The sequence below is a fragment of the Lactococcus sp. S47 genome, from assembly GCF_016517475.1.
GTDB lineage: Bacteria > Bacillota > Bacilli > Lactobacillales > Streptococcaceae > Lactococcus > Lactococcus lactis.
The window spans coordinates 57,672-115,342 of record NZ_JACVUB010000006.1 but is presented as its reverse complement, the minus strand read 5'-3'; the positions used below and the strand labels follow the sequence as shown (position 1 = coordinate 115,342).

Annotated in this window: 58 protein-coding genes, 1 pseudogene and 1 riboswitch (2 of these 60 cut by a window edge); of the genes and pseudogenes, 54 read left to right on the top strand and 5 right to left on the bottom strand. The window is 36.3% G+C overall.

All coding sequences use genetic code 11. From position 1 onward, the window contains the following. The 15 genes from dnaB to IAE52_RS07650 all read left to right on the top strand — a co-directional run. A protein-coding gene (gene dnaB, locus IAE52_RS07720) for a replicative DNA helicase (RefSeq protein WP_003132465.1) crosses the window boundary here: on the top strand, window positions 1-122 show its 3' portion. The gene continues 1,246 nt to the left of window position 1, outside the view; the window shows 122 of its 1,368 coding nt (coding positions 1,247-1,368); the start codon falls outside the window, past its left edge; it ends in the stop codon at window positions 120-122. Between the two features lie 194 nt (window positions 123-316). Beyond that, a complete protein-coding gene (locus IAE52_RS07715) occupies window positions 317-574 on the top strand; it encodes a Veg family protein (RefSeq protein ID WP_010905542.1) in 258 nt (85 codons plus the stop codon). A gap of 68 nt (window positions 575-642) precedes the next feature. Next, window positions 643-1,416, top strand: a complete 774-nt coding sequence (locus IAE52_RS07710) for a phosphotransferase family protein (protein WP_003132467.1) — start codon at window positions 643-645, stop codon at window positions 1,414-1,416. 121 nt (window positions 1,417-1,537) lie between these two features. Continuing rightward, complete coding sequence (gene trmB / locus IAE52_RS07705; protein WP_003132468.1) at window positions 1,538-2,191, top strand: tRNA (guanosine(46)-N7)-methyltransferase TrmB; 654 nt, start codon at window positions 1,538-1,540, stop codon at window positions 2,189-2,191. Between the two features lie 118 nt (window positions 2,192-2,309). Continuing rightward, entirely contained in the window at window positions 2,310-2,756 is a 447-nt protein-coding gene (gene nrdR / locus IAE52_RS07700; RefSeq protein WP_003132469.1) for a transcriptional regulator NrdR, read from the top strand. Between the two features lie 99 nt (window positions 2,757-2,855). Then, complete coding sequence (locus IAE52_RS07695; protein WP_109990733.1) at window positions 2,856-4,031, top strand: replication initiation and membrane attachment family protein; 1,176 nt, start codon at window positions 2,856-2,858, stop codon at window positions 4,029-4,031. After that, window positions 4,031-4,912 (top strand): primosomal protein DnaI, encoded by an 882-nt coding sequence (dnaI, locus tag IAE52_RS07690; protein ID WP_015426075.1) that lies wholly within the window; start codon window positions 4,031-4,033, stop codon window positions 4,910-4,912. The genes IAE52_RS07695 and dnaI overlap by 1 nt, the downstream gene beginning before the upstream one ends. Continuing rightward, a complete protein-coding gene (locus IAE52_RS07685; RefSeq protein WP_003132474.1) occupies window positions 4,905-5,627 on the top strand; it encodes an NADPH-dependent oxidoreductase in 723 nt (240 codons plus the stop codon). Before dnaI ends, IAE52_RS07685 begins: the two co-directional genes overlap by 8 nt. Then, on the top strand, window positions 5,624-6,250 hold the full coding sequence (locus IAE52_RS07680) for a pentapeptide repeat-containing protein (protein WP_017864309.1): 627 nt from the start codon (window positions 5,624-5,626) through the stop codon (window positions 6,248-6,250). Before IAE52_RS07685 ends, IAE52_RS07680 begins: the two co-directional genes overlap by 4 nt. A 106-nt stretch (window positions 6,251-6,356) precedes the next feature. Then, window positions 6,357-7,667 carry a ribosome biogenesis GTPase Der gene (gene der, locus IAE52_RS07675; RefSeq protein WP_003132476.1) on the top strand — a complete coding sequence of 437 codons (1,311 nt, stop codon included), beginning with the start codon at window positions 6,357-6,359 and terminating at the stop codon, window positions 7,665-7,667. A gap of 105 nt (window positions 7,668-7,772) precedes the next feature. After that, entirely contained in the window at window positions 7,773-8,621 is an 849-nt protein-coding gene (locus tag IAE52_RS07670) for an Rgg/GadR/MutR family transcriptional regulator (RefSeq protein ID WP_003132477.1), read from the top strand. Window positions 8,622-9,066: 445 nt separating this feature from the next. After that, window positions 9,067-12,738, top strand: coding sequence for a KxYKxGKxW signal peptide domain-containing protein (locus tag IAE52_RS07665; RefSeq protein WP_109990734.1), 3,672 nt, complete (start codon window positions 9,067-9,069; stop codon window positions 12,736-12,738). A gap of 107 nt (window positions 12,739-12,845) precedes the next feature. Then, window positions 12,846-14,690 carry a SpaH/EbpB family LPXTG-anchored major pilin gene (locus IAE52_RS07660; protein WP_109990735.1) on the top strand — a complete coding sequence of 615 codons (1,845 nt, stop codon included), beginning with the start codon at window positions 12,846-12,848 and terminating at the stop codon, window positions 14,688-14,690. A gap of 63 nt (window positions 14,691-14,753) precedes the next feature. Beyond that, window positions 14,754-16,049: a class C sortase gene (locus IAE52_RS07655; RefSeq protein WP_233610968.1), complete on the top strand. Its 1,296-nt coding sequence runs from the start codon at window positions 14,754-14,756 to the stop codon at window positions 16,047-16,049. Beyond that, window positions 16,036-16,761, top strand: a complete 726-nt coding sequence (locus tag IAE52_RS07650; RefSeq protein ID WP_109990737.1) for a pilin N-terminal domain-containing protein — start codon at window positions 16,036-16,038, stop codon at window positions 16,759-16,761. Before IAE52_RS07655 ends, IAE52_RS07650 begins: the two co-directional genes overlap by 14 nt. A 73-nt stretch (window positions 16,762-16,834) precedes the next feature. On the opposite strand, the gene IAE52_RS07645 is transcribed toward IAE52_RS07650, so the two are convergent. Both IAE52_RS07645 and IAE52_RS07640 read right to left on the bottom strand, forming a co-directional pair. Further along, complete coding sequence (locus tag IAE52_RS07645; protein WP_003132485.1) at window positions 16,835-17,533, bottom strand: LrgB family protein; 699 nt, start codon at window positions 17,531-17,533, stop codon at window positions 16,835-16,837. Between the two features lie 18 nt (window positions 17,534-17,551). Continuing rightward, complete coding sequence (locus IAE52_RS07640) at window positions 17,552-17,956, bottom strand: CidA/LrgA family protein (protein WP_023188868.1); 405 nt, start codon at window positions 17,954-17,956, stop codon at window positions 17,552-17,554. A gap of 272 nt (window positions 17,957-18,228) precedes the next feature. Here IAE52_RS07640 and rimP point away from each other — a divergent pair, with 272 nt between their 5' ends. The 26 genes from rimP (at window position 18,229) to IAE52_RS07510 (ending at window position 41,563) form a co-directional block, all read left to right on the top strand. Further along, complete coding sequence (rimP, locus tag IAE52_RS07635; RefSeq protein WP_010905551.1) at window positions 18,229-18,702, top strand: ribosome maturation factor RimP; 474 nt, start codon at window positions 18,229-18,231, stop codon at window positions 18,700-18,702. Between the two features lie 164 nt (window positions 18,703-18,866). Next, on the top strand, window positions 18,867-20,015 hold the full coding sequence (nusA, locus tag IAE52_RS07630; protein WP_058204183.1) for a transcription termination factor NusA: 1,149 nt from the start codon (window positions 18,867-18,869) through the stop codon (window positions 20,013-20,015). A 164-nt stretch (window positions 20,016-20,179) separates the two neighbouring features. Then, window positions 20,180-20,506, top strand: coding sequence for an RNase P modulator RnpM (gene rnpM / locus IAE52_RS07625; RefSeq protein WP_003132489.1), 327 nt, complete (start codon window positions 20,180-20,182; stop codon window positions 20,504-20,506). 2 nt (window positions 20,507-20,508) lie between these two features. Beyond that, on the top strand, window positions 20,509-20,814 hold the full coding sequence (locus IAE52_RS07620) for a YlxQ-related RNA-binding protein (RefSeq protein ID WP_003132491.1): 306 nt from the start codon (window positions 20,509-20,511) through the stop codon (window positions 20,812-20,814). A 20-nt stretch (window positions 20,815-20,834) separates the two neighbouring features. Further along, window positions 20,835-23,669 (top strand): translation initiation factor IF-2, encoded by a 2,835-nt coding sequence (infB, locus tag IAE52_RS07615; protein ID WP_012897452.1) that lies wholly within the window; start codon window positions 20,835-20,837, stop codon window positions 23,667-23,669. Between the two features lie 380 nt (window positions 23,670-24,049). Beyond that, window positions 24,050-24,409: a 30S ribosome-binding factor RbfA gene (rbfA, locus tag IAE52_RS07610; protein WP_003132494.1), complete on the top strand. Its 360-nt coding sequence runs from the start codon at window positions 24,050-24,052 to the stop codon at window positions 24,407-24,409. Window positions 24,410-24,587: 178 nt separating this feature from the next. Beyond that, window positions 24,588-25,535, top strand: coding sequence for a mannose-6-phosphate isomerase, class I (gene manA, locus IAE52_RS07605; protein WP_012897453.1), 948 nt, complete (start codon window positions 24,588-24,590; stop codon window positions 25,533-25,535). A gap of 418 nt (window positions 25,536-25,953) precedes the next feature. Next, the gene (locus tag IAE52_RS07600) at window positions 25,954-26,394 is read left to right on the top strand and encodes a MarR family winged helix-turn-helix transcriptional regulator (RefSeq protein ID WP_003132498.1); all 441 of its coding nucleotides are present in this window, start codon (window positions 25,954-25,956) and stop codon (window positions 26,392-26,394) included. Then, window positions 26,394-27,371: a beta-ketoacyl-ACP synthase III gene (locus IAE52_RS07595; protein WP_003132499.1), complete on the top strand. Its 978-nt coding sequence runs from the start codon at window positions 26,394-26,396 to the stop codon at window positions 27,369-27,371. The genes IAE52_RS07600 and IAE52_RS07595 overlap by 1 nt, the downstream gene beginning before the upstream one ends. 166 nt (window positions 27,372-27,537) lie before the next feature. Then, window positions 27,538-27,759 carry an acyl carrier protein gene (locus tag IAE52_RS07590; protein WP_003132501.1) on the top strand — a complete coding sequence of 74 codons (222 nt, stop codon included), beginning with the start codon at window positions 27,538-27,540 and terminating at the stop codon, window positions 27,757-27,759. 279 nt (window positions 27,760-28,038) lie between these two features. Further along, on the top strand, window positions 28,039-28,965 hold the full coding sequence (gene fabD, locus IAE52_RS07585) for an ACP S-malonyltransferase (protein ID WP_003132502.1): 927 nt from the start codon (window positions 28,039-28,041) through the stop codon (window positions 28,963-28,965). A gap of 85 nt (window positions 28,966-29,050) precedes the next feature. Beyond that, window positions 29,051-29,782, top strand: coding sequence for a 3-oxoacyl-[acyl-carrier-protein] reductase (gene fabG, locus IAE52_RS07580; RefSeq protein WP_012897456.1), 732 nt, complete (start codon window positions 29,051-29,053; stop codon window positions 29,780-29,782). Window positions 29,783-29,822: 40 nt separating this feature from the next. Next, window positions 29,823-31,052 (top strand): beta-ketoacyl-ACP synthase II, encoded by a 1,230-nt coding sequence (gene fabF / locus IAE52_RS07575; RefSeq protein WP_011835565.1) that lies wholly within the window; start codon window positions 29,823-29,825, stop codon window positions 31,050-31,052. 6 nt (window positions 31,053-31,058) lie between these two features. Next, window positions 31,059-31,526 carry an acetyl-CoA carboxylase biotin carboxyl carrier protein gene (gene accB / locus IAE52_RS07570; RefSeq protein WP_012897457.1) on the top strand — a complete coding sequence of 156 codons (468 nt, stop codon included), beginning with the start codon at window positions 31,059-31,061 and terminating at the stop codon, window positions 31,524-31,526. 126 nt (window positions 31,527-31,652) lie between these two features. Continuing rightward, the gene (fabZ, locus tag IAE52_RS07565) at window positions 31,653-32,087 is read left to right on the top strand and encodes a 3-hydroxyacyl-ACP dehydratase FabZ (RefSeq protein WP_003132511.1); all 435 of its coding nucleotides are present in this window, start codon (window positions 31,653-31,655) and stop codon (window positions 32,085-32,087) included. A gap of 393 nt (window positions 32,088-32,480) precedes the next feature. Further along, window positions 32,481-33,848, top strand: coding sequence for an acetyl-CoA carboxylase biotin carboxylase subunit (gene accC, locus IAE52_RS07560; protein WP_200136745.1), 1,368 nt, complete (start codon window positions 32,481-32,483; stop codon window positions 33,846-33,848). An 85-nt stretch (window positions 33,849-33,933) separates the two neighbouring features. After that, a complete protein-coding gene (gene accD / locus IAE52_RS07555; RefSeq protein ID WP_003132516.1) occupies window positions 33,934-34,800 on the top strand; it encodes an acetyl-CoA carboxylase, carboxyltransferase subunit beta in 867 nt (288 codons plus the stop codon). After that, complete coding sequence (accA, locus tag IAE52_RS07550; RefSeq protein WP_052062153.1) at window positions 34,793-35,587, top strand: acetyl-CoA carboxylase carboxyl transferase subunit alpha; 795 nt, start codon at window positions 34,793-34,795, stop codon at window positions 35,585-35,587. Before accD ends, accA begins: the two co-directional genes overlap by 8 nt. A 130-nt stretch (window positions 35,588-35,717) precedes the next feature. Then, entirely contained in the window at window positions 35,718-36,860 is a 1,143-nt protein-coding gene (locus tag IAE52_RS07545) for a cystathionine gamma-synthase (protein WP_010905558.1), read from the top strand. A 214-nt stretch (window positions 36,861-37,074) separates the two neighbouring features. Then, window positions 37,075-37,995, top strand: coding sequence for a cysteine synthase A (cysK, locus tag IAE52_RS07540; protein WP_033900350.1), 921 nt, complete (start codon window positions 37,075-37,077; stop codon window positions 37,993-37,995). Window positions 37,996-38,223: 228 nt separating this feature from the next. Continuing rightward, window positions 38,224-38,463, top strand: coding sequence for a CsbD family protein (locus IAE52_RS07535; protein WP_003132523.1), 240 nt, complete (start codon window positions 38,224-38,226; stop codon window positions 38,461-38,463). 132 nt (window positions 38,464-38,595) lie between these two features. Continuing rightward, window positions 38,596-38,898, top strand: coding sequence for a rhodanese-like domain-containing protein (locus IAE52_RS07530; RefSeq protein WP_109990738.1), 303 nt, complete (start codon window positions 38,596-38,598; stop codon window positions 38,896-38,898). 10 nt (window positions 38,899-38,908) lie between these two features. Next, window positions 38,909-39,217 carry a rhodanese-like domain-containing protein gene (locus tag IAE52_RS07525; protein ID WP_012897463.1) on the top strand — a complete coding sequence of 103 codons (309 nt, stop codon included), beginning with the start codon at window positions 38,909-38,911 and terminating at the stop codon, window positions 39,215-39,217. Next, window positions 39,214-40,857 carry an FAD-dependent oxidoreductase gene (locus tag IAE52_RS07520; protein WP_109990739.1) on the top strand — a complete coding sequence of 548 codons (1,644 nt, stop codon included), beginning with the start codon at window positions 39,214-39,216 and terminating at the stop codon, window positions 40,855-40,857. Before IAE52_RS07525 ends, IAE52_RS07520 begins: the two co-directional genes overlap by 4 nt. 25 nt (window positions 40,858-40,882) lie before the next feature. Next, window positions 40,883-41,137: a metal-sensitive transcriptional regulator gene (locus IAE52_RS07515; RefSeq protein ID WP_011835555.1), complete on the top strand. Its 255-nt coding sequence runs from the start codon at window positions 40,883-40,885 to the stop codon at window positions 41,135-41,137. Between the two features lie 75 nt (window positions 41,138-41,212). Next, the gene (locus IAE52_RS07510; protein ID WP_003132532.1) at window positions 41,213-41,563 is read left to right on the top strand and encodes an arsenate reductase family protein; all 351 of its coding nucleotides are present in this window, start codon (window positions 41,213-41,215) and stop codon (window positions 41,561-41,563) included. Between the two features lie 166 nt (window positions 41,564-41,729). On the opposite strand, the gene IAE52_RS07505 is transcribed toward IAE52_RS07510, so the two are convergent. From IAE52_RS07505 to IAE52_RS07495, 3 genes are all read right to left on the bottom strand, one after another. Next, window positions 41,730-42,473, bottom strand: coding sequence for a DeoR/GlpR family DNA-binding transcription regulator (locus IAE52_RS07505; protein ID WP_017864323.1), 744 nt, complete (start codon window positions 42,471-42,473; stop codon window positions 41,730-41,732). A 94-nt stretch (window positions 42,474-42,567) separates the two neighbouring features. Continuing rightward, window positions 42,568-43,131, bottom strand: a complete 564-nt coding sequence (locus tag IAE52_RS07500) for a GNAT family N-acetyltransferase (RefSeq protein WP_109990740.1) — start codon at window positions 43,129-43,131, stop codon at window positions 42,568-42,570. An 82-nt stretch (window positions 43,132-43,213) separates the two neighbouring features. Then, entirely contained in the window at window positions 43,214-44,071 is an 858-nt protein-coding gene (locus IAE52_RS07495) for an exodeoxyribonuclease III (RefSeq protein ID WP_021722957.1), read from the bottom strand. Window positions 44,072-44,243: 172 nt separating this feature from the next. On the opposite strand from IAE52_RS07495, the pseudogene metG reads away from it, so the two are divergent. The 13 genes and pseudogenes from metG to smc form a co-directional block, all read left to right on the top strand. Next, window positions 44,244-46,265, top strand: a pseudogene (gene metG / locus IAE52_RS07490) (methionine--tRNA ligase); the annotation flags it as partial. Between the two features lie 136 nt (window positions 46,266-46,401). Beyond that, on the top strand, window positions 46,402-46,536 hold the full coding sequence (locus tag IAE52_RS11650; RefSeq protein WP_255531115.1) for a hypothetical protein: 135 nt from the start codon (window positions 46,402-46,404) through the stop codon (window positions 46,534-46,536). A 245-nt stretch (window positions 46,537-46,781) separates the two neighbouring features. Then, entirely contained in the window at window positions 46,782-47,021 is a 240-nt protein-coding gene (locus IAE52_RS07485) for a DUF2829 domain-containing protein (RefSeq protein ID WP_011835550.1), read from the top strand. A 16-nt stretch (window positions 47,022-47,037) separates the two neighbouring features. Further along, window positions 47,038-47,769, top strand: a complete 732-nt coding sequence (locus tag IAE52_RS07480) for a 3-oxoacyl-ACP reductase (RefSeq protein ID WP_109990742.1) — start codon at window positions 47,038-47,040, stop codon at window positions 47,767-47,769. A gap of 299 nt (window positions 47,770-48,068) precedes the next feature. Beyond that, a riboswitch (PreQ1 riboswitch) is annotated at window positions 48,069-48,174 on the top strand. Continuing rightward, on the top strand, window positions 48,172-48,681 hold the full coding sequence (locus IAE52_RS07475) for a QueT transporter family protein (RefSeq protein ID WP_023188848.1): 510 nt from the start codon (window positions 48,172-48,174) through the stop codon (window positions 48,679-48,681). (Overlaps the previous riboswitch by 3 nt.) 103 nt (window positions 48,682-48,784) lie before the next feature. After that, window positions 48,785-49,417 carry an NAD(P)-dependent oxidoreductase gene (locus IAE52_RS07470; protein ID WP_058206147.1) on the top strand — a complete coding sequence of 211 codons (633 nt, stop codon included), beginning with the start codon at window positions 48,785-48,787 and terminating at the stop codon, window positions 49,415-49,417. Window positions 49,418-49,555: 138 nt separating this feature from the next. Continuing rightward, window positions 49,556-50,578 (top strand): N-acetyl-gamma-glutamyl-phosphate reductase, encoded by a 1,023-nt coding sequence (argC, locus tag IAE52_RS07465; protein WP_109990743.1) that lies wholly within the window; start codon window positions 49,556-49,558, stop codon window positions 50,576-50,578. Between the two features lie 11 nt (window positions 50,579-50,589). Next, window positions 50,590-51,780 carry a bifunctional glutamate N-acetyltransferase/amino-acid acetyltransferase ArgJ gene (argJ, locus tag IAE52_RS07460; RefSeq protein ID WP_109990744.1) on the top strand — a complete coding sequence of 397 codons (1,191 nt, stop codon included), beginning with the start codon at window positions 50,590-50,592 and terminating at the stop codon, window positions 51,778-51,780. Window positions 51,781-51,792: 12 nt separating this feature from the next. After that, entirely contained in the window at window positions 51,793-52,926 is a 1,134-nt protein-coding gene (locus IAE52_RS07455; protein WP_109990745.1) for an acetylornithine transaminase, read from the top strand. Next, entirely contained in the window at window positions 52,923-53,774 is an 852-nt protein-coding gene (gene argB / locus IAE52_RS07450; RefSeq protein WP_011835542.1) for an acetylglutamate kinase, read from the top strand. The genes IAE52_RS07455 and argB overlap by 4 nt, the downstream gene beginning before the upstream one ends. A gap of 27 nt (window positions 53,775-53,801) precedes the next feature. Beyond that, entirely contained in the window at window positions 53,802-54,803 is a 1,002-nt protein-coding gene (argF, locus tag IAE52_RS07445; RefSeq protein ID WP_058212113.1) for an ornithine carbamoyltransferase, read from the top strand. A gap of 171 nt (window positions 54,804-54,974) precedes the next feature. Then, complete coding sequence (gene rnc, locus IAE52_RS07440) at window positions 54,975-55,670, top strand: ribonuclease III (RefSeq protein ID WP_010905569.1); 696 nt, start codon at window positions 54,975-54,977, stop codon at window positions 55,668-55,670. Beyond that, window positions 55,660-57,671 carry the 5' portion of a chromosome segregation protein SMC gene (gene smc, locus IAE52_RS07435; protein WP_058206151.1) on the top strand. 1,513 nt of this gene lie beyond the right edge of the window, so the window shows 2,012 of its 3,525 coding nt (coding positions 1-2,012); it begins with the start codon at window positions 55,660-55,662; its stop codon lies beyond the right edge, outside the window. The genes rnc and smc overlap by 11 nt, the downstream gene beginning before the upstream one ends.

The following is a 57,671-nucleotide window of genomic DNA, read 5'->3' as shown; positions in this document are numbered from 1 at the left end:
AAGATAATAAAGTTGAAGTTATTATTGAAAAAAACCGTTCAGGAAGCCGTGGAACAGTCGAATTACTCTTTATTAAAGAGCATAATAAATTCGCAAGTATTGATAACCGATATGGCGACTAGATTTTTTTGACTAATTCGTGTTATAATATGAGTAATTGTCTAATTCTCTTTATTAATAAAAATGAACGATAAAGAATACATTATAAAATTTGATTCTTTTAATCAAAAAAGAGAGATATAATCAAGGATAAAATTAGATTTATAAGGTAAGCGTTCGGAGAAATCCGACTTTTACGTCTTATTTGGAGGAAAAAATGGATAACCAAAATCAAGAAATAGGAAAAATCGTTGACATTCGTGAAAAAGTTCAAGCACACTTGGGTGAAACGATTGAAATTACTTCACAATTTGGTCGTAAACGCGAAAATCGTCATAAAGTGAACTTGATTGAAGCCTATGCAACACATTTCATTATTGAAAATATTCCGGCTCGTGGTCCTAAAACAACTGAGTCATATCAATATGCTGACATTTTGACTCAAACTATTTTAATTCACTATCCAAACGCATAAGTTTGAGGAATAAAGTAAATGGTTCAAATAATGATTAATAGATTTTTAAAGGAAAGGAGGAGATAAGGATGATGAAAGCCGATTGGGATATGACGCCTGTTAAAGGTGGCTCTGGCAATGCATTTTTTGGGAAAAGTGATCAGGAACGCGTTTTTATTAAAAAAAACGGCAGTCCATTTTTGCCGAGTATTTATCTTGAGGGAATCACGCCAAAAGTCTTATGGACAAAACGTACGGCTGAAGGCGATACCTTATCTGCTCAACCTTGGATTGACGGTCATACACTAAGTCCTGAGGATATGGAAGACCGCCAAATTAATCATATTTTAGCACATTTGCATGACTCAAAAAAATTGGTTGAATCTTATAAGAAGTTGGGAAGTCAAATTATTCTTCCTGAACAATTATTAGAGGATTGTGTCCAAAATACTGAGGCTTTACGAACAAATCATTTTTTGTCAGGAATCATTGAAGAAATGCGTCAACAAGTTCCCGAAATCAAAAATGAAGAGGTCGTAGTCGTTCATGGCGATGTCAATCATAAAAATTGGTTAGTGGATGATAATTCAGGAAAAATTTATTTAGTAGATTGGGATACCGTCTTTTTATCAGATTCAATGGTTGATATGGCACATGTTTTATCACATTATATTAAACCAAATAACTGGTCTTTGTGGTTGATGACATCTGGTGTTAGACCTCGTTCAGATATTATGGATAAAGTGGCTTGGTATGGAAAACTTTCTTTTCTTCGCCAAATCTCTGAATATCTTTCTAGAGGAAAAATGAAAGAAGTGAATCAAGAAATCTTGGGACTTCGTAAATTTTGTGAATTATTTTAGTAAAAATAGGCTAGGGTTTGGACCTTCCTATTTTTTGGCTTATAATTGAATAATAAAAATAAAGAAATAGAAGATCACTTTTGCTGATTTTCTATCAAAAATTAAAAAATTGAGGTAAAAATTGCGCGTCAGAAATCGTAAAGGGGCAGGCGAAATGCTTGCTGAAAACGCACATATCGTAGTTGAAAATCCAGCGGACTTTAAAGGACGTTGGTCAGAACGTTTTGGAAATGATCATCCGATTCATATTGAAGTGGGTTGTGGAAAAGGAGCTTTCATCACAGGAATGGCAGCTCTTCATCCAGAAATAAATTACATCGCAATTGATATGCAATTATCAGTTTTATCTTATGCTTTAGATAAAGCAATTGAAGCAGATTTGCCAAACGTACAAATGATGCTTGTTGATGGAGCTGCTTTGAGTGAATATTTTGCTGATGGTGAAATTGACCAAGTCTATTTGAACTTTTCTGACCCTTGGCCAAAAGGACGTCATGAAAAACGTCGTTTGACTTATAAATCTTTTCTTGCAACTTATGAAAAGATTTTACGTCCTGAAGGTGAAATTCATTTCAAAACTGATAATCGTGGATTGTTTGAATATTCTTTAGTTTCTTTAGCTAACTATGGTATGGAACTTAAAAAAGTTTGGTTAGATTTACACCAAGACGAAGAATTTGCACCTCAAAATGTAATGACCGAGTATGAGCAAAAATTCTCACAAAAAGGTCAAGTAATTTATAGATTAGAAGCAAAATTTTTGCCTAAGAAGTAAATAAGTTGCTTTCTGTCATTAAAACTAATGAAAAAAATTATTGACAGAATAAGAAAGTCTAAACCAATTTTCTGTCAGTAAAATTAATAAGAATTTATTATCTATTAAGGAGAATAAAATGAGATGTCCAAAGTGTTCTTCTGAAGAATCAAAAGTTGTTGATTCAAGACAAGCCGAAGATGCTATTCGCCGTCGTCGTGTTTGTGAATCATGTGGTTTTCGCTTCACAACCTTTGAACGTATCGAAGAAATGCCCCTTTTAGTCATCAAAAAAGATGACAAACGTGAACCCTTTAATCGTGAAAAAATTGTTCGTGGTTTAGTTCGTTCAGCATACAAACGCCCAGTATCAAGTGAAGATATTGAAACAACAGTTGCAAATGTTGAAAGAAAAATTCGTCAACTAGACAGTAATGAAGTTGAATCAGATGTTATTGGTGAATTTGTGATGCAAGAATTAGCTGAATTGGATGATATCACCTATATCAGATTTGCCAGCGTCTATCGTTCATTCAAAGATGTCAGTGAATTAGAAGAGCTCCTTAAAAATATTACCAAAAAATAAATCCGTCAGTAAAAAGTGACTGAATAAGGAGCATTTTATCGGCAGATAAAAGAAAGATCAGCTCGCTGAACTTTCTGTCAGTAAAAAGTGAGGAAAAAAATGAGAGCAGGAGATTCATTTACAATGCTTAATCGAGGAAAGACTAGCTTTGACGCTGAGGCTTTTCGTCTGCTCTATTTACCAATCATTGGCACGGATGCCTTTGCGCTTTATCAGTTAATGCTAAGCTTCTCTACTGGAAGAATTTCTCACTTTTTGGAATATCTAAATCTCGGCCTCAATCCTTTTATTGAAGCATTAGATAAATTATCTGGCTTATCATTAGTTCGGGTTTATGATGATCATACCAGTCTTTATCTTGAAGTAAAAAGTCCGCTAAATTTTGAAAATTTCCTTGCAGATGATTTTTATAGACAACTTTTGATTTCAAGAATTGGTGAAAATCGAGTAGCTGCTTTAGCTAAAAGAATGGAACCAAAAGGAAAAGAAATTTCCAAGAAATTTCATGAAGTTTATAAAGTTAGTTTTGACTCACAAGCTCAACAAAACCCTTCAAATACAAATGAACGTTTTGATATGGGGGCCTTTAAAAGTATTATGGAACGTCAAGGCTATCATTTAAACAATGAAAATCAAGACTCCTTAACGCTCTATTCACTAGCAGAAAAATTTGAACTCAATTGGTACGAATTATTCAAGCAAGCAGAAAAAACAGCCAATGCTGATAAAACTTTGAACATGAATAATTTGATGAGAAGTCTTTCAGGAGCTAGCCAACCGCAACCAGCACTTTCAGCTTTTCCTAAAGCATTTGCCGATTTGATTGTCATCAGTAAATCTCATGAACCAGATGATTTCATCCGACAGATAAAAGCGCAAGCTGGAGGCTTTGTCAGTTCGGAAGAACATAAGCTTTTAACTAATTTAAGTCGCCAAAATTTGCCAGCAGAAGTCCAAAATATTTTGATTCACTATGTTTTAGTACAGCAAAAAAATGCGTCGTTAAATCCAAATTTTGTAAATGCATTAGCCAACGACTGGATGAGAAATGAAGTATTTACAGCTGAAACAGCGGTAAAACGAATTTTGGAACGAGAAGAATTAGTTGCTGCTAAAGCAAAAACTGGAGCTGAAAAAAGACCAATGAAAATCAAAAAAGAAGCACCAAAATGGTCAAATCCAGATTATGAAAATAAGACAAGCCAAGAAGAACTTGCAAAACTTGAGAAAATAAGGCTTGACTCTCTCAAAAAACTGAAAGGAGAGCAAAATTAATGGAATCTATCGGAGACATCTTAGGAAAACGTCAAGACATCCGTGAAAATTTTGAAAAATTAGTCGCAGAAGTATTAAAAAATGCTGATGTGCAAGCTTTTATTGCCCAACATCAAATGACTTCTGACGAAATTCAACGCTCTTACTCCAAGTTTTATGAATACGTTCGTGAGCATGAAAAATTTGAAAAAGGTGAAAAACGGGCAGCTGATGGTTATGAACCTGTTTTAATCATGAATCACGGCTATGCTGATGTTTCATATCAAACGACAAATGAATTGGCGCAGCAACAAGCAGCTCAAAACCTTTTGCGACGTGTGAATATTATTGGACTTCCAAAAGATTTAAAACAAGTCACTTTGGCAGATATTGCCCTTGATGATGTTCAAAGAATCAAACCATACCAAGCCCTAGTTGATTTTATTACTAATTTTCCCAAGAAAAAAGGACTTTATCTTTATGGAGATTTTGGTGTTGGGAAATCTTTCATGCTTGCGGCAATGGCAAACGAATTAGCCAAAAAAGGAATTTCAACAACTTTACTTCATTATCCCACTTTCATTTCTGATTTAGATTTTGACAATGCCAAAGTCTGGGTCAATGAAATAAAAGCCAGCCAAGTTTTAGTTTTGGATGATATTGGGGCAGAGCAAAACAACGCTTGGGTTCGTGACAGTATTTTACAAGTCATTTTACAACATCGCATGCAAGAAAATCTCCCGACTTTCTTCACTTCAAATTTAAGAATGGAAGAATTAGAACAGCATTTAGCCGAAACCAAGCGAGCTGATGAAATTTGGCCAGCAAAACGTGTTATGGAACGCGTGAAATATTTGGCAGAAGAAATGCGATTAGAGGGGACGAATAGACGTCATGACTGAAACAAATGAAACGATTGATTTAATGATGAATCACACTTCGGTCAGAAATTTTACAGAAGAAGCAATTGAGCCTAAAGATTTGGAAAAAATCTTAAAAGCTGCTCAAATGGCATCAACATGGAAAAATTTCCAATCATATTCTGTGATTGTTGTAGAATCACAAGCTCAAAAAGATGCGATTTATGAATTTCAACCACAAAAATCAATCAAAAATTGTGCAGCATATTTAGTTTTTGTTGGCGATTTAAATCGTGCTCAAAAGGCAGTCGAATTGCATCAAGGCAATTTCCAACCGCAAGGAATTGAAAGCTTATTGATTACATCAGTTGATGCCGCAACAGCTGGACAAAATGCGCTTCTTGCAGCGGAATCTTTAGGCTACAACGGGGTGATGGTTGGCTTAATTCGAGACCAATCCTCAGAAATTTCTAAAGTCTTGAACTTACCAGATTATACTTATCCTATTTTTGGCATTGCACTCGGTAAAGCCGCACGTTTGAACAAAGTAAAACCACGTCTTCCTTTGGAAGCAACAGCTTTTAAAGAAAAATATGTTGAGCAAACGTCTGAAACCATTGAAAAATATGACCAAGTTCAAGAAGAATATGCTGGAAATAGACGCTTAAACAAATGGTCTGAACGGATTGTTGACCAGTGGGGCCAACCAGAAATTTCAGCTTCAACAGAAAATTTAAAGGCGAAAAAATTACTGTGAAATTAAAGAAAATCTTAGAACCAAAACTTCCAGCCACCTATCAAGTAGCCACAAGTCAAGATTTTATTGATGGAGAAATTTATCAAGCAGAATTTATAGATAAAACTTTGACAATCAATCAAAGAACTATTTTTTCAGGTTGTTCTTTCAAAAACACAACCTTTGAATTTACTGACAATACGATCAGTGAATTTACAGATTGCCTTTTTGAAAAATGTGATTTTTCCAATTTAAACTTCAATAAAATTGGCATTTATCGCTCAATCTTTAAATCCTGCAAATTGCTAGGAACTGATTTTACTGAAAGTCACTTACAAGACCTTCAGTTTACAGAAAATCTAATGACTTATGCAAATTTTTCAGGTTCTACCTTAAAGTCAGTCCGCTTTTTAGAAAATGAAGCTAGAGAAACCTTCTTTACTGCCTGTAATTTTAAGAATGTGGAGCTGTTAAAAAATCAATTAGAAGCAGCAAATTTTTGGGAAACAGCACTTGCAGGAATTGATTTTTCTACGAATCAATTTGAACACATGGAAGTTACACCTCAACTCGCTAAAAATATGAAGATAAGTCTTAGTCAAGCCCCATTTTTTACTAGCCTGTTTGGCATTGAAATTATCTAAAATGAACCTCGAAACCCAAGCCTAAAATTATATAGTCTATGGATTACAACCTCCTTCACTATTATAATTTTTTATCCAATAAGTAAACAAAGAAAGAAATAAAAATATGAGCTTACCTACAGTAGCCATCGTTGGCCGTCCAAATGTCGGAAAATCAACGATATTCAACCGTATTGCAGGAGAACGCATCTCAATTGTCGAAGACATTCCAGGTGTAACTCGTGACCGTATCTATGCCACAGGAGAATGGTTAACCCGTAAATTCAATATCATCGATACAGGTGGGATTGAACTTTCAGACGAACCTTTCATGACTGAAATTCGTGCGCAAGCTGAAATTGCCATGACCGAAGCAGATGTTATCATCGCTGTTGTTGACGGAGAAACAGGTATTACAGATGCCGATGAAGCCGTTGCTAATATTCTTTATCGTACAGACAAACCAGTTATTCTTGTTGTCAATAAAGTCGATAACCCAGAACGTCGAATGGAAATCTTTGATTTCTACTCACTTGGACTTGGCGATCCTTATCCTGTTTCAGCCGTTCACGGGATTGGGACAGGGGATGTCCTTGATGCAATCGTTCAAAATCTTCCTAATGAAATTGAAGAAGAAAATGAGAATGTCATCAAGTTCAGCTTGATTGGCCGCCCAAACGTTGGGAAATCATCTCTTATTAATGCTATTCTTGGCGAAGACCGCGTAATTGCAAGTCCAATTGCAGGAACAACTCGTGATGCGATTGACACACACTTTGTCGATTCTGAAGACCAAGAATTTGTCATGATTGATACCGCCGGAATGCGTAAATCAGGAAAAATTTACGAAAATACTGAAAAATATTCAGTCATGCGTGCCATGCGTGCCATTGACCGTTCAGATATCGTTTTGATGGTGATTAACGCTGAGGAAGGAATTCGCGAATATGATATGCGTATCGCTGGATTTGCTCACGAAGCTGGTAAAGGAATTTTGATTGTTGTCAATAAATGGGATACCCTTGAGAAAGATAACGATACAATGAAAAACTTTGAATTAGAAATTCGGACAAAGTTCAAATTCCTTGATTATGCACCAATCGTTTATGTATCTGCTAAGACAGGACAACGTCTGAATAAACTCCCAGATATGATTAAAGAAATTCATCATGCACAAAACTTACGTATTTCAAGTTCTGTTTTGAATGATGTCATTATGGATGCTGTAGCGATTAATCCAACTCCGACGGACAAAGGAAAACGTTTGAAGATTTTCTATGCAACACAAGTAGCGATTAAACCACCAACTTTTGTTGTTTTTGTCAATGAAGAAGAACTCATGCACTTCTCATATCTTCGTTTCCTTGAAAATCAAATCCGTAAAGCCTTTGTTTTTGAAGGAACACCAGTTCATTTGATTGCACGTAAACGTAAATAAAAAAATTCACTGATTTTATCAGTGTTTTTTTATGCAAAATAATTGAAAAAATTTTAAATTTGAAATATACTATTAAAAAAATTAATTTAATTGAAAGAAGATTAAATGGTATATTTTAAATACGGGAAAGCCTTCCATGACCTTAGAATTCAACATGGGTTTTCGCTTTCAGCCTTTGAAGAACTGGGGATTGCAAAGTCAACCCTCTCCAATTTTGAAAATGGTAAAAGCATGCTCTCTTTTGACCGACTTGATTTTGCACTTCAAAAAATGAATGTTTCTCCATTAGACTATAGTTTAATGATTAATAATGGCGAGCAGGATAATTATATTTCGATTTTTGATGAAATTGAGCATGCTTATTATCAAAGAAATATTAAACAACTTCAATATATATACGAAATCAATAAAGAGGGCTCAAACGAGCAAAAGTTAATCGCATTTTCTGCAAGAGGACTATACCGACGGTTGACTATTGAGGAGCTTAACGAAATAGAATTTTATCTAAAAGGAGTTCAATTTTGGGGATTTTTCGAGCTTTCTATTCTGGCGAATATAGGAGATAAGCTCGACAATTCCATAATTAATAATATCATAGATGACCTCCGCTATGATAAAGCCTACTATGAAAATAATCTCTATTATCGTGTACTGATCTATCGTTTTTTTTATAAAATAATTTTTAAATTTATTGATAGCGAAAAAAAAGAAAAGGCTCAAGAAATTCTGATGATTTCCAAACAATTTTTTATGCCTGGTGATGTGATGAGTCATGTCATTATAAATTTTGCTGAATCTTTTTATTGTTATTATTATACGGATAAAAAACAGGGGAAAATGCAGCTTCAGGAAACACTAAAGTTTCTAAAAAAAATAGGAGCAGAAGATTTTCGAAAAACCTTAAAGCTACAGTATGATAAAAGAATACTAAGAGAAAATCGTTCTGAAAAATGAACTTTTTATTTAAATATTTATTAAAGCAAAAATTTAATACAAATAATAATAGCACTAAAATCATAATGTACTTATAAAAAATAATTATCTAAAAAAATATAGCTAAAGTAATATTACGAAAAGATTACTTGCAAAAAAGACATATAAAAACCGTTCTTTTAAATGAACGGTTTTTATTTTATTTTTAAAGTCTATAGAATACGTGGCTTACAAGCCATTGATTTACAAAGAGTCAGAGGATAATTTAAATTTAGTTCTAAAAAAAACAATATTACATTGCAAGAAAGTTTTTAATTACATTAAAAAGCTTGCTCTCGTTTTACTTGATGAAACAAAAGTGCAATGTTAAAATGAGGTCAAGACAAAAAGAGATGAGATGTTTTCTCAGTAAAAAAAGAAATTCTACACAGTAAGAGATGAATAACTAGAAAGTGAGGTATAAAGCATGTATCGTTCTAAGCATCAAAAAGGTTATACAACCAGTCATGAAGTAAAAACAACTCGCTTTCGTACTTGGAAATCAGGGAAAAAATGGCTATATGGTGCCACCGTTTTGACTCTCACAGCTTCAACTCTACTTCCTATTGGAAACCTAGCTTTCCAACCCAAAACAGAGAAAGCGCAAGCAGCATCTGTTTCATCCGGAACACTTGTTCCAGGAAATACAAGTTATGACACAGGAGGACATACCTACTCTGGAACTGAATTTGCTAATTCTTCAAACTATGCTTTATATGGTAAAGCAGTTGTAGCAAGTAATTGGATTAATCTTGTTTCGTCAACAGCTAATAGTGTTGGTTTAGGAATATTTAATGGATCAGTTTCAGCTATTTCAGCAACAACAGGTTTTACCTTGAAGTCAACAATTAAAGTTGATTCAGGAAGTTCTCTGACTGATTTCACAAAATCAGGAGATGCCATCGGGGTTATTTTAACAGGGGCATCAAAGGCACAGTTAGCAGCAAATGCTCAATCTTCTCAGGCGACAAATGATGGGCTTGGAATTAGAGGTCTGCCTAACACAGTTTTCCTCGGCCGCGATCTTTATTCTAACTTATCCAACGTCTCAACCGGTTCGTTGACAGGAATTGACGGATCTGCAACTGTAAATGGTTGGACAGATGGTCCAGGAGTTGTAATGGCAATTCGCAATACGGATAGTAGTGGAACTTTACAAGCTGCTAATTATCCTTCATTAGGTAGTGCTGCTCCCTATAGTCCCGTGACCAACACTCAAAATGGGACAGCCTACACCTTTGCAACCGACACAAGCTATGCATTAGGTGTCGCCTCTCCTATTACATCGTCCGTACAAGAACCTATTACAGTCACTTGGACTCCTGATGCAACAAATACTGCAAGCACAGGCTATACTTCAGGGACTTTAACATTTAATTTGATTGCTCAAACAACAAGTAATGGCGCATTAATTGGAGCAAGTGCTGTCAATGGAGGAACGGGTGGTTATACCTTAACAACTCATACTAATCTACAAAATTCATTAACAGTTGGTTTTGTTGGCGGGACAGGAGGGAATTATGGTAACCTTTCTGTTTCTTTAAATGGAGCAACGATTACTGGATCAAAAGGAACAGAACCTGTACCTATAAACTATCTCAATAAAGTTACAGGGCAGCCGATTCCATCTATGGCACAAAGTTCAATTACGGCAAATGTCAATGATACGATTGGTGCGGCTTTAACTGCTCCAAGTTCAACAAGCCCAGATAATAATACTTATACCTACGTTGTTCCAGCAGCTCCAACAGGTTATCAAGCTAATTCTGCAACAACAACGACAGTTCTTGCAGCAAACCCAGCATCCACAACGAATACTTCAGCCACAACTGTTTCTAACTTTATTGTAGGAACAACCAACCCCAATGCACTAAATGTGAGTTATACTCCTAATCAACAAACAGTTTCATTCAACTGGGCGAAAGCTTCTGGAACAACACTTGCAAATCTCCCAACCAATCTTGCATACGGTGTAGCAGGAACAGGTGTAACAACAGATACTTCGGTTGTAACAGACAATCCGTTCTCAAATACCACTTTACTATCCAATTATGCAACAGCTCTTATGAATGCTGTGCCTGCAGGCTATAACATCACAAAAATATCAAACGGAATAACAACGGTTAGTGGAACGACAACCACTCAAACACTCGCCGCTTTCACAGCTGCTAATCCGACGGTTTCAGCGACGAGTACCAACAATAATTATACTGTGACTTTAACAGCAAATCCTGCCAATATTGCAGGAAGCTTTACTTTTGTTGATGGGACACCTGGTTTTACCAATACAGCTGGAATTGCTGGACCAACAGGAAATCTGATTTTGAATGGCACAGGGACGACAGCGACAGTTACGGCAAATGTTGGAGATGTCATTACGATTGCTAGAGGAACAAGTTTATCCACCACAGCGGGTGCAAATGTGCTTACCTCTTCGGTTACCATCAACTCTACAACAAATACAAGTCCTCTTACATTTACAGCTCCTTCAGGATACTATATTGTAGGCTATAGCTATGCAGGACAACTCCCTCAAGCTTTTACAAGTTTTAACTCTGGAGGGGCTACTTTTACCGCTACAAGTCAAAGCAATAATACGATTCAGTTTTATCTATCTCCTTATTCAGGAGCTCACTATAAATCTGATGGAACACTTGATTTAACTGCTTCAACAAGTACTTATACTGATAGTATTTGGAAAATGTCAAATGCAGCAGGAACGACAGTGACAAATGGTGTAATTGCGACAAATGCTGCTCAACCAAAGGTTTTATTAGAAACAACGACAGCTACTGGAACAACAACTTTGGGAGTCACAAGCGGTTCGAATACCTATAAGATGTACACAGGAACCGGATTAACGACAACTGCTCCGACATCAAATACGGTTAACACTCCAACCCAATTTATTGCTTCCCAAGGACAAGCATACTCTAGCATGCAGGGAGTTAGTGGAACCAACAAGTTTCCAACCACAAATGCGATACTTGCCATTCCGGGATATAAGATTGTAAGTGTTCGTCATAGTAATAATACGGGCGATATTAGTCAAACAACCGGAATTACAACATCGGGAATGACCGCGACGACAAACTTTAGCTCAATGGAAGCAGCTCTTGCTGGAAATAACGCTTATTATAATTTTCCACCCAATGCAAATAATTTCACAACAAATACGACAACCAATGCCGCAATAGACCAGTTTGTTGTTCTTTATCAGCCCATCCCCGCGACAGTCAATGTCAATAATTTGACCTACACAGTGGGGAATATGCCGAGCACGAATCCAAGCATTTCCGCTCTTTTGACAGCTGCTCTTCAATCAAGTTCGACTAACAGTGATGGTTCAGCTGCGGCAGCAACTAACATGACGATTTCCAATCTTACTAACGTGGGAACGGGTGCTAATCTTCAAGCTAGTCAATTGTCTAGTCAGCCTGCGGGACTCTATCAGGTGACCTATCAATATACCGACCCAATCAATGGGACGCAAACAACAGCTCTTGCTTACGTTAATCTCATCAATGGAATGACAACAAATGTGCCACTTATTGGTTCTGCAAGCTTGACGAATACGCTCAATCTTGGTCTTAATGGTTCTCTTACACCAATTAGCGAAAGTGTAACGAATATCAGTTATACAGACTATGAAGGTAATAGTAAGACAGTTGATATTACAGCAAACGATATTGAACTTGATAATCAAGGAAATGTGACGATTGCTCAGGGAAAACTTCATCAAGGAATTTATACTATCAGTGTGACTTATAGTTATGCTGGTGGGGGCACGGCAACTGTATCAGATACAATTAATGTTGCAGAACCTTTTAGCTTACCCTTTACAGGTGGAGAAGGAATCGCTGGAGTCGTGAGCTTAGCTGCTCTTACTGGAATGGGAGGGGTCTTTCTTAGAAAACGTAAAAAGTCAGAAGAAGAGACTCTTTTAAAAGTTGATAATTCAGTGGCATTACGAACGACTGAGAGAAATAAATCAAAGACTTTTCAACAAAATCGGAGAACGCGACCTTATCAAAAACTATTTCACACAAAAAATCGTGCTCATCTGGCGCAGTTACAGCGAAAAGGGAAATCATGTTGAATAATAAAATAGGAGAAAATTCTACTTAATCAATTTTTAGACTTGAGAACAAAGTAGGATTAGCTTTAAAAAGAGTAAATTAATCAAATAAAAATGGAGAAAAACAAATGAAACTTAATTCACTTAATAAAAAAATTGCACTGGCAAGTATTAATCTTCTTGCCCTTAGTACACTTGCTGGTTTTAGTGGACTATTAAATGTTAATGCCAAAACAACAAATGTCACCGACCAAGTGTCCAATGGTGAAGTGGCCATCTATGCTCAATCAGCAGCTGGGAATCAGAGCGCAACACAAAATAACGGACTTGTAGATTCCGATGGCAATCCTGTTGATGATAGTGGGATTGCTAATAATCAAACGGGAGGACAAGCAGGAAATACTGGAGACACAAAAAATAACGGTAGCCAACAAACAACTCTCGAAGGTTCAACTCCAAGCACAATGGCAAATGTGACTTTTTCAGCAACAAAATATGTAGGGACAGGTGTTCCGACTGGTGTGACTGATCCTTCATTTACAGATACAACTTCTGTAGCTCCAGTCATTACAGATGCATCTGGTCTTGCTGATTTCACTGGCTTGACCGATGGTTATTATCTGTTTCATCAAGTAACAACAGTCAATGGGATTACAACTGTTGGAGATTTTATCGTCCAAGTCAGCCACGAAGACAGCCAAGCGGGTATTGTTAACGTTTATCCAAAACTAGATATGTCAAGTTCAGCAGGCTTAGGAACGAGTGCGACAACAAATGCGGATGATAATTTCAATGGTCAAACACCAAATCAAATTGCTAATCCAAATGCGACGGGAAATTCTGACCAAACGCTCACAAATACGGACAACAATGCCGGAAATGAAAATCTGGCTAATGGAACATGGACAAATGGGTCTGATAATCAAAATACAACAACTGCGGCAGCTGGAAATACAGTGAATTGGAATGTGAATACAGTTTTTGATTCTTCACAAACAAACAACGGAAACGGGACTACAGGAGTCACAGGTACATATATTGTTACCGACCAATTGCCTAATAATCTGGTCAACAGCTCGACAGTAACAGCAAGTACGGTGATTGTAAATGTTACAAATGGAAGTGGAACAAAAGTGGGTACCTTGACTCCAACAACTGACTATACAATCACAAACGATGGCAATGGAAAAATCGTGGTTACTTTGACAACGGTTGGTCAGCAACACGCAGCAAGCTTGCTTGGCAACGCAGATGGTGCTTTAAATATTATCATTCCATCAACGGTTAAAAGCGCCATTGGTAGTGCGACAGATTCAGCCACTACGACAATCACTAATGCTTATGGAGCAGATCTTTCAACGACGACTGCAGTTAAATCAACACTTAATGTGGGTGGTCTTGAAATGACTAAAACAGATGCTTCAACTAATGCAGCTTTGGCAGGAGCAACTTTTACCGTTGTACGTGCTGATAATAAAGAGGATGCCCAAGATTTTGTTGAAGCGAATGCAGCTTATTTTAATAACTCAGCCTCAGGTGGAACAGTAACAAATCTAACTTCAAGTAAAGCGGCTTTTGTCACTGGGGATACTTCAGGAAATGCAAATACAAGTGCAACTGCACCAGTCACATTCACTACGGGTAAAGATGGGATTGCAACCTTTAACGGCTTGAACTTGGTTGATAATAACACGGATGGCAGTAACACAACGAATTACTATCTTGTCGAAGTTGCCGCTCCAACAGGTTATCAACTTCCTAGTGTTACTACAGCAGCTAACCTGACTGGTGCCGTCACCGCAAGCACAGCACCAGCTGCTACTGATACTACAATTACCAATAATAAACCATTTGCATTACCATTTACAGGTGGACAAGGTTTAGCGGGAATCATTGCTATTGCAACTGTTTCAGGGGTGATTGCTTTTGCTATTAAACGTCGTAAAGATAACGAAGAAGAAGTTGTAAAATAAAAATTTTATTTTTAATGGAAGTGGTAAACTAGCCAAATTGATATTGTAGATTAGGAGGGGATGATGGCAAAGAAAAAACCAAAAACCTCCCGTAAAAAGGGCTTCAGTTTCCGAAATTTACTGAGTATTATTCTTGGGATAATTGCTATTGGATTGTTGTTCTACCCGATTGTTGTTAACTATTTGGCAGGACAGCAAAATATCAAATCCGTTCAGAAATACGATGAAAATCTTTCAAATATAGGAAGTGCTAAAGTAAAGGAATTGCTTAGTCAAGCACAGCTTTATAACGCGCAACTTTACAATGAATATATCTATGATGCAAGTCAGCATATTGCTTGGAATAAGCCAATTCCTAACTATAACAATGTCTTAAAAATTGATACTACGGGAATGATGGGTTTCATCACGATTCCTCAGATTAAAGTCAATGATATTCCAATCTATCATGGAGATTCTGAAAAAATTTTGGGACTAGGGGTTGGACATATGCCTCAATCCTCTTTGCCAATTGGAGGAATCAATAGTCATGCTGTCTTACCTGCTCATTCTGGGCGAGTGAATGATACTTTATTTACTAATCTAGATAAACTCAAAAATGGTGATATCTTTTATCTTCATGTTTTGAATCTCACTCTAAAATACAAGATTAATGATATTCGCATCGTTGCTCCCAATCAAGTTTCATCTTTGAGTATTGAAAAAGGACGAGATTTGGTGACTTTAGTCACTTGTTATCCAACAGGTATTAATAACAAAAGATTACTAGTTACTGGTGAAAGAACAGCATTATCAAAGGTTACGCCACAAGAAGATATTCAACGCAATCAGTTTGGTTATAATTTTTGGGTGATGTTTGGGTCTGCTTTCTTAATGTTTCTTGGATTAGTCTATCTTTTATGGTTACTCTTTGGCAGAAAGCGGAACTTATATCATGTTGCTGCCAGAAAAATTGAAAAACCTGTTCTTTCTGATGGACAATTGGTAGGAGATTTTGGTGAAGGTTTTTATTTAACTGATTCTAAGAAACTAGCGTTTCAGTGGTTAGATGAATTTGCTCAAAAAGAAAAGCTGAACTCAGAAGAGCTTTTCTTAAATGTTTATCGATTAAAAAGAATTAAAAAGTTGTCCCGCTGGATATTTAAAGATAAAACGGAAAACTGGCAAAATTATATTAATGAGAAACAAGGTTATGGGGATGAAAAACATGCGCTTGTCGTAGGCCCTGCTTTTACTAGTGATAAGAAAATAATGCAGTATGTTTTGAAAACAGAAGAAGCATTGGGATATATAAAGTATATTAAATGCTTGAATATTAATAAATTAAAGAAAGGGGGAGGGATAATTGACAAAAAGTAGCAAGTTAATGGGGTTCTTAATAGTCACTTTGCTTTTGTTTTTGGGACTTGTCAGTCAAAAAGCTTTTGCTGATAGTCGCTTAATTATTGTAAAATATGGGCTAAGCCCTGGAGCGACAGGTTTTAGCGAGAATCAGACGACAAATGATGGACTACAGATTAATAACCTCCCCTTGGATAATTTAGGAAACGAACTGTCAGTTCTTTCTGGAATTCATTATTTAGTTTATGAAATTTCACCTACTGGGGATGGTTCAGAACTTAAGGCAACAAATCCACCGCCATCAAGTTATACAGTTTTAAAAGAGGTTGCTGATTTGGCGACTGACTCTAATGGAGTAGCTAGTTTATCTGTGGTTGATGGTTATTATTTGATTGAAGAACAAACTAACCCTCAGAAAGGTTTGCTGAAAGCAGCTTTACCTTTGGTAATCAAGGCTCCAGTTTCAGGATTAAATGAGGTTTATATTTATCCTAAATCTAGTGTTGATAAGGAAAAAACCGAACCTCCAAACAAACCTAAGCCTGCTCCTAAACCAATTGAAGTTCCTAAAGCTCCTAAAAGTAAGGATGATTCATCAAAAAAAGTTTTTGGATTATTACCAAAAACTGGTGTAGCTAGTTCTCTTTTATTAACTTCTTATGGTTTTGTCTTATTTCTGATTATTATCTGCTTAAAAAAACACAGAAAAAAAGAAGAAGAAGTTAAATAAAATGATTAAATTTAGCTAAATAAATAAGGTTGGACAATTAAATGTTCAACCTTATTTATTTATATAGGAGTTTTTAATAGCCAAGAATGATTTTGGCAATGATTGGAGCAAATATCACATACATAATACCAGTCACTCCGATACTAAGAGCTGCCATTGCACCTTGGGTTTTTCCAAGTTCAATCGCTGTTCCGGTTCCGACAGCATGTCCAGTTCCTCCGAGGGCAATCCCTTGAGCAACTGGGTCAGTAATTCTAAAGAGTTTTAAGAGAGGGCCGCCCAGCACGCTTGTGAGGATTCCTGTAGCAACAACGACAACAACGGTAATTTGTTCAACACCATGCATTTTATCTGAAATTCCCATAGCCATTGCAGTGGTTACTGATTTAGGGAAAATTGAAAGAGAAGCGAGTTTACTAAGGCTGAAAAACTTAGCACAAAGGGCGGTAAAAATACAGTTGACTAGAGCCGCAATAGCAATTGAGCTAACAATTGAGCGCGCGTGATGTTTCATCAAGTGGAAAGTTTTATAGAGTGGAATTCCGAGAGCAACGGTACTAGGTCCAATAAGGTCATTGATAATTGAACCCCCGATATAATAGTTTTTATAAGGGATATGAGCTAGTGAGAGAATTAGGATTATTACGACAGTCGCAAAGAGAAGTGGATTTGTCCAAGGCTTACGAAAGTTTTCATTAATTCGTACTCCAATCATAAAGACAAGAACGGTAAGGACAAAGCCAAAGAGAGGGTCGGTAGTGATAATATTCATGATTTTATATACTCCAAATTATTGGTCTTCAGTGGAAGAAGTGACGGTAGTATCTGGTTTTAAAGCGACATAATCGCCTTCAAATTTAACTTTAATCCATTCAACTAATTTTCCTAAGATGAGCATATTTATAACGAGTGCTCCAACAACAATCAAGAGGATTTGTGCCCAAAAGTGGCTAATCAAATTCCATTTGGCCATAATTCCAACACCGGCTGGCAAAAATAAAATGGTCATATTATTGATAAGAAAGCTTCCGGCTTCATCAACATGACGAAATTCAAGAATTTTGAATTGTAATGCGAGGAAAAGTAGTATCATTCCTAGAATAGAGCCTGGAACTGGTAAACGAAAGACGTTTGAAATGACATTTCCAATAAAAGAAAAGCCAAAAATGATTAATAATTGCAGGTAAATTTTCATATTTGTTAACTCCCTAAGTTAATTACGGATAATTTTTACAACAATTTTTATTGTACTCTTCGAGATAGGCTTTTTCAAGGATAAACTGGCTTTAGACTAATGAAAATGGCTTAATAAAAAATATAAAATGTGTGCTTGACTTTTACTTGAAACGTGTTATAATAAATATAAATAAACTATTAGAAAGGAGCGTTCGTAAGGGCGCTCCTTCTCTTGTGTTTTTAAAATAGAAGTTGACTTTAACTTTGTATTTTATGAAAGGAGAATTGCCTATGAATGATGTTGTTAAAATTGTAGAAGATTTCATTAGACCTCATATTCCTCAACCTTTTGAACTGTTTGCAGTTGAATGGGAAAAATTTGGTGGAGATATGATGCTTTCAATTCTGGTGGATAAAGAAGGCGGAATCGAAATTGATGAGACGGCTGAGTTGAGTGAAATCATTTCACCTTTGCTTGATACCATTAGTCCAGACCCGTTTCCAACAGAAGGTTATCTACTAGAGGTTGCAAGTCCAGGAGCTGAACGTCCTTTGCGTAAAGCTGAGCATTTTGCGGGTGCAGTTGGTGAGTATATTTTCGTTAAACTTTATCAAAAAATCAATAATGAAAAAGAAATTACTGGTGATTTGGTAAGCTTTGATGGAGAAACTTTAGTGGTAGATGTCTTGGATAAGACCCGTCATAAAAATATTGAAATTCCTTTATCTGCTGTTGCAAAAGCACAAACGATGGTTAAATTTTAAAGATATGACAGGATTTATTGATTTTTCTAAAGAGAATCAATAATTAGAAGCTGAGTTCGATTTCCTTGAGTTTGGCGAAAATGTAAAACTTCCTTGATTCAAGGTAGTCGAACTTAGCTTATATTAAAAATGAAATTTTCTTATAAAAAGAAAGAGAGAAAAAAATGAGCAAAGAAATGCTGAACGCCTTTGCAATGTTAGAAGAGCAAAAAGGAATCAAATCTGAGATTGTTATTGAAGCGATTGAGCAAGCTATCACAGCAGCTTACAAGCGTCAATATGGTCAAGCACAAAATGTTAAAGTTATCTTTGATGAAAAGAAAGGAAACTTCAATGTTTATTCGACTCGTGAAGTCGTGGATGAAGTTTTCGACAGTCGTCTTGAAATTTCACTTGAGGATGCGCATGAATTAAATCCTCACTATGAAATTGGCGACAAAATTATGTTTGAAGAAAAACCAAAAGATTTTGCTCGTACTGCTGCTGGAGCTGCTAAACAAGTTATCATGCAAAAAATGCGTGAAGAAGAACGCACAATTATTTATAACGAATATAGCCGTTACAAAGATGAAATCATCCAAGGAACTGTTGAAAAAGTTGATGCTCGTGCCGTTTATGTAAATCTTGGCCGTGTTGATGCTCTTTTGACTAAGAAAGACCAAATTCCACAAGAAAACTTCCATGTGGGAGATCGTGTGAAAGTTTATGTTACTGATGTTGTCTTGACTCCAAAAGGAACTCGTGTCTTCATTTCACGTACTGCGCCTGATATGCTCAAACGTATGTTTGAAAAAGAAATTCCTGAAGTTTTTGATGGAACTGTTGAAATCAAATCAATTGCTCGTGATGCTGGTGACCGTGCTAAAGTCATCGTTCAAAGTCATGATGAAAATGTTGATGCAATTGGTACAATGGTTGGGGCTAAAGGTTCACGTATCCAAGGAATCATTCGCGAACTTGCGGGTGAAAAAATGGATATCATTGAATGGTCAGAAGATAAAGCGACACTTGTTGCCAATGCTTTAAAACCTGCTCGTATTGAACAAGTTTTGATTACTGCTGACGGTTCAAGTTTAGCAGTTGTTGCGCGCGACCAATTGTCACTTGCCATTGGTAAACGTGGTCAAAATGTTCGTCTTGCTGCACACGTTACAAACAGTAAAATTGATATTAAAGCGGCTGATGAATTCAATATGGATGATTATGAATTCGTGGGTGAAGATGGGGAAGAAATTCCAACAACTGAAGTTGACGAAACTCTTGTAGTTGAAGAAGTTGTTGAAACACCTGAAGTTAGCGAAAGTAAAGAATAAATTTTAAAAGCTTGAAAATTTACTGACAGAAAATAATATTTTAGAAAAAGCACAAAGGTGCTGAAAATTTCTTTTTATAGGTCTGTCAGTAAAATGGCTGATATTCTAGTGGTCAAGAAATTGGCTGTCAGTCATTTTTTCAACAGAAATTTTGAGGATTTTCGATGAAACAGAAAAAAACTCCAATGAGAAAATCTTTAGTCTCGAATGAACAATTTCCCAAAAAGGATTTGTTACGGATTGCGTATAATAAAGAGGGAGAAATTTCAATTGACCCTTCTGGTAAAGCACATGGACGCGGAGCTTATATTGCTATTTTGAATAAAGAGGCAAGAGAAGCTAAGAAAAAACGTGTTTTTGACCGAGCTTTTCAAACTAAAATTGCTGATGAGTTCTATGATGAGTTAATCACTTATGTTGAACACCTTGTTGCTCGACGAGAACTTGAATCTGCAACCTATTCCGCTGATTTAGCGCCGGACTACGACTAAAGATGGATAAAAAACAACAAATTTCAAATTTACTAGGAATTGCAAAACGAGCTGGAAAAATTATTAGTGGTGAAGAATTGGTGATTAAATCAATTCAAAGCAGTAAAGCTACATTAGTTTTTCTTGCCAATGATGCCGCAGCAAATTTGAGTAAAAGAATTACTGATAAATCAAATTATTATGAGATTGCTGTCTCAACACTCTTTACAGAAATAGAATTATCGCACGCCATAGGACAAAATCGCAAGGTTATTGCACTTGTGGACGATGGATTTGCAAAGAAAATGGAGAGCCTCATGAACAATTGATGATATAAGGAGGACAAAGATTGTCTGATAAAAAACGTATAAACCAAATTGCTAAGGAAACTGGATTAACAAATGCTGAACTTGTTTCGGCAGCACAAACTCTCGGTTTTGAAGTGAAATCACATTCAAGTTCTGTAACAGCAGAACAAGCAGAAAAAATCATTCAAAGTGCAAAAACAGGCACTGACCAAACTGCTAAAGTTGCTGAAAAACCTGTTAAAAAAAGTCAACCAAAAGCTGCTGAGTCAGCAAAGAAAAACAAGGAAGACCATCCACGCACATTTGCTGGAAAAGCAGTTGTTGAGGACCCAGCAATTTTAGCAAGAATTAAAGCTAAAGAAGAAGCTGAAAAAGCAGCAAAAGTAGAAGTTGCATCAACTGAACATCCTGTTGTTACAGAAAAACCTAAAGCTAGTGAACCAGTTAAAAAAGCTGAACCAAAAGTTGAAGCTAAATCTGAGCCAAAAGTTGAAAAAGTAGAAACAAAAGATAACACAGCAACGTCAAAAGCTGAAGTAAAACCAGAGAATGTTGCTGATAAAAAAGAACCAGTTGTTACTGAAGAAAAGAAAAAATCATTGACTCAAAAACCAAGAATTCAAATCAAAGTTATTAAACGTGCCGAAGATATCAAAAAAGAACAAGCGGCAGCTCGTCCTGAAAAGAAAAAATTCGACAAAAATCGTAATGACCGAAATAATCGTAATGATAATCGCCGTCCTAACCAAAATGGGAATGGTCAAGGTGGAAACCATTATGATAAGAACCGTTCATCTGGTCAAGGACAAAATCAAGGTCAAAAACGTGACAAATTCGCTTCATCAGGTAGTGCACCAGCAACAGATTCGTTTACACCAGCTACTTCTGGTAAAACAAACCGTCGTGACCGTGACCGTAAAAAATCTGATAATAACCGCGATAATACAAAAGATGGTAACCGTAAAGGTGGTCCACTTCGCGTAAATGATAATCGTAATCAAGTTCGTAATGCGCGTAACTCAAACTGGAATCAAAAAGGTGGTCGTGGTCGTCACCAAAACAACCAATCTTCAAGTGTTCCAGCAACTCAACGTAAATTCCATGAATTACCAGAAAGTCTTGAATATGAAGTAGGAATGAATGTTCAAGATATTGCTAAATCAATCAAACGCGAACCAGCTGAAATTATCAAAAAACTCTTCATGATGGGAACAATGGTCAACCAAAACCAATCACTTGATGAAGATACAATTGAGTTGATTCTCATGGATTATGGTGTAACACCAGTCAAAAAAGTTGAAGAAGATAAATCAGATATTGAACGTTTGTTTGTTGAAGATGGTTATCTTAAAGAAGAAAACATGGTTGAACGCCCAGCTGTTGTTACAATTATGGGACACGTTGACCATGGTAAAACAACTTTGCTTGACCGTTTCCGTGAATCTCGTGTGACTGAGGGTGAAGCAGGTGGTATCACTCAACATATTGGGGCTTACCAAATCAAATCGAATGGTAAGAAAATTACTTTCCTTGATACGCCAGGTCACGAAGCCTTCACTTCTATGCGTGCTCGTGGTGCTTCTGTCACAGATATTACAATCCTTGTAGTTGCTGCTGATGATGGTGTAATGCCACAAACAATTGAAGCAATCAATCACTCTAAAGCTGCTGGTGTGCCAATTATTGTTGCAATCAACAAAATTGACAAACCAGGTGCCAATCCACAACGTGTAACACAAGAATTGACTGAACATGGTGTGTTCCCAGTCGCTTGGGATCCAGAAAATGGTTCAGAATTCGTTGAAATTTCGGCTAAATTTAACCAAAATCTTGATGAATTGTTAGATACAGTTCTTCTGGTGGCAGAAGTGCAAGAACTTAAGGCTGACCCAACTGTTCGTGCCATTGGTACTGTTGTTGAAGCCCGTCTTGACCAAGGTAAAGGGGCAATTGCAACTCTCTTGGTACAACAAGGAACACTTCATGTTCAAGATCCAATTGTTGTCGGAAACACATATGGTCGTGTTCGTACAATGACAAATGACCTCGGACGTCGGATTAAAGAAGCTGGTCCGTCAACTCCAATTGAATTAACTGGACTTTCTGACGTACCACAAGCTGGTGATCACTTCGCAGTATTTGAAGATGAAAAGGCAGCTCGTGCGGCTGGGGAAGAACGTGCTAAACGTGCTCAATTGATCAAACGTCAAAATACACGTCGTGTTAACTTGGACAATCTTTTTGATACTCTTAAAGAAGGTCAAACTAAATCTGTTAACATTATCATCAAAGCGGATGTTCAAGGTTCTGCAGAAGCGCTTGCTGCTTCACTTCAAAAAATTGAAGTTGAAGGTGTGAAAGTAGATATCGTCCATTCAGCTGTTGGGGCAATTTCAGAGTCTGATATTTCACTTGCAGCAGCATCAAATGCGATTATCATTGGTTTCAATGTTCGTCCAACTGGTCTTGCACGTGAACAAGCGGCTCAAGAAGAAGTTGATATTCGTTTGCACAGCATCATTTATAAAGTAATTGAAGAAGTTGAAACAGCAATGCGTGGAATGCTTGATCCTGAGTTCAAAGAAGAAATCATTGGTGAAGCAATTGTTCGCGAAACATTCAACGTTTCTAAAGTTGGTACAATTGCCGGATTTATGGTTATTCGTGGTAAAGTTGCCCGTGATGCTTCTGTCCGTGTCATTCGTGAAGGTGTCGTGATTCATGATGGAGCTATTGCCAGTCTTAAACATTTCAAAGATGACGTTAAAGAAGTCGGAAATGCTCAAGAAGGTGGTTTGATGGTTGAAGACTTCAACGATGTTGAAATTGATGATACATTTGAAGTTTACAAAATGGTTGAAATCGAACGTAAATAATAAGAGGTGAGCTCGACTGTCCAGAAGTTATGATAATTGCTACTTCGACTAACTGCTTTAGCAGTTTAGCGAGAAGGGACAGCGTAGATAGAAAATGTGGTTCTACGCGTAGTGTAGGTCCCATTTTGTCTATCTACGCCACAATGTGGCTACGCTGTCGATTCATTCTAAGCGACTAAAGTCGCAAGATGAATCGCATTTTCACAGACTTCTAAGAAGGTGAACTCAGTTAAATAAAAGGTGAGGGCGACTGGTTAAAAATGATGAATTTTATTTAAGTTTATTGTTTCTGGGAGCTTTTACTCATTTTAAGTGGAGGTGTGGAAAAGTGATTTAAAAATCATTTATCTACATTTTAAACGAAAAAATAGGAGGAGAAAATGGGAAATTCTTTTCGTAGCGACCGTGTCGCTGTAGAAATTCAACGCGAAATCAATGATATTTTACGAAATAAAGTACGTGATCCACGTGTTCAAGATGTAAATATCACTGATGTTCAATTGACTGGTGATTTGAGTCAAGCGACTGTTTATTATAGCCTCTTGTCAAATCTTGCCTCTGATAATGAAAAAGCCGCAACTGCTTTGAAAAAAGCAACCGGACTTTTCAAAAGTGAATTGGCAAAACGCATGACCATTTTCAAAATTCCAGATTTAACTTTTGCAAAAGATGAATCTGTTGAATATGGTTCAAAAATTGATGAGCTTCTTCGTGGGCTTAACAATAAATCAGAATATTAATTAAAAAAGTTACTGACGAAAAAATTGAGTGTATTCTTTAGGTTGAATACATTCTGACAGTTCTGTCAGTAACTTTTTTTGTCATAAAAATACTGACAGAATTGTTCTAAATAAATTTTGTGATATAATAGACATTGTGAAATGAAAGCGAATAAAATCTGCTCATTTGGAGGAAATTATGAAAGAACCATTGTTTTTGAACTCAGTTTTGCAAGAAAAAATCTGGGGCGGCGACCATTTGAAAGAGTTTGGCTATGATTTGCCATCAGACAAAGTTGGTGAATATTGGGCTATTTCTGCTCATCCACATGGTGTGTCAACAATTGCTAATGGCGAATTTAAAGGTCAAAAACTTGACCAATTATACGCAAGTCACCGCGAATTGTTTGGTGATAGTAAAAAAGAAGTTTTTCCCTTACTAACTAAAATTTTAGATGCCAATGACTGGCTTTCTGTGCAAGTTCATCCAGATGATGAATATGGACAAAAACATGAAGGTGAACTTGGAAAAACTGAATGTTGGTACATTATTTCAGCTGAACCAGGCGCTGAGATTATCTATGGACATAATGCTAAATCACGTGAAGAATTAGCAGAAATGATTAAATCTGGTGATTGGGATCATTTGTTACGTAAGGTAAAAGTGAAAACAGGGGATTTCTTCCATGTTCCGTCAGGAACAATGCACGCAATCGGTGCTGGAATTGTTATTCTTGAAACACAACAATCTTCTGATACAACTTACCGTGTTTATGATTTCGACCGTAAAGATGACCAAGGAAATCTACGTGAATTACATATTCAACAATCAATTGATGTATTGAATATTCCGGGCGACAAAGTTCCTGAAAATCAAGTTAAAACTGAAAAATTTGCTGATGCAGAAATTACAACTCTTGTGAAATCAGATTTCTTTGATGTTTATAAATGGCAAATTCATGGTGACCATGAATTTACCAAAGTTGCTGATTACACTTTAGTTTCTGTACTTGATGGTCAAGGAAAATTAACAGTTGATGGAAATGAATATCCAGTTGAAAAAGGAGCTCATTTCATCTTACCAAGCAACATTGAAAAATGGAATTTGTCTGGTCAATTAGAAATTATTGCCAGCAATCCTGCCTAATGAATTCAAAAGTTACTGATGAAAACTTTAAATTTTCTGTCAGTAACTTTTTTTGTTGAAATTATTTCTGTCAGTAGTTTGGGAAGGCAAATTTTACTGACAGAAACTAATATTTTTTATAAAAATTGAGCAATGATGACGTTTTCTAAAAATTATTACTTGCAAATCATTCTAAAAAATAATATAATTTGATACAGAAAACCATTTGCAATATAAAAACAAATTGAGTTCATCTTGCGAGAAAGAAAAAATAGAATAATAAATCAGGGGGTAAGTTGATGATGTTTTTTTTGCATCAGTTTATCCCCTATCTAAATGTAATAATAAAATTTCATAAGGGGGTTTTATTGATTTCAATTTCTTTTTTTTCGTAATGTCTAAAGTCGGACTCACATCTAAATAATGAAGAGGATGACAGATGAAAACAGATTTTGATAAGGTGAATGAATGGCTGATTCAACTCTTTCATGATTTTATGATATTAGAGGAGCAATTTTTAAAGGACTCAGCTTATTCAGATGTAACAGTAAAAGAATTACAAATTTTGACACTGGTTCATACGCTAGGAACTTGTCGTGCGACAGATATTGCCAAAAATCAAAAATTGGCCTTGTCAACAATTACAATTACCCTCAATCGATTAGAAGATAAGGGATATATTGAACGCAAGCGTTCTACAGCGGACAGACGAGTGACTCACATTATACTGACATCGAAGGGTGATGAGCTTTGTGCAACTCACCGTGAATTTTTCCATACGATTACAGATAATCTATTTGATAGCGTTTATGGAACTACTGAAAATAAATTGGCTGGTGAACTTGCAACCTTACACGATTCTTTGGAGAATATGAAATAATGACTTTTGCGAAAATTACGCAAGTGGCACACTATGTGCCTGAAAATGTGGTATCTAATGATGACTTGTCCAAAATAATGGATACTAATGATGAATGGATTTACAGTCGGACAGGGATTAAAAATCGCCATATTTCAACTGGAGAGAACACCTCAGACTTAGCAGCTAAAGTTGCTAAGCAGTTGATTAGCGATTCAAATTTAAGCCCAGAAACGATTGACTTCATCATTGTTGCTACAGTAACTCCGGACTCATTGATGCCTTCAACCGCGGCACGGGTTCAAGCTCAAGTAGGAGCAGTTAATGCTTTTGCTTACGATTTGACTGCGGCTTGTTCAGGCTTTGTCTTTGCTCTATCAACAGCGGAAAAATTAATTTCCTCAGGAGCATATCAACGAGGGCTTGTCATTGGCGCAGAAGTCTTTTCAAAAGTAATTGATTGGTCAGACCGATCAACTGCTGTTCTTTTCGGAGATGGAGCTGCTGGTGTGCTTATTGAAGCTGGCGCGAGTCAACCTCTGATTATTGCTGAAAAAATGCAAACAGATGGAAGTCGTGGGAACAGTTTACTTTCTAGTTATGCTGACATCCAAACTCCATTTGCCTCTGTTTCATACGAAAGTTCAAACTTGAGTATGGAAGGGCGAGCAATTTTTGATTTTGCCGTACGTGATGTTCCTAAAAATATCCAGGCAACTTTAGAAAAAGCTAATTTGTCTGCTGAAGAAGTAGATTATTATCTCCTTCATCAAGCGAATTCAAGAATCCTTGATAAAATGGCTAAAAAGCTTGGTGTGACGCGCCAAAAGTTCCTTCAAAATATGCAAGAATATGGTAACACATCGGCAGCAAGTATCCCTATATTGTTGTCAGAATCCGTAAAAAATGGTATATTTAGTTTGGACGGTCAAACAAAAGTCGTCTTGACAGGATTTGGCGGTGGCCTCACTTGGGGTACAGCAATTATTAATTTATAAGAGCTTCAAAGTTTAGCAAGTTTTTCTTAAGTTGTCTATATAAGAAAACATTATCAGCTAACTTTGACTCACAAGAAGATTTTAAAAAATCTTCACTAACTAATGGTTATAAACCGCTTTGCGGATATAATATAAATATTTTCACTCAATTAAAGGAGAAAAAATTATGGCAGTATTTGAAAAAGTACAAGATATTATCGTTGACGAACTCGGTAAAGAAAAAGAAGAAGTAACACTCGAAACTTCATTTGAAGAGCTCGACGCTGATTCACTTGACCTTTTCCAAATCATCAATGACATCGAAGACGAATTCGACGTTGAAGTTGATACAGAAGCAGATATGAAAACAGTTGCTGACCTCGTTAAATACGTAGAAAACAACAAATAATTCGGGATGGGGGTGAAGCGAGCAAAGGAGTTGATTCTTTTGCGAATTTCGCCCCTTCTTTTCGTTGGACTAGTTCTATTTTCAAAATAGAATTCTAGTATAGGGAGCTCAGTAATGATATACTGAGCTTGTCCTATAATTTTCATATTGAAGAATGTCATTTTTTTTAAGATAAAAAACATTTTACAATACTAATAATTAACTTTATAAAAGAAAATACGAGGAATTCTAATTGACTGATTTTGAATCATTGATTCAAAAGGTTGATTACTATATATTATGACTAAAACAGCATTTTTATTCTCAGGTCAAGGGGCACAAAAGCTTGGAATGGCACGTGACTTATATGACCAATATGAAACAGTTAAAGCAACTTTTGATGAAGCAAGTCAAGCTTTAGGATATGATTTGCGAGCTTTGATTGATAATGATGAAGAAAAACTAAATGAAACAAAGTACACTCAACCTGCAATTTTAACAACCTCTGTTGCTATTTTGCGTTTGTTAAGTGAGAATGGGATTAAACCTGACCTTGTTGCTGGTCTTAGTCTTGGTGAATATTCTGCCTTGGTAGCATCAGGAATCATTGATTTTCAAGAAGCAGTTAAGCTTGTAGCTAAACGTGGTCAATATATGACAGAAGCTGCACCGACTGGTTCTGGTAAAATGGTCGCTGTAATGAACACAGACCCAGCCTTGATTGAAGAAATTTGCCAGAAAGCGGCCGAATTTAAAGGCGGTATTGTGAGTCCAGCAAATTATAACACGCCCGCACAAATTGTTATTGGTGGTGAAGTTGAGGCGGTTGATTATGCTGTTGAGTTGCTAAAAGAAGCCGGAGTTCGTAAACTTATTGAATTAAAAGTTTCAGGACCTTTCCATACAGCAATTTTAAAACCAGCATCTGAAAAATTGGCTTTGGAACTTGATAAAATTGATTTTAGACCTTTTGAATTACCATTAATCTCAAATACGAGTGCTAAAGTAATGGAAAATGATGAAGTCAAAGGACTTTTGACGCGTCAAGTCATGGAACCTGTTCGTTTTTATGAATCTGTTGAAACAATGCAAAAACTAGGTGCGACTCGCTTTATTGAAGTTGGTCCTGGGAGAGTACTTTCAGGTTTCATTAAAAAAATTGATAAAAATGCAGAAATTGCTAATGTTGAAAATTTAGCTTCATTTGAAGCTTTGATTAATCAGTAAAATTGAAGAAAGGAATTGAGTTTGTCCTTTTGAAATCTTAGTACTAAAGTGCTAAAACTTCTTAGGCGGGCTCATATCTTAAATAATGGAAATTAAAAATAAAAATGTCTTTGTGACTGGTTCAACACGTGGAATTGGTAAAGCAATTGCGCTTCAATTTGCTAAAGCGGGTTCTAATCTAATTATTAATGGTCGTTCAGCAATTTCAGAAGAATTATTAGCTGAATTTACAGCCTATGGTGTTAAAGCAATTGGTATTTCTGGTGATATTTCAAAATCAGAAGATGCAAAACGAATGGTTGCAGAAGCGATTGAAACTCTTGGTTCAGTAGATATTTTGGTAAACAATGCAGGGATTACTCGTGATGGTTTATCTTTGAAAATGTCAGAAGAAGATTTTGAGTCTGTTCTTAAAATCAACTTGACTGGGGCTTTCAATATGACACAGGCTGTATTGAAACCGATGACCAGAGCTCGTTCTGGAGCAATTATTAATATCTCATCAGTTGTTGGACTTATGGGAAATGCTGGGCAAGCAAATTATGCCGCTTCAAAAGCAGGACTTATTGGTTTGACAAAATCAATTGCTAGAGAAGTTGCGGCACGAAATGTTCGTGTCAATGCTGTGGCTCCAGGATTTATTGAATCAGATATGACTGAAGTTCTTTCTGATAAAGTTAAAGATGCAATGAAGGGGCAAATTCCAATGAAACGTTTTGGAATGCCTGAAGAAATTGCAACAGCAACTCAATTCTTGGCTGAACAAGAATATATGACTGGACAAGTACTTACCATTGATGGTGGAGTTTCAATGTAAATTATTCATTGATAAATTTTAAAATTAAGAGGATAAAAATATGACAAATAGAGTTGTTATCACTGGTTATGGTGTAGTTAGTGCAATTGGAAATAGCCCAGAAGAATTTTGGAACAATCTTAAAGCTGGTAAAACTGGAATTGGTCCAATCACTCACTTTGATGCTGAAGCAACAGGGATTTCTGTTGCAGCAGAAGTAAAAGAATTTCCATTTGATAAATATTTCCAGAAAAAAGATGCACGACGCATGGATACTTTCTCACTTTATGCGGTTTATGCAGCACTTGATGCCATGGAAATGTCTGGTATTACAGAAGAAAATACTAATTTTGACCGTTTGGGCTGTATCATGGCTTCTGGGATTGGTGGACTTGAACAATCACAAAAAAATTCACAAGCCATTGTCGCTAAAGGCCCTCGTAAAGGGGTAGCACCACTCTACGTTCCACTTGCTATTGCTAATATGGCAACTGGTAACGTTGCTTTACGTACAGGTGCTCGTGGAGTTTCGCGTGCTGAAGTAACGGCTTGTGCGGCTGGTGCTAATTCAATTGGTTCAGCTTTCCGTGAAATCAAACATGGTTACGCTGATGCAATGATTGCTGGTGGTGCTGAAGCGGCTATTTGTGAACTTGGAATTGCAGGTTTTGCTAATTTGACTGCTTTGACTAAAGAAACTGACCCTGAAAAAGCATGTATTCCATTCGATAAAAATCGTTCAGGATTTGTAATGGGCGAAGGTTCTGGTGTATTGATTTTGGAAAGCCTTGAACATGCACAAGCTCGTGGCGCTAATATCTTGGCTGAGATTGTTGGATACGGAAATACAAATGATGCTTTCCATATGACAACTCCTTCAGGAGTGGGTGCTGAAAATGCGATTAAATTGGCTTTGGAAGAAGCTGGTGCAAGTCCAGCTGATGTTGATTACGTTAATGCACACGGAACTTCAACACATGCCAATGAAGAAACTGAAAGCAAAGCAATTCACAATGTAATTGGCGATAAAGCTTATGTTTCATCTACAAAAGCATTGCACGGTCATGCACTTGGTGCAACAGGTGCAATTGAAGCAGTGGCAACTGTTCAAGCACTTTTGAATCAATATGCACCAGTAAATGCTGGAACAACTGAACTTGATGAAGGAATGACAATTAATGTTGTTCTTGGTGAAGGTAAACCTGCTGATATTAATCTTGCATTGTCGCAAGACTTTGGTTTCGGTGGACACAATGCTGTATTGGCATTCAAGAAATGGACTGGAGAGTAAATAAAAATGAACATTTCAGAAGTAAAAGATTTGATGAACCAATTCAATGGTTCTACTTTACGTGAATTTTCTTGGAAAAATGCTGATGGTGAATTATCATTTTCTAAAAATGAAGGTCAAGCCCTTGTTGGAGCTCAAAGTGCTGCACCTACTGCACCTGCATTTACAGCTCAACAAGCAACGCCAGTTGCAGAAAGTACAGAAGTGCCCGTAGCAAGTGAAGCGGCTGTTGAAGCTGAGGGTGAAGCAGTTACTTCTCCATTAGTGGGTGTAGCCTATCTTAAACCTTCACCAGATAAGGCTGAATTTGCCAAAGTTGGTGATTCAGTTAAAAAAGGTCAAACTTTGCTTATTATTGAAGCAATGAAAGTAATGAATGAAATTCCTGCACCAAAAGATGGAGTTATCACGGAAATTATGGTTTCTGGAGAAGATGTCGTTGAATTTGGTCAAGATTTGATGAGAATCAAATAAAAAAATTACTGACAAAGCTCTGTCAGTTTATCTTTGATGTAAAAGTTACTGACAGCTCTGGTTTAGGTGCCAGAGAATTTACTGACAAGTTCTGTCAGTGAATCTCTAAAAGAAAAGTGAGAATAAATGACTGAAGTAAACATTAATGTAACTGAAATTATGGAGGCTTTGCCTCATCGTTATCCATTTCTATTAGTCGATCGTGTGATTGATATTGCTGAGGATGAAATTACAGCAATTAAAAATGTGACGATTAATGAAGAATTTTTCCAAGGACATTTTCCACAATATCCAGTAATGCCAGGGGTTTTGATTATGGAAGCTCTCGCACAAGCGGCTGGTGTTTTAGAATTATCTAAACCTGAAAACAAAGGAAAACTTGTTTTTTATGCGGGAATGGACAATGTTAAGTACAAAAAACAAGTCACTCCCGGAGATCAATTGGTCTTACATGCTAAATTTATCAAACGTCGTGGTCCAATTGCGGTTGTTGAAGCAGAAGCAACTGTTGATGGAAAATTGGCGGCTAAAGGAACTTTGACTTTTGCCTTAGGGCGTTAGTGCTTTAGTACTTGCCTTTTTATCACTTGCTTTAGCAAGTAGAGAAAACGGACAGCGAAACGAAGTGGAGATAGGCTTATAACCATTACGACTAATCGCTTTAGCGATGTAGCGAGTATGGATTAAAGACGGTCAAGGTGACCTGATATCGAAGATGTCAGGTTGTGTCCTGCCTTAGGTAAATAGCTCATCTTCATTTAAAAATAATCATATTTTTTATGATTAAGAAACAAAAATTTATTTTAACCATAAGATTTTTTACTTATGGTAAATTCGGACTTATTTTTATTTATCAAAAAATTGTTTTGTTGGGAATGACTTTCTTTTTTATCATTCCTTTCAAAACACCCATTGAGCAAAAGCTCGGGGTATTTTCCCATATGGAGAACATCTATGTTTAATAAAATTTTGATTGCCAATCGTGGCGAAATTGCTGTAAGAATTATTCGTGCAGCTCGTGAATTAGGAGTGGGTACAGTTGCCATTTATTCAACTGCAGACCGCGATGCTTTACATGTTCATTTAGCTGACGAAGCAATTTGTGTGGGCCCAGCTAGAAGTACTGAGTCTTATCTTAATATGAATAATATTCTGTCAGCTGCTGTGGCAACTGGCGCACAGGCGATTCACCCAGGTTTTGGATTCCTTTCTGAGAATTCAAAATTTGCTCGTCTTTGTGAAGAAATGAATATTAAATTTATCGGTCCGTCAGCAAAAGTTATGGATATGATGGGTGATAAAATCAATGCTCGTGCAGAAATGATTAAAGCTGGTGTTCCTGTAACACCGGGTTCTGAGGGCGAAGTTCATACCACTGATGAAGCAGTAAAAATTGCTGAAGAAATTGGCTATCCAATCATGCTTAAAGCATCAGCTGGTGGTGGTGGTAAAGGAATTCGTAAGGTTAATAATGTTGAGGAACTTGTTCCAGCATTTGAGGCAGCACAAGCGGAAGCACAAGCTGCTTTCGGTAATGGAGCCATGTTCATCGAACGAATGATTTTCCCAGCGCGTCATATTGAGGTTCAAATCTTAGGAGATAGTCAAGGAAATGTGATTCATCTTGGTGAACGTGATTGTTCATTGCAAAGAAATAATCAAAAAGTTCTTGAAGAATCTCCGTCAGTCGCAATTGGACACACTTTACGTCAGGAAATAACAGCTGCGGCTGTTAAAGCAGCTCAGCATGTTTCTTATGAAAATGCGGGAACCATTGAGTTCTTACTTGATGAATCTTCTGGTAAGTTTTATTTCATGGAAATGAACACACGTGTTCAAGTTGAACATCCGGTCACAGAGTTTGTATCAGGTGTTGATATTGTAAAAGAACAGATTCGTGTAGCCAATGGCAATGAATTGTCTGTCAAGCAAGAAGATGTGACTTTTAGTGGACATGCGATTGAATGTCGAATTAATGCTGAAAATCCTAAATTTAATTTTGCACCAAGTCCAGGAAAAATTACTAATCTTTTCTTGCCAAGTGGTGGAGTTGGTTTGCGGGTTGATAGCGCTATGTACAGTGGTTACACCATTCCGCCATATTATGATAGTATGATTGCTAAAGTCATTGTTCATGGTGAAAATCGTTTTGAAGCACTGATGAAAATGCAACGCGCCCTTCTTGAATTTGACGTTGAAGGGGTCATTACAAATGTTGATTTCCAACTAGAATTAATTTCTGACCCACATGTTGTGGCAGGAGATTATGATACAAGCTTCTTAGGAAATGTTTTCTTACCAGAATATCAAAAAGAAGATTAATCAATAGATTAGTGACAGAATTGTCAGATGGCTTACAATTCATCTGTCAGTAAAATTTATAAAAAAATGAGAAAAGGATGCAAAGATGGCTCTTTTCCAAAAGAAAAAATACATTAAAATTAATCCAAATCGTTCCATTATTGAAAAGCAAGCCGAGCAGCCAGAAGTTCCTGATGAACTTTTTGCCAAATGTCCTGCTTGTAAACATACGATTTATCAAAAAGATTTAGGAAAAAATAAAGTTTGTCCTAATTGTGATTACAATTTCCGAATTACAGCCAAAGAACGGTTAGCAATTGTTGCTGACAAAGATTCTTTTGTTGAAATGTTCACTGGAATTGAAAGCAAAAATCCCTTGGATTTTCCAGGTTATCCTGAAAAATTGGCGGCAACAAAAGCACGGACTGGTCTTGATGAGGCAGTTATGACTGGGACGGCCACAATTAAAGGGCAAAAAACGGCTTTGGCAATTATGGATTCGACTTTTATCATGGCTTCAATGGGAACTGTTGTTGGTGAAAAACTGACACGCTTATTTGAATATGCAACTACCGAAAAATTGCCGATTATTGTTTTTACGGCATCAGGTGGTGCAAGAATGCAAGAAGGAATTATGTCATTGATGCAAATGGCCAAAACTTCGGCTGCTGTGAAACGACATTCAAATGCAGGACTTTTTTATATTACAGTTTTAACTGACCCAACAACTGGAGGAGTGACAGCTTCATTCGCCAGTCTGGGAGATATTATTTTAGCTGAACCCCAATCTTTAATTGGTTTTGCTGGACGTCGTGTCATCGAACAAACCGTCCGTCAAACTTTACCTGATGATTTCCAAAAAGCTGAATTTCTTTTGAATCATGGTTTTGTTGATGCAATTGTTAAGCGGACTGAATTACGTCAAAAATTGGCACTTCTTTTAGAACTTCATACGGAGGTGGAAAATGTCTGAAACAATTGATTCACTGACAGGTGAAGTTTCACAAAAAAATATTGCTGACATTATTAATGAAGCACGAGCGGCTGACAGAATTTCGGCAAGAGATATTATTGACAAAGTTTTCACTGATTTCTTTGAATTACACGGCGACCGTCAGTTAACAGATGATGAAGCGATTGTCGGCGGAATTGCTCGCTTCAATAATCAAGCTGTGACCGTTATTGGAATTCAAAAAGGACGTAACCTTGCTGAAAATTTAGCTACTAATTTTGGACAACCAAGTCCGAATGGCTATCGTAAAGCGTTAAGACTGATGAAGCAAGCTGAAAAATTTGGTCGTCCAGTCATTACGTTTATCAATACAGCTGGTGCTTATCCAGGAATTGAAGCAGAAGAACGTGGACAAGGTGAAGCAATTGCTAGAAACCTTTTGGAAATGTCTGACCTTAAAGTTCCAATTATTGCTTTCATCACAGGTGAAGGTGGTTCAGGAGGAGCATTAGCTCTTGCACTTGCCAATAAAGTATATATTTTAGAAAATGCTGTTTATTCAGTACTTTCTCCAGAAGGTTTTGCGACGATTCTCTGGAAAGATGGTTCACGTCGTGATGAAGCGGCTGAATTGATGAAAATTACAGCGCCACATCTTTTAGAAATGGGTCTTGTTGATGCTATTATTTCTGAGGAAAATCTGATTGATAACCTCAAGAGACAACTGACAGAATCACTTGGTGAATTGTCATTACTGACAGAAATAGAATTGGCAGAACAACGCTACGAAAGATTTAGAAAATATTAAAAAACGAAGGATGTCCTTCGTTTTTTTATATACATAAAAAAAGTTAATTCTGCTATAAAAAAATCTTATAGCACTGGGCACACTTTCGTGATATCTTTATATTAGATTGAAAATAGAAAGAAAAGGGCCAATGACAAGTATAAAAACGAAAGTAATTCATGGTGGTATTTCAACAGACAAGACAACAGGAGCAGTATCTGTTCCGATTTATCAAACGTCAACTTATAAACAAAACGGACTTGGACAACCTAAAGAATACGAATATTCACGTTCTGGAAATCCAACGCGTCATGCCTTGGAAGAATTAATTGCAGATTTAGAAGGTGGTGTTCAAGGATTTGCATTTAGTTCAGGACTTGCTGGAATTCATGCGGTTCTTTCGCTATTTTCTGCAGGAGATCATATCATTTTAGCTGATGATGTTTATGGTGGAACTTTCCGTTTGATGGATAAAGTGCTGACAAAGACAGGGATTATTTATGATTTAGTTGATTTGAGTAATCTTGATGACTTGAAAGCGGCTTTTAAAGAAGAAACGAAAGCTATTTATTTTGAAACTCCTTCAAATCCTTTATTAAAAGTTTTGGACATTAAGGAAATTTCAGCAATTGCTAAAGCTCATGATGCCTTAACACTGGTGGATAATACCTTTGCGACACCGTATTTACAACAACCAATTGCTTTAGGAGCTGATATTGTTTTGCATTCCGCAACGAAATATTTAGGTGGACATTCAGATGTAGTGGCAGGACTAGTTACAACCAATTCAAAAGAACTCGCCAGCGAAATTGGCTTTTTACAAAATTCAATTGGGGCGGTTCTTGGACCACAAGACAGCTGGTTAGTGCAAAGAGGTATTAAAACACTTGCGCTTCGGATGGAGGCTCATTCGGCAAATGCTCAAAAAATTGCTGAGTTTTTAGAAACTTCTAAAGCCGTCTCAAAAGTTTATTATCCAGGTCTTAATAGCCATCCGGGGCATGAAATTGCTAAAAAACAAATGTCTGCCTTTGGAGGGATGATTTCATTTGAATTAACGGATGAAAATGCCGTCAAAGATTTTGTTGAAAACTTGAGCTATTTTACGTTGGCTGAATCACTAGGTGGCGTTGAATCTTTAATTGAAGTGCCAGCAGTGATGACTCATGCTTCTATTCCAAAAGAACTTCGTGAAGAAATTGGGATTAAGGATGGCCTAATTCGTCTATCAGTAGGGGTTGAAGCAATTGAAGATTTACTGACAGATATCAAAGAAGCACTTGAAAAAAAATAATTTTACTGACAGACTTGTAAGCAAAGCTTACGACTCCTTTCTCCCTCACTTTAACAGCTCACATTGGTCCTGTTGAACTGACAGAAAAATTAGACAGTAGAAATTGAAAGTAATTTACTGACAAAAGTGCATACAATTCATCTATCTCCCGCCTCAAGCGCTCATTTGGTTGACTTGAACTGACACAAAGCTGTCAGTAATTTAGGAATTAATTATGGTAAAAATTGTTGAAAATATTACTGAATTAGTTGGAAATAGTCCAATTATCAAACTAAAAAATGGTCCAGAAAATGGAGCAGAAATTTATCTAAAACTTGAATATTTTAATCCTGGAGGTTCAGTTAAAGACCGGATTGCTTTACAAATGATTCGGCAAGCCGAAGCAGATGGTCGCTTAAAAAAGGGAGGAACGATTGTTGAACCTACCTCTGGGAACACAGGAATTGGACTTGCCATGGCTGGTGCAGCTTTAGGCTATAATGTGGTTATTATCATGCCTGATAGTTACTCAAAAGAGCGTCGTCAGCTTATTCAAGCTTATGGAGCAGAATTGATTTTGACTCCAGCAGCTGATGGCATCAAAGCTGCCATTGATTTAGGTCAAAAATTAGTTGAAGAAAATGGTTGGTTTATGCCAATGCAATTTGAAAATCCAGCTAATTTAAAAGCCCATGAATTAACGACTGGTCCAGAAATAATTGAAGCATTTGGTGAAAATGGACTGGACGCATTTGTTGCTTGTGCAGGCACTGGGGGTACAATTTCTGGCGTTTCTCACTATCTTAAAAGTCAAAATTCTAAAATCAAAACTTTTGTTGTCGAACCGGCAGAATCACCAATTTTAACAGGAGGTGAGAGTGGTCCACACCGCATTCAAGGAATTGGTATTCCATTTATGTCACCAAATTTAGATACAGAAGCTTATGATGGAGTAATTGATGTAACAAGTGATGAGGCTTTAGAAACCGCACGAAAAATTGGCAAAAGCGAAGGATTTTTAGTAGGTATATCTTCTGGCGCAGCAATTTGGGCAGCTTATGAATTGGCAAAAAAACTTGGCAAAGGTCAAAAAGTTCTCGCACTTTGTGCTGACAATGGTGAGCGCTATCTTTCAACAGAACTCTATGATTATTAAAACTTGGAATTTTCCAAGTTTTTTTTGTCTTATGAGCAGTTTTCTGTACTTTTTGAGCTACGGATGTTAGAATGAGAATAGATTAAGAAGATTAAAGGAGGGGAAATCGTAAATTATTGGTTGTCAGTCAATGATTGACAAATTTAACTGATTTAGTTTTTCTAACAAATTATTATGAAACTTTCATGATAATAAAAGAAAAAATCGCAATTACTAGGAGGATTTAAAATGGCTTTAAATGACAAACTTGATGCAACAAAAGATAAAGTAAGTGGAAAAGTTAAAGAAACCACAGGTAAAGTAACTGGTGATGAAAAACTAGAAGCTAAAGGTAAAACAGAAGGACTTATGGGAAAAGCTAAAGAAGGCTTGGAAAATATCAAAGACAAAGCTTCTGACCTAGCTGAAGATGTTGCAGAAAAATTTAATGATACGGTTGACTCTGTCAAACATAAAAACGAGAAATAATTGAATTTCTCAAAATTAAGCAAAACCTAAGTTATTTAAAACTTAGGTTTTTTCATTTGGAAATAATAAACTTGACTTATATACCCTCGGGGGTATATAATTATTATAAATCAAATAATCAAGAGGTGAAAAATGCAAACAATTGACATAAGTGAATTAGAATTACTGACAGAAAGTGAAAATCCAGTAATTGTAGATGTAAGAGAAGATTTTGAGTATAACAGTGGTCATGTTCCTAATGCCAAAAATATTCCATTGAGTCAACTAGAAGAAAGATATGCAGAAATTACTGACGGAACTTATCTTATCTGTCAGTCAGGTGCTCGTTCAGCTAGGGCCTGTAAGTATCTTTCGACAAAAGGAATTGATACTATAAATATTTCAGGCGGTACCATTGCTTGGAATGGCCCCTTAGAATTTACTGACAGACTTTAGAGAGAGAACGATGTTTGAATTTTTTAAGAAAATAAAAAGTATCAGTCCAGCAGAAGTAAGTACTGAATTAAAAAAAGGAACACAATTAATTGATGTAAGAGAAGCTCATGAATTTCAAAATGGACATATAAAAGGCGCTCGAAATATCCCTTTAAGTAAATTGGGAGAACATGTTCTAGCCAAAAATAAAAAGTATTTATTGATTTGTCAGTCGGGAATGCGGTCAAAAAAAGCCTACAAAATATTAAACAAAGCTAATTATGATGTGACAAACGTAAATGGAGGAATGCGAGCTTGGAGAGGGAAAATTAAAAAATGACAGAAAAAATATTAATTGTTGGCGGAGTTGCGGGTGGAATGTCGGCTGCAACCCGTTTGCGACGTCTTAACGAAAATGCAGAAATCATCGTTTTTGAAAGAGGCCCTTACGTTTCGTTTGCCAATTGTGGCTTACCTTACTATGTGGGGGGAGAAATTGCAGAGCGAGAAAAGTTAATTGTTCAATCTGCTAAAGCTCTAAAAAACCGTTTTAACCTAGAGGTGCGCGAAAATTCTGAAGTTATTGCGATTGATAGTGAAGGAAAGAAAGTGACTGTAGTTTCAAACGGCGAAAGCTATGTTGAAAGCTATGATAAATTGATTCTTTCACCAGGGGCTAAACCCTTAATTCCACAAATCAAAGGTTTGAACCAAGCGACAAATGTTTTTAGCTTACGAAATATTCCTGATGTGGATAAAATAATGACCTATTTGAAAGCCAAAGCTCCTAAAAGTGCAACAATTATTGGTGCTGGTTTTATCGGCTTAGAAATGGCTGAAAATCTTGCTAAACGAGGGTTAAGTGTCACAATCGTCGAAAAAGCACCACATGTTTTACCAACCATTGATCGCGAAATGGCAGCTTTTGTCAATGAAGAATTAATTAAAAATAATCTTTCAGTAATGACAAATAGAGGAGCTGTCGAATTTAAAAATGATGAAATTTTGCTAGATAATGGTGAAAGTCTGCAATCGGATTTAACGATTCTTTCTGTGGGAATTCAGCCAGAAACGAGTCTAGCTAAAAGTGCGGGCATTAAATTAGGACTAAGAAATGCAATTCTTGTTGACGAACATTATGAAACATCGGTTAAGGATATTTACGCAGTAGGCGATGCCATTGTTGTCAAAAATCAATTAGGGCAGGATGCTTTAATTTCATTGGCTTCTCCAGCTAATCGTCAAGGGCGTCAGGTAGCTGATATCATTAGTGGATTACCAGTTAAAAATCGCGGTTCACTTGGAACGGCCATTGTCCGTGTTTTTGATTTGCAAGTGGCAAGTACAGGCCTTTCTGAGTTTCAGCTTAGAGGTTTAAAGATTAATCATAAAATTGTTCATGTCACAGCAAATAATCATGCGGGATATTATCCAGATGCAACTTCTATTGTTTTGAAATTAATTTTTGAACCAGAAAGTGGACAAATATTTGGTGCGCAAGCAATTGGTAAAGAAGGAGTAGATAAAAGAATTGATATTTTATCTACGGCTATCAAAGCAAAACTAACCGTTTTTGATTTACCAGAATTGGAATTGACCTATGCCCCTCCTTTTGGTTCAGCCAAAGACCCAGTAAATATGGCTGGCTATGCCGCAATAAACCTTCTCTTGGGGCAATCAGAAAATATTCAGTGGCATGAACTTGCGGCTGAATTAGCAAAAGGGAAAGTCTTACTTGATGTGAGAAATCCAAATGAGTTGGCAAAAGGGAAATTTAAAAATTCTCAAAATATTCCGCTTGATGACTTACGTGAGCGGCTAAATGAACTCGATAAAAAGACTGAATATATTGTTAGCTGCCAGTCAGGACTTCGCTCTTACAATGCAGAACGTATTCTAAAACAAGAGGGCTACAAAGTGAAAAATTTGGATGGTGCCTTTGGATTATACAGCAAAGTTACCAAGGAATTACTTGATTAGGGAGCGAAACAAAAAAGGATGACTGATGAAAAAATATGACAAAAAAATGGAAAATCGCTTGAAACGAGCGACAGGACAACTCACAGGAATACTTAAGATGATGGAATCTGGAGAGGAATGTATTGATGTTGTGACTCAATTAACAGCTGTTCGCTCTAGCTTAGATAGCCTGATTGGTCTAATCGTAGCTGAGAATCTCAAAGAACTTTTACTGGACAAAGAAGTGACTGACAAGGAAGAAAAACTCGAACAAGCTATAAAATTAATCATTAAAAAATAGATTTTTCATAGAAAATTGGACAAAAAAATCCTTTTTTAATATGCTATAATAAAATTAAAGCATAAGGAGGATAAGATGTACGATTTTTATTGGTATCCAAAGTGTTCAACTTGTAGAAAAGCTAAAGCAAAGTTAGATGAACTTGGAATAGATTATCAAGCGATTGATTTGAAGGAAACCCCACCGAGTCAAAAAAACTTTGAGAAATGGTTTAAAGAAGCAGATTTTCCCATCAAAAAGTTTTTCAATACAAGTGGTTTAGTTTATCGTGACTTAAATCTTAAAGATAAGTTAGCAACATTATCTGAAAAAGAAATGGCAGAACTTCTTTCGTCAAATGGAATGCTTATCAAACGTCCATTACTAGTGAAAAATGGTCAAGTTCAACAGATTGGTTTTAAAGAATCATCTTATGAAAAAATATAAAAAAATGAGTTGGTTAGACTCATTTTTTTATGTAATAATATTTAAATCTTAGGAGATTCCAAAAAAAGCAAAACTTTCAAACGAAAGTATAATTCTTTCTTATGAAGAAAATATATCATATTTTAGAAAATCTGTCAATAAAAAAATGGACATTGTCCATTTTTAATTAGATAGTAGTAACCTTTATTTTTTTCAAATCGAGAATTTTTTGACTTTCTGCATTGATTGACTTGTCAGTAAAAACTTGGGAAATTTCAGGGAATGAAAAACAGGTGACAGTTCCATTTTGGTTGAATTTAGAAGCATCAGTTAAAATAATCACTTCCTTAGCCGCAGCAGCCATGACATGAATGGCTTCACTACGAGCGAGATCATTACTTCTAAAACCGCGGACGGGGTCAAAACCATCAATACCGATAAATAATTTATCAACGTAAAATTCATCAACCACCTTTTTTATCAGAGGTCCAACGTTGACCTGTGAATTATTTTGATATTCTCCTCCTAATAAAATTACCTTTACCGAGTCGGATTTACGAATATAATTGGCAATAAAAACAGAGTTAGTGATGATAGTGACATTTTTTCGATTAAAGGCTAACTCTTCAGCAAGCAAAGCGCAAGTAGAACCAGATTCAATCATTACTGTATCCCCATCAAGAATATTTTCAGCAGCTTTGACAGCAATTTTTCGCTTTAAATCATAGTTTTTAGCTAAACGAAAATTGATATCATCTGTATTATTAATCAAAGCAAAACCGTGCTGGCGATTAATAATTCCTTTCTCTTCAAGTTTATCAAGGTCTTTTCTAATCGTTACGTTTGAAACATTAAGGAGTTGTGAAAGTTGATTGACTTCAATTTTTTTATAATCACTCACAATGCGAATGATTTCGTCAGAACGGGACATTTAGTAGCCTTTCGTCATCTTTTTTTATATTTTAAGACTACCACAAAAATCTAAAAAAATAAACCTTTTTATTAGAAAAACTTTCGTTCGTAAGTCAATGAAGTAAGTCATACTCATCTCTAGTAATTGCCCAATAGTCTGTAAGAAGAGGATTTTCAAACTTAGGAAAGTAAGAATAAACCTTTCCTAAGTGTTTCATTCCTAACTTCTCCATGACCCGTCCAGACTTTGCATTTTCTGTAAAATGTTTAGCTTGAATAACTTTAACTTCTAATTTATCGAAAGAAAGCGCTAAAAGACATTCAGCAGCTTCTGGCATAATCCCTTTTCCCCAATGGTCTTGATTTAAAATCCAACCCAGTTCGACTGTTTTTTTATTGATAGGATTAAGAAAAATTTCACCAATGAGCTGACCTGAAGTTTTTTCAACAATCCCCCAATGATAGAGGCTGTTCGGCAGAAAAAACTTGGCAATTGTGGCTCTAGTTGTTTCTAGAGAATCATGTGGTTCAAAGCTAGTAAAACGAGCAACTTCAGGATTAGAAGCATAGTTAAACATTTCTGGGGCATCCTCAAGTTGTAATTTTCTAAGAATCAAGCGTTCAGTTTGTAAGGTCTGATGCTCTGCTAAAACTAAATTTATATTAACCATAAACATGTTCTCCTCAACTATTTTTACTCAATTATAGTCTCTATTTGTTTTATTGACAATAAAAAAGAACCTTTAAGGTTCTTTTATTTTAGAGTTCAAATTCTAAGAGAATGGGGACGTGGTCTAAACGTTCACCAGAATCAAGGGGCTCAGAAACTTTAACTGCTTGGGCAAGACGATTGGAAACCAGCCAGTAGTCAATTCTCCAACCTGAATTATTTAGTTTTGAAGTTTTTGCACGTTGGGCAAACCAAGTATAAATACTGCGTCCTTCTTCATAAAATTTCTCAACCTGACCATGGAGTTGACGAAAGGTATCAGTGAATCCAGCCTCTAAAAGTTGACCAAATTTTTCACGTTCTTGGTCAGTAAATCCAGCTGAGTTGTGATTACCACGGGGATTGGCTAAGTCGATTTCTGTATAGGCCGCATTGAAATCTCCACAAGCAAAGACAGGTTTTTGAGCATCAAGGCTTGTGAGATAGTTACGATAGTTATCATCCCAAATTCCACGTAAATCAAGTCGTGTCAGGCCTTCTTGCGCATTTGGTGTATAAACCGTAGTGACAAAGAAATCAGGAAATTCAAGGGTGATGATTCGACCTTCGGCATCCATAGGTTCAGGAGCATCAATTTCAGGAAAAGTGATGACTGGTTCTGGTAGAGTTTCTTTATAAAGAATCATTGTTCCAGAATATCCTTTTCGAGCAGGTTCTACTGATGAACGCCAGACGATTTTATAACCTTTAAACAGTTCTTCCAAAACTTCCAAATGAGCTTTTTTAGGGCCAGTAGAAGGAAGTTTGGTTTCTTGAATGGCTAAAACGTCTGGTTGTGCTTGAGCGAGATTTTTAACAACAGCAAGAGAAAGGGCAGCACGTTCTGAGGTTCCAGTCAATGCAGCATTGAGTGAGTCAATATTCCATGAGATAAATTTATAGTTCATAATCGTTCCTTTATTTTTTAAAAGAATTTCCAAAGAGCTGTGACTTAAAGAAATTCTTAACTTTTCTATGATAATTATAACAAACTTAATCAGACAATGCGATTTTAGAGGTTTTTTGGTATAATATTTAGATGAGAATCTTCTCAAATATCGAGCCTCATTTGCTCGGAAAGAGGAAAATATGACAGAAAACAAAACTTTTTACATTACAACCCCAATTTATTATCCATCAGGTAAGTTGCATCTTGGTAGTTCTTACACAACTATTGCTTGCGACGTGCTTGCTCGTTACAAACGTTTGATGGGCTTTGATACTTTTTATTTAACAGGGCTTGATGAACACGGAATGAAAATTCAACGAAAAGCCGAAGAATTGGGAATGACTCCTAAAGAATACTTGGACCCAATGGCGGCTGATGTTCAAGAATTATGGAAAAAATTGGATATTTCTTATGATAAATTTATCCGTACTACAGACACTTATCATGAAGAAGCCGTTCAAAAAATCTTTGAAAAATTACTTGAACAAGATGATATTTACTTGGGTAAATATGCGGGTTGGTATTCTGTTTCTGATGAAGAATTTTTCACTGAAACACAATTGGAAGAAGTTTTTAAAGATGAAGCGGGTAATGTGACTGGTGGGATTGCTCCCTCTGGTCATGAAGTGGAATGGGTTGAAGAAGAATCTTATTTCTTCCGTATGGGCAAATATGCAGATTGGCTTCTTGAGTTTTATGAAGCTAACCCTACATTTATTGAGCCGGCAATTCGTAAAAATGAAATGATTAATAATTTCATCAAACCAGGATTGGAAGATTTGGCAGTTTCTCGGACAACTTTCACTTGGGGTATTCCAGTAAAATCAAATCCAAAACATGTGGTTTATGTTTGGTTGGATGCGCTCTTTAACTACGTGACAGCTCTAGGATTTTATGGTGATGACGACTCACTTTATAAAAAATTCTGGCCTGGGGTAAATATGGTCGGAAAAGAAATTGTTCGTTTCCACACGATTTATTGGCCAATTTTCTGTAAAGCATTAGGAATTGAACCACCAAAACAAGTTTTCGCTCATGGATGGCTCTTGATGAAAGACGGAAAAATGTCTAAATCAAAAGGAAATGTTGTTTATCCTGAGATGTTGATTGAACGTTATGGCCTTGATGCGGTTCGTTATTATTTGATGCGTGCGATTTCTTTTGGACAAGATGGAATTTTCACTCCAGAAGACTTTGTTGGACGTATTAATTTTGATTTGGCCAATGATTTGGGGAATTTGTTGAATCGTACTGTTTCAATGATTAACAAATATAATGACGGAAAAATCGAGAATTATGATAGCGTTATTTCAAATCTAGAAAATATAAAAACCGAGTTTGATGACGATTTAAGACAAGTTCAAGATGGTACTATAATTAAATATCGTGCGGCTATGGATACATTTGAATTCAATGTGGCTTTATCTGAAGTTTGGACATTGATTTCAAGAACAAATAAATATATTGATGAAACAGCACCTTGGGTCCTTGCAAAATCAGAAGACGACAAAGCAAAATTGAATAATGTTTTGTATCATTTGGCAGAAAATTTACGGATTGCAGGTGCACTTTTACAACCATTTATGCGTGCAACATCAGGTAAAATCTTTGAGCAATTGGGAATGGATGAAAGATCATTTTCACTTGAAAATCTTTCTTTTGGCTATTCATTTACTCATCCTGTAGTAGCAAAAGGTCAACCTATTTTCCCACGTCTTGATGTGGAAGAAGAGGTTGCTTATATTAAATTACAAATGGCTGGTGGCGTATTGCCAGAAAAAGAGTGGGTCCCTGAAGAAGTTGAATTGAATTTAACTTTACCACAAATTAAATTTGATGATTTTGAAAAAATTGAACTAAAAGTTGCCGAAGTGCTTGAAGTAGAACCTGTTGAAGGTTCTGATAAATTGTTGAGATTTAAATTGGATGCTGGTGATTCTGAACCACGTCAAATCTTGTCAGGAATTGCACAATTCTATCCAAATGAACAAGAATTAGTAGGTAAAAAATTACAAATCGTAGCCAATTTGAAACCACGTAAAATGATGAAAAAATACGTTTCACAAGGAATGATTTTGTCAGCCGAATTTGATGGAAAATTGCGTGTCTTGACCGTTGATGATGATGTTCCTGCTGGTTCATTGATTGGGTAAAATTAATTAGACAATAAAAAATGTGAAAGATTTGTTATCTTTCACGTTTTTTTACGTATAGTATATCAGGAGAGAAAGCTCTTAGTGTTCACTTGGTTTCATGCGCCCTGACAAATTCTAGATGGAGAAGGTGCCTATGAAGACAAAGTGTTTCCTTGGTTATGGAGAGGATTTCGTGCTAGCGGTACTTGGGATGATTATCGAAGTTTTGAACTTCGTAATTAATCTAGTCAGGCTCTGGCTTGAAATTAAAAAAACTAATCGCAATTAGCAATTAGTCCCACCATAACCAAGTTTGAACACGCGGTCTGTTAGAGCAGACCGTTTTTTTCGCGTGTTGCACTTTGTTGAACTTATTATAGCACAAAATTTTAAAGGGAACAAATAGAGTATAATTTTTGAGGACTATTTATTAGTTGAATCTATCGGATAGTTAAAACTGGTTTTCATTTATCAAAAACCTCTCGAACTTTGTTATAATAAATTCAGTATGTTTTAAACAATATGGAGGAAAAAATGACTTTTGAAGAAGCATTAGCTTTACTTAAAGCTGGGAAAAAAGTAGTCAGAACACAAGGCTGGTCTGGTGCCGAAAATTATGTTAAACTCTATGATTCGATTGTTTTAGAATCTGGTGAGAAGTTGGAAGTTACCCCTTATTTCTTGATTAATGTCTCGGGAGAGGGTGAAGGTTTTTCAATGTGGGCCCCAACGCCTTGCGACGTTTTGGCCGATGATTGGGCCTTGGTTGAATAGATAGATAGGCTACAAAATGAAATTTTCTGGGAAAAAAGTGCTAATTACAGGTGCTGCCAGTGGTATTGGCTTGGCTCAAACAAAAGTATTTTTAGCCGAAGGCGCAGAGGTTGTTGCTGTGGACTTACAAGAATTTACTGACGAATCTATCATTAATTCAAAAAAACTGTCAGTAAAAATTCTTGATGTTTCCGATGCTCAATCAGTTGAAAAATTAGCTGACGAAGTGGGAAGTATTGATGTTTTACTCAATACAGCGGGCGTTTTGGATGCTTATAAAACTTTGGAAGAAACTGACTTTGCAGAATGGCAACGAATTTTATCAACGAATCTCAATTCGATGTATTTGATGATTTCAGCATTCTTACCAAAAATGAAAGCTCAAAAATCAGGAGTAATTATCAATATGGCTTCGGTTGCTGGCTTGATTGCCGGTGGTGGTGGCGTCGCTTATACGGCCAGTAAACATGCCATTGTTGGGTTGACAAAACAGTTAGCTTTGGATGAAGCGCAACACGGGATTCAAGTAGCAGCCATCGCTCCAGGTGCCATCAATACACCGATGAATGCGGCTGATTTCACTGAAAATAATGGTCAGATGGCCCAATGGGTAGCTGATGAGACACCAGCTAAACGATGGGCTAGTCCTCGCGAAGTGGCTGATTTGACCCTCTTTTTAGCAAGTCCACAAGCCTCTTATATGTCAGGAGCAATTGTCCCGATTGATGGTGGCTGGACAATCAAATAAAAGATATTGAAAGACTTATCAGCATGTTGGTAAGTCTTTTATTTATTGTGGGAAAGTCTGTATTAACTACAAAAATACTAACAGACTTGTTGATTTTACTGACAAGTTGTTCAATTGCTTGTTTTCTGTGAAAAAATTTCTGTCAGTAGTTTTTTGCCTTTTTGTTGGCAGGATATTTTGATGCTCCTGCTAGAATTTCTATCGAGTACAAAGAATGATTCCTTCGTTAGTGAAAATAATGCCCAAATAATAATTAGATGAAAGCAAATATTTGTCAATCCTTTTCATTTCGCAAAAAATCTGCTAAAATAAAAACGTTGCTCAATAGTGAGTTAACCCTTGAGCCTTCATCCCTTTGCTCAAGCATATTATAGGCGAATTTTGTCGCCAAAGGAGAACCTTTTGAAAAAATCAAAAACTTATGATATTGTTACAATCGCAATTGTTGCGGCCCTGTATGTTATTCTAACGATGACACCAGGTTTGAGCGCAATTTCTTACGGACCTATTCAATTTCGAGTGTCAGAAATGTTGAATTTTACAGCCTTCTTCAATAAAAAATATATTATTGCGGTGACAATTGGTTGTATGATTTCAAACTTTTTATCTTTCACTTGGGTAGATGTGATTGTCGGTGGTTTGTCAACTTTAGTATTCTTAAGTCTTGGTGTCCTTTTGTTTGACCGCTTTAAAAAAGATTATTTTTGGAATGGTCAGTTAAATAAAGCATTTTTCTTTTTTGCAATTTTCTTTTCGATAAGTATGTTCACCATTGCTCTTGAATTAAAATTTGTCGCTGGAACACCATTTTTGCTGACCTGGGGGACATTAGCTCTAGGTGAATTTGCCAGCTTATTTATCGGGGCATTTGTCATGGATAAATTAGGTAAAAGAGTTGATTTGAGTCGTTAAATAAATGAAAAGCAGCTCAGGCTGTTTTTTTTGAACCATTTTTAGAAGTCAGAATTACTTAATTTGTTATAATTAAAATAAATAAGAGATTGGAGAGCTTTTTATGAAAAAAATCGCTGTAATTGCTGCTTCTGGTAAGGCAGGAAGTTTAATCGCTCAAAAAGCATTTGGGCGCGGTCATGAAGTGACTGCCATTGTTAGAAATAAAGCACGATTAAAAGTTGAAGTGACTACTATTCTTGAAAAAGATATTTTTGAATTAACTTCTGAAGACTTAACAGGATTCGATGCAATCGTTTTAGCGCATCGGGCACCGGCAGGTCATGAGGAAGATTATTCAAAAGTAGCCCATGTGATGATAAAACTTCTTGAAAATATAGATAGTCGTTTAATTGTTGTTGGGGGAGCAAGCTCTCTCTATCTTGATGAAAGTCACGAAAAACGCTTGCTTGATGTGACACCAACCGATTTACCTTACTATCCAACTCTTTTAGAAATGGCAAAAGCAAGCTTGATTTATGAAGCTTCAAAACTTAATGTGACCTTCTTCTCTCCTGCAGAATTTTTTGACCCAGAAGGAGCACAAACAAATAATTATACAATTACCGGCGATGTTTTAGAACATAATAAAGCGGGTAAAAGTCGAATTTCATATGCTGATTATGCCGAGGCTGTGCTTAATATGATTGAAGATGGTAGCCATCAACATGAGCATATCGGAATTTATGAAAACTAAAAATTAATGAATTATCAAAGAGAAAGAAATTAATTTCTTTCTCTTTTTTGTTTAAAAAAGTATAATAATACATAAAATTCTTGACAAATAAAAAATAGAGTAGTATAGTGTATAAAAATACATAGAAAGTGTGTAAATATGAAAAAAGTAGCAATTGTCGGAATTAGAGGTTATAGCGGCTTAGAACTGTTCCGAATTTTCTATTATCATCCAGAAGTAGAAGTAACAAAAATATATGCAACAAGTCATTATGGAGAAAAATTATCAGAGTGCTTTCCGCAACTTGAAGGCTTGACTGACTTGACTATCAGTGAATTTAATGAAGAAGAAATTATGGCAGAATGTGATGCAGTTTTCTTTGCAACCTCAGCGGGTGTTAGTCAAAAATTAGCTTTAACTTTTATTGATAATAATTTTCCTGTCATTGATTTATCAGGAGATTTTCGATTAGCTGATTTAGAAATATACAATAAATGGTATAAAAATACAGATTTAAAAAATGAATATTTATTAAGTGCTCAATATAATCTGGCAGACATTGGTCAAGCAAAAGCAAACTATATCGCGAATCCAGGTTGCTATGCAACAGCCACACTACTTACACTTTATCCGTTAGTTAAAAATAAGATGATTGATTTAGACTCAATTATTGTGGATGCCAAGTCAGGACTTTCGGGAGCCGGAAAAGGTCTGTCTGACGCGAGCCATTTTGTGAATGTTGTCGATAATATGTCCATGTATAAAATCAATAGTCATCAACATATTCCAGAAATTGCTCAACAATTGAAGATTTGGAATTCAAATTTTCAAGCCTTGCAATTTTCAACTTCTTTAATTCCTGTGAGTCGAGGGATTTTTGTTAGTAGCTATGCAAAAGTTGCAGCTGATTTTGATTTTGAAACGATAAAAAATGCTTATGAACAGGTCTATGCGACAAAAAACTTTGTCAGAATTCGACGACAAATGCCCCAACTCTCAGATGTGATTGGGACCAATTTTTGCGATATTGGATTAGCTTATAATCCAGTGACAAATGTTTTGTCAGTTGTTTCGGTGATTGACAATCTTATGAAAGGTGCTGCCGGACAAGCAGTACAAAATTTTAATCAGTTATTTGGCTACGATGAAAGTTTAGGCTTGAAATTTATGCCAAGTCTTTAGAAGAGGAAGAAATGAAAGAAATAAAAGGGACAATTGCAAGTCCAAAGGGATTTTTGGCAGATGCTGTTCATGCACAATTAAAATATAAAAACTTAGATTTAGGGTTAATACTAAGTCAAGTTCCAGCTGGGATTGCTGGCGTTTTTACAACCAATAAGGTTTGTGCAGCGCCAGTATTGATTGATCGTCAAATTGTCAAAAATGGACAAGCACAGGCCATTATTTGTAATTCGGCGGTTGCCAATGCAGTAACAGGCGAGCAGGGTTATGCAAATGCTTTAAAAACACAAAAATTGCTTGCTGAAAAATTTGAACTCAAAGCTGAGGAAGTGGCAGTTTGCTCAACAGGGGTCATTGGAGTACAGCTTCCGATGGAAAAAATTGCCACAGGGATTTCAAAGTTATCCCAAAATGAAGGGACAGCAGCATATTTTGCCAAAGCCATTTTAACAACAGATACCAAAACTAAAACAATTAACTTTGAAGCTGAAATTGGGGGTCAAATCGTGAATATGGCCGGGGTTTGTAAGGGGTCAGGGATGATTCATCCAAACATGGCAACCATGCTTGCTTTTATTACAACGGATGCAAAAATTGCCCAATCTTTACTGCAAAAAACGTTATCAGAAATTATTGAAACGACATTTAATCAGATTACAGTGGATGGAGATACTTCAACGAACGATACTGTTTTGTTGATGGCAAATGGCCAAGCTAAAAATAATGAAATTTTAGAAGGAAGTTCAGACTATCTTTTGTTTAAAGAAATGCTGGCAAAGGTTTGTCAGTCCTTAGCCAAACAAATCGCCGCTGATGGTGAAGGTGCAACTAAACTGATTGAAGTGACCGTCAAAGGAGCGCCAAATAATTTAGCAGCGCGATTTATTGCCAAAAAAATTGTGGGTTCAAGTTTAGTTAAAACGGCAATTTTTGGTGCAGACCCTAACTGGGGGCGGATTATTTCGTCAATTGGTCAGGTGGCTAATTTTGAAGTTTCTGATATTGAATTAAAACTCCAAGATGAACTTGTGCTTTATCATTCAACACCAGTTGACTTTGATGCAGCTTTTCTTTCTGAGAAATTAAAAAAAGATAAAATTGAAATTATTGCTGACTTGAATGCTGGAAGTGGCTTGGGTCAGGCTTGGGGCTGTGATTTGACTTATAAATATGTCGAAATTAATGCTTTATATACAAGTTAAGAAGGAGAAAAAATGACAAATTTATTTGAAAATTATGGTCGCCTACCATTTAGCTTAATCAAAGGAGAAGATCAATATTTATTTGATGACAGGGGAAATAAGTATTTAGATTTCACAAGTGGGATTGGGGTCATGAATTTAGGATATAGTTTTGAAAAGGGAAAAGTGGCGGTGAAAGCTCAATTAGACAGCCTGTCTCATCTTTCAAATCTTTATCAAAATCCTTTGCAAGAAGAAGTGGCTGAAAAGTTAAGTCAAAATCATTCTTTTAAAGCTTTTTTTTGTAATTCTGGGACTGAAGCTAATGAAGCAGCTTTAAAATTAACTCATCTCATCAAAAAAGATCAGAAAATTTTGGCGTTTACAGATGGTTTTCATGGTCGTACTTTTGGTGCTATGAGTGCAACCATGCAAGAAAAAATCCAAGCAGGATTTTCGCCTTTATTACCAAATTTTGTGGCTAGTCCTTTTAATGATGTGGTAGCACTTGAGCAAATTCTTGAAAAAGAACAAATTGGCGCGATTATTTTTGAAATTATTCAGGGTGAGGGTGGCGTTTTACCAATTTCTCCAGATTTTGTTGAAGCTCTAAAAACTTGTCAGCAAAAAGGAATTTTACTGATTATTGATGAAGTTCAAACTGGAATTGGTCGAACTGGAAAATTATTTGCTTTTGAACATTTTGATTTTGAGCCGGATATTTTTACTTTGGCAAAAGCATTGGCGAATGGGATTCCTACAGGTGCGATGCTCGCTAAGAATAAATATGCCAGTTATTTTTCAGCAGGAAAGCATGGCTCAACATTTGGTGGGAATCCTTTAGCCATGGCTTCGGCTAATGAAGTTTTAAAAGAAATTGACAGTGAGTTTTTAGAAAAAGTGACTGTCAAAGGCATTTTTTTCTTAAAATTACTGACAGAAAAGCTGTCAGTAAAAGCGACGGTTAAGTCCATCAGAGGTTTGGGATTGATGATTGGAATTCAATTAACTGACGAGAAAAAAGTTCCAGAAGTTCTTGCTTTACTGCGTGAAAATGGTCTCTTAGCCTTGTCAGCTGGTCATGATGTCATTCGCTTACTCCCACCGCTTGTCATGACGAAAGAAGAACTGCAAAAAGGAGCAGAGCTATTGGAGAAAATTTTATGAGAGATTCACAAAACACAGCTCAGACTTTGACCGAAAGTCTCAAATATTTTCTGAAATATCGTGACCAAACGGTTGTCATTAAATATGGTGGGAATGCGATGATTGATGAAAAAGTGAAAGAAAGTATTCTAAAAGATATTTTATTACTTAAAACGGTGGGAATTAAAGTAGTTTTGGTTCATGGCGGTGGACCTGCGATTGGTGAATTACTTGAAAAATATGAGCAAAAAAGCCAATTTGTTCAAGGTTTGCGCGTGACAGATAAGAAAACAGCTCAATTAGCACTGACAGCTTTAGCTGGAAAAGTAAATAAAAGTTTGGTTCAAGATATCATTCGTTTAGGTGGCAATGCGATTGGCGTTTCAGGAATTGATGGTAAATTGATAGAAGCCAAACCTATTTCTGAAGATTTAGGCTATGTTGGAGAAATTACAGCGATTCATCCGGAAATCATTGAGCGTATCAATCAAACGGATGCTGTTCCCGTCATTGCTTCGGCCGGCATTGGTCTTGATGGTGAAATTTATAATGTTAATGCTGATACCGCAGCCAGTCGAATTGCCGGTGCATTGAGTGCTGAACAATTTATTTTATTAAGCGATGTTCGTGGCTTATATGGCAATTTTCCTGACGAGGAGTCATTTATTGATGAAATCAATCTGACCAATCTAGAAAAGTTAGTCAAAGAGAAAAAAATTACTGACGGAATGATTCCAAAGATTGAAGCCATTAAATATGCCATGTTTGAAGGATTGGGTCAGGCTGTTTTATTAGATGGCCGTGTTCCGCACGCCTTGTTATTGGAATTATTTACTGACAAAGGGCAAGGGACAATGATAAATCATTGATAATTTAAGCAAATAAGAGGAGAGAGAATGTTTCAAGGAAGAAGTTTTTTAAAAGAAATAGATTTTAGTAAAGATGAATTGTTATATCTGATTGATTTTGCAATTCATCTTAAAAAGTTAAAAAAAGAACATATTCAACATAAATATTTATTAGATAAAAATATTGCCCTTATTTTTGAAAAAACCTCTACAAGAACAAGAGCAGCTTTTACAACAGCTGCTGTAGATTTGGGAGCGCATCCTGAATTTTTAGGGCCAAATGATATTCAGTTGGGCAAAAAAGAATCTATTTCAGATACGGCGAAAGTTTTGGGTTCAATGTTTGATGGCATTGAGTTTCGTGGGTTTAAGCAAAGTGATGTGGAAATTCTCGCCAAAGATTCAGGTAGACCCGTTTGGAATGGATTGACTGATGATTGGCATCCGACACAGATGCTGGCAGATTTTATGACAATCAAGGAGCATTTTGGCCATTTACAAGATTTAACCCTCGCTTATGTTGGTGATGGACGAAATAATGTGGCAAATTCTCTATTAGTGACTGGAGCAATTTTAGGCGTAAATATCACAATTATTTCGCCCGAGTCCTTGCAACCCGCTTTAGAAATACAAAAACTGGCACGTAAATATGCCATGAAAAGTCGCTGTAAAATAAGTATCCGAACAGATTTAAATGGACTTGAAAATGCTGATATTGTTTATACTGATGTTTGGGTCAGTATGGGTGAGGAAGCTCAAACAGCCAAGCGAATTAAATTATTGAAATCCTATCAAATTAATCAAAAAGTTGTTGAAAAAATTATTAATAAAAACTTTATTTTTATGCATTGTTTACCCAGCTTTCATGATTTAAACACGGAAGTGATGAAAGAAATTAAGGAAAATTATAACCTTAATGAATTAGAGGTTACTGATGAAGTTTTTAATTCAAAGAATTCGGTCGTTTTTGAACAAGCTGAAAATCGAATGCATACCATAAAAGCAGTCATGGCGGCTACTTTAGGGGATTTATTTATTCCTAAAATATAAAAAAGAGAAAAAACGTTAATTAAGGGGGAATAGCCCAGATTTAATGTTTTTTCTCTTTTTTATGGCGCAAAAGTCCCGTTCCACAGGGAAAGGCATACAAAAAACGTTTTTTTTGGTATAATAAGGGATAAAACTAAAAATTAAGAGAAGTTTTAAGTGAAGGAGATTTTTATGCTCAAGCTTCAAAAAAAATTAAAAAATGATTACGGATTAGTCTTCAATGATGAAGATTTATTAAAAACAGCTTTTACACACTCTTCATTTACAAATGAAGAACGGCTCCCAAAGATTGCAAACAATGAACGTTTGGAATTTTTGGGAGACGTTGCCCTATCTTTGGTTATTTCTGATTATCTTTATCGGACTTATCCTGAGAAATTAGAGGGAGAACTTTCCAAAATGCGCTCAAGCATTGTTCGGACAGAATCACTTGCTAATTTTTCACGCTCATGCGGTTTTGGTGAGTTCTTGCGATTAGGTCATGGTGAAGAAAAAATGGGCGGTCGTGACCGCGAAACAACACTAGAGAACCTTTTTGAGGCTTTTTTAGGTGCGCTTTTTATTGACCAAGGAATGGATGAAGTTCGTAAATTTATCCAACATGTAGTCATTCCTCACGTTAAAAATGATGATTATGTTAAAGTGATTGACTATAAAACAGAACTTCAAGAAGTGTTACAAATTGGTGGAGAAACAACGATTAGCTACAAGATTCTGAAAGAAGAAGGGCCAGCTCATGACCGTTCCTTTGTGGCCGCGGTTTTTAACAATGGTAAAGAACTCGGACGAGGGCTTGGAAAATCTAAAAAAGTTGCAGAACAAAAAGCAGCAGAAAATGCAATAAAAGGGCAAAACCATGTATCTTAAAAAAATGGAAATTGTCGGCTTCAAATCTTTTGCCGATAAGACTAAAGTTGAATTTGATAAAGGGATAACCGCAGTTGTCGGTCCAAATGGTTCTGGGAAATCAAATATTGTTGAAGCATTGCGCTGGGTTTTGGGCGAGCAATCGGCTAAAGCACTTCGTGGTGGAAAAATGCCCGATGTTATTTTTGCTGGAACTGAAAAAAGACGTGCTCTTAATTATGCTGAGGTTATTGCTCATTTTGACAACTCTGATCATTACCTGCAAGGACAAGATGAGAATGAAGAAGTTGTTATTACCCGACGTTTATATCGAAATGGTGATTCCGAATTTTTGATGAATGGTCGTAAATGTCGTTTGCGTGATATTCATGATTTATTCACAGATACTGGGCTTGGTCGTGACTCTTTATCGATTATTTCCCAAGGACGAATTGAATCTGTTTTTAATTCTAAACCGGAAGAAAGACGTGCCATTTTTGAAGAAGCAGCAGGTGTTTTAAAATACAAAAATCGACGGAATGAAACTGAATCAAAATTAAATTCAACCCAAGATAATCTTGACCGTTTAGAAGATATCATTTTTGAATTAAATAGTCAGCTCGTGCCCTTACAATCGCAAAGAGATACTGCACTCCGTTTTCAAGAACTAGAAGCAGAACGTTCAGACTTGTCACTTTCTGTACTGGTTGGTCAGTTGGAATCTAAAAAAGCCAAATATGATCAAACAGAACTTGATTTGGCGCAAGTGGCACAGGAATTAGCGAGTTTATCAACTCGTAAAAAAGTTTACGATGAGCAAGTCAGTCAATTACGTACAGAACGCCAAAAAGTAGAAGCCGAGCAAGAAAAATTGCAAGCTGACCAACTTAATTTTTCTAATCTAAAATCAGATTTAACAAGAAAAATCGAATTATTTGATGTTCAAAAAGATTCATCAGAGAAATCAGCTGCGGAACGCGAAGAACGTTTAGAAAACTTAAAAAGTCGTTTAGAAATCACTCAACAAAATTTGACAGAAGTTCAAAAAAAATCAGAACTTTTACTGACAGAAAAAAATGACTTAGATAAATTACTGACAGAGCTGTCAGCAGATTTAGCGACCTTATCTGAATCACCAGAAGTGGTCATGGAACGGTTACGTGATGAATTTGTTCAATTAGTTGAAGAAGAAGCCCAAATCTCAAATGAAATCGTTAGAAATAAAGCTGAAATTACAGATTTGAGCCGTAGACAATCTGAACAGGATGAGTCTGTCAGAGAAAATTTGACTAAATTTGAAAAAATCAGTCAAGATTTATCTGAAGCACAGGAAAATTTAAATACTGTTAAAAAAGAAATCGAGACCCTTTTAGCGAAATTTGAAGAAGGAAATCAAGCAGAGAAAAAACAGGCAGAATTAGAACGTTTAGCCCAAAATAAAATGTATGATTATCTGCAAGAACTTAACCAACATAAGGCCCGTTTGACTTCCTTGCAAAACATCCGTGAGAGTCATAGTAATTTATTTGCTGGTGTCCGTGCCGTGATGCAAAATGCTGCACAAATTGGTGGCGTGATTGGGGTTGTTTCTGATTTATTGACCTTCGATCCTAAATATACAACAGCCATTGATATTGCTCTAGGTGGCGGGAGCCAAAATGTAGTCACAGAAGACGAAAATGCGGCTAAAAGAGCAATTGCTTTTCTACGTGAAAAAAGATTAGGACGGGCGACTTTTCTACCGTTGACAACGATTAAAGGACGAGACTTTAATGGTTTAAATCGTATTCAAAATATGACAGGATTTGTTGATTTAGCAATCAATCTTGTAAGCTTTGAAAGTCGGTTGCATAAGGCGATGAGCTCACTTTTAGGAACAACGGTGATTGTTGATTCTGGAGAAAATGCAACTGCTATCGCTCGAGCAATGAATTATAATGTTCGGATTGTTACGCTTGACGGAACACAGATTAACCCTGGTGGTTCTTATGCAGGGGGAGCTGGGAAACGTAATTCAACAAC

Excerpts from the sequence above, each read along its gene's own strand:
- IAE52_RS07715 (WP_010905542.1), top strand. The coding sequence starts at position 317 with ATGGATAACCAAAATCAAGAAATAGGAAAAATCGTTGACATTCGTGAA.
- IAE52_RS07710 (WP_003132467.1), top strand. The coding sequence starts at position 643 with ATGATGAAAGCCGATTGGGATATGACGCCTGTTAAAGGTGGCTCTGGC.
- nrdR (WP_003132469.1), top strand. The coding sequence starts at position 2,310 with ATGAGATGTCCAAAGTGTTCTTCTGAAGAATCAAAAGTTGTTGATTCA.
- IAE52_RS07695 (WP_109990733.1), top strand. The coding sequence starts at position 2,856 with ATGAGAGCAGGAGATTCATTTACAATGCTTAATCGAGGAAAGACTAGC.
- dnaI (WP_015426075.1), top strand. The coding sequence starts at position 4,031 with ATGGAATCTATCGGAGACATCTTAGGAAAACGTCAAGACATCCGTGAA.
- IAE52_RS07685 (WP_003132474.1), top strand. The coding sequence starts at position 4,905 with ATGACTGAAACAAATGAAACGATTGATTTAATGATGAATCACACTTCG.
- der (WP_003132476.1), top strand. The coding sequence starts at position 6,357 with ATGAGCTTACCTACAGTAGCCATCGTTGGCCGTCCAAATGTCGGAAAA.
- IAE52_RS07670 (WP_003132477.1), top strand. The coding sequence starts at position 7,773 with ATGGTATATTTTAAATACGGGAAAGCCTTCCATGACCTTAGAATTCAA.
- IAE52_RS07665 (WP_109990734.1), top strand. The coding sequence starts at position 9,067 with ATGTATCGTTCTAAGCATCAAAAAGGTTATACAACCAGTCATGAAGTA.
- IAE52_RS07660 (WP_109990735.1), top strand. The coding sequence starts at position 12,846 with ATGAAACTTAATTCACTTAATAAAAAAATTGCACTGGCAAGTATTAAT.
- IAE52_RS07655 (WP_233610968.1), top strand. The coding sequence starts at position 14,754 with ATGGCAAAGAAAAAACCAAAAACCTCCCGTAAAAAGGGCTTCAGTTTC.
- IAE52_RS07645 (WP_003132485.1), bottom strand. The coding sequence starts at position 17,533 with ATGAATATTATCACTACCGACCCTCTCTTTGGCTTTGTCCTTACCGTT.
- IAE52_RS07640 (WP_023188868.1), bottom strand. The coding sequence starts at position 17,956 with ATGAAAATTTACCTGCAATTATTAATCATTTTTGGCTTTTCTTTTATT.
- rimP (WP_010905551.1), top strand. The coding sequence starts at position 18,229 with ATGAATGATGTTGTTAAAATTGTAGAAGATTTCATTAGACCTCATATT.
- nusA (WP_058204183.1), top strand. The coding sequence starts at position 18,867 with ATGAGCAAAGAAATGCTGAACGCCTTTGCAATGTTAGAAGAGCAAAAA.
- rnpM (WP_003132489.1), top strand. The coding sequence starts at position 20,180 with ATGAAACAGAAAAAAACTCCAATGAGAAAATCTTTAGTCTCGAATGAA.
- IAE52_RS07620 (WP_003132491.1), top strand. The coding sequence starts at position 20,509 with ATGGATAAAAAACAACAAATTTCAAATTTACTAGGAATTGCAAAACGA.
- rbfA (WP_003132494.1), top strand. The coding sequence starts at position 24,050 with ATGGGAAATTCTTTTCGTAGCGACCGTGTCGCTGTAGAAATTCAACGC.
- manA (WP_012897453.1), top strand. The coding sequence starts at position 24,588 with ATGAAAGAACCATTGTTTTTGAACTCAGTTTTGCAAGAAAAAATCTGG.
- IAE52_RS07600 (WP_003132498.1), top strand. The coding sequence starts at position 25,954 with ATGAAAACAGATTTTGATAAGGTGAATGAATGGCTGATTCAACTCTTT.
- IAE52_RS07595 (WP_003132499.1), top strand. The coding sequence starts at position 26,394 with ATGACTTTTGCGAAAATTACGCAAGTGGCACACTATGTGCCTGAAAAT.
- IAE52_RS07590 (WP_003132501.1), top strand. The coding sequence starts at position 27,538 with ATGGCAGTATTTGAAAAAGTACAAGATATTATCGTTGACGAACTCGGT.
- fabD (WP_003132502.1), top strand. The coding sequence starts at position 28,039 with ATGACTAAAACAGCATTTTTATTCTCAGGTCAAGGGGCACAAAAGCTT.
- fabG (WP_012897456.1), top strand. The coding sequence starts at position 29,051 with ATGGAAATTAAAAATAAAAATGTCTTTGTGACTGGTTCAACACGTGGA.
- fabF (WP_011835565.1), top strand. The coding sequence starts at position 29,823 with ATGACAAATAGAGTTGTTATCACTGGTTATGGTGTAGTTAGTGCAATT.
- accB (WP_012897457.1), top strand. The coding sequence starts at position 31,059 with ATGAACATTTCAGAAGTAAAAGATTTGATGAACCAATTCAATGGTTCT.
- fabZ (WP_003132511.1), top strand. The coding sequence starts at position 31,653 with ATGACTGAAGTAAACATTAATGTAACTGAAATTATGGAGGCTTTGCCT.
- accC (WP_200136745.1), top strand. The coding sequence starts at position 32,481 with ATGTTTAATAAAATTTTGATTGCCAATCGTGGCGAAATTGCTGTAAGA.
- accD (WP_003132516.1), top strand. The coding sequence starts at position 33,934 with ATGGCTCTTTTCCAAAAGAAAAAATACATTAAAATTAATCCAAATCGT.
- accA (WP_052062153.1), top strand. The coding sequence starts at position 34,793 with ATGTCTGAAACAATTGATTCACTGACAGGTGAAGTTTCACAAAAAAAT.
- IAE52_RS07545 (WP_010905558.1), top strand. The coding sequence starts at position 35,718 with ATGACAAGTATAAAAACGAAAGTAATTCATGGTGGTATTTCAACAGAC.
- cysK (WP_033900350.1), top strand. The coding sequence starts at position 37,075 with ATGGTAAAAATTGTTGAAAATATTACTGAATTAGTTGGAAATAGTCCA.
- IAE52_RS07535 (WP_003132523.1), top strand. The coding sequence starts at position 38,224 with ATGGCTTTAAATGACAAACTTGATGCAACAAAAGATAAAGTAAGTGGA.
- IAE52_RS07530 (WP_109990738.1), top strand. The coding sequence starts at position 38,596 with ATGCAAACAATTGACATAAGTGAATTAGAATTACTGACAGAAAGTGAA.
- IAE52_RS07525 (WP_012897463.1), top strand. The coding sequence starts at position 38,909 with ATGTTTGAATTTTTTAAGAAAATAAAAAGTATCAGTCCAGCAGAAGTA.
- IAE52_RS07520 (WP_109990739.1), top strand. The coding sequence starts at position 39,214 with ATGACAGAAAAAATATTAATTGTTGGCGGAGTTGCGGGTGGAATGTCG.
- IAE52_RS07515 (WP_011835555.1), top strand. The coding sequence starts at position 40,883 with ATGAAAAAATATGACAAAAAAATGGAAAATCGCTTGAAACGAGCGACA.
- IAE52_RS07510 (WP_003132532.1), top strand. The coding sequence starts at position 41,213 with ATGTACGATTTTTATTGGTATCCAAAGTGTTCAACTTGTAGAAAAGCT.
- IAE52_RS07505 (WP_017864323.1), bottom strand. The coding sequence starts at position 42,473 with ATGTCCCGTTCTGACGAAATCATTCGCATTGTGAGTGATTATAAAAAA.
- IAE52_RS07500 (WP_109990740.1), bottom strand. The coding sequence starts at position 43,131 with ATGTTTATGGTTAATATAAATTTAGTTTTAGCAGAGCATCAGACCTTA.
- IAE52_RS07495 (WP_021722957.1), bottom strand. The coding sequence starts at position 44,071 with ATGAACTATAAATTTATCTCATGGAATATTGACTCACTCAATGCTGCA.
- IAE52_RS11650 (WP_255531115.1), top strand. The coding sequence starts at position 46,402 with ATGAAGACAAAGTGTTTCCTTGGTTATGGAGAGGATTTCGTGCTAGCG.
- IAE52_RS07485 (WP_011835550.1), top strand. The coding sequence starts at position 46,782 with ATGACTTTTGAAGAAGCATTAGCTTTACTTAAAGCTGGGAAAAAAGTA.
- IAE52_RS07480 (WP_109990742.1), top strand. The coding sequence starts at position 47,038 with ATGAAATTTTCTGGGAAAAAAGTGCTAATTACAGGTGCTGCCAGTGGT.
- IAE52_RS07470 (WP_058206147.1), top strand. The coding sequence starts at position 48,785 with ATGAAAAAAATCGCTGTAATTGCTGCTTCTGGTAAGGCAGGAAGTTTA.
- argC (WP_109990743.1), top strand. The coding sequence starts at position 49,556 with ATGAAAAAAGTAGCAATTGTCGGAATTAGAGGTTATAGCGGCTTAGAA.
- argJ (WP_109990744.1), top strand. The coding sequence starts at position 50,590 with ATGAAAGAAATAAAAGGGACAATTGCAAGTCCAAAGGGATTTTTGGCA.
- IAE52_RS07455 (WP_109990745.1), top strand. The coding sequence starts at position 51,793 with ATGACAAATTTATTTGAAAATTATGGTCGCCTACCATTTAGCTTAATC.
- argB (WP_011835542.1), top strand. The coding sequence starts at position 52,923 with ATGAGAGATTCACAAAACACAGCTCAGACTTTGACCGAAAGTCTCAAA.
- argF (WP_058212113.1), top strand. The coding sequence starts at position 53,802 with ATGTTTCAAGGAAGAAGTTTTTTAAAAGAAATAGATTTTAGTAAAGAT.
- rnc (WP_010905569.1), top strand. The coding sequence starts at position 54,975 with ATGCTCAAGCTTCAAAAAAAATTAAAAAATGATTACGGATTAGTCTTC.